The 57,671-nt window shown below is 37.2% G+C and carries 62 protein-coding genes and 1 pseudogene (1 of these 63 running past the window's edge); 1 reads left to right on the plus strand and 62 read right to left on the minus strand.

Going from position 1 to position 57,671, the window contains the following annotated elements; translation table 11 throughout:
• Positions 1 to 205: pseudogene (locus tag BM097_RS16520) on the plus strand (ISNCY family transposase); the annotation flags it as partial.
• Positions 206 to 340: 135 nt separating this feature from the next.
• Here BM097_RS16520 and BM097_RS10810 read toward each other — a convergent pair.
• From BM097_RS10810 to atpH, 62 genes are all read right to left on the minus strand, one after another.
• Positions 341 to 1,252 (minus strand): hypothetical protein, encoded by a 912-nt coding sequence (locus tag BM097_RS10810; protein WP_090549334.1) that lies wholly within the window; start codon positions 1,250 to 1,252, stop codon positions 341 to 343.
• Between the two features lie 4 nt (positions 1,253 to 1,256).
• A complete protein-coding gene (locus BM097_RS10815; RefSeq protein ID WP_090549337.1) occupies positions 1,257 to 1,568 on the minus strand; it encodes a TIGR04197 family type VII secretion effector in 312 nt (103 codons plus the stop codon).
• 30 nt (positions 1,569 to 1,598) lie between these two features.
• Positions 1,599 to 2,018 (minus strand): hypothetical protein, encoded by a 420-nt coding sequence (locus BM097_RS10820; RefSeq protein ID WP_143084982.1) that lies wholly within the window; start codon positions 2,016 to 2,018, stop codon positions 1,599 to 1,601.
• Positions 2,019 to 2,037: 19 nt separating this feature from the next.
• Positions 2,038 to 2,622: a hypothetical protein gene (locus BM097_RS10825; protein WP_090549344.1), complete on the minus strand. Its 585-nt coding sequence runs from the start codon at positions 2,620 to 2,622 to the stop codon at positions 2,038 to 2,040.
• A 12-nt stretch (positions 2,623 to 2,634) separates the two neighbouring features.
• Entirely contained in the window at positions 2,635 to 4,545 is a 1,911-nt protein-coding gene (locus BM097_RS10830) for a hypothetical protein (RefSeq protein ID WP_090549347.1), read from the minus strand.
• Positions 4,546 to 4,564: 19 nt separating this feature from the next.
• Positions 4,565 to 4,858: a TIGR04197 family type VII secretion effector gene (locus tag BM097_RS10835; protein WP_090549350.1), complete on the minus strand. Its 294-nt coding sequence runs from the start codon at positions 4,856 to 4,858 to the stop codon at positions 4,565 to 4,567.
• Between the two features lie 12 nt (positions 4,859 to 4,870).
• The gene (locus BM097_RS10840; protein ID WP_090549354.1) at positions 4,871 to 5,218 is read right to left on the minus strand and encodes a hypothetical protein; all 348 of its coding nucleotides are present in this window, start codon (positions 5,216 to 5,218) and stop codon (positions 4,871 to 4,873) included.
• 72 nt (positions 5,219 to 5,290) lie between these two features.
• Complete coding sequence (locus BM097_RS10845) at positions 5,291 to 5,794, minus strand: hypothetical protein (RefSeq protein ID WP_090549358.1); 504 nt, start codon at positions 5,792 to 5,794, stop codon at positions 5,291 to 5,293.
• Between the two features lie 177 nt (positions 5,795 to 5,971).
• Positions 5,972 to 6,529: a hypothetical protein gene (locus BM097_RS10850; protein WP_090549361.1), complete on the minus strand. Its 558-nt coding sequence runs from the start codon at positions 6,527 to 6,529 to the stop codon at positions 5,972 to 5,974.
• Positions 6,505 to 7,038 carry a hypothetical protein gene (locus tag BM097_RS10855; protein WP_090549364.1) on the minus strand — a complete coding sequence of 178 codons (534 nt, stop codon included), beginning with the start codon at positions 7,036 to 7,038 and terminating at the stop codon, positions 6,505 to 6,507. Before BM097_RS10855 ends, BM097_RS10850 begins: the two co-directional genes overlap by 25 nt.
• Positions 7,039 to 7,327: 289 nt before the next feature.
• Complete coding sequence (locus BM097_RS10860; protein WP_090549367.1) at positions 7,328 to 7,828, minus strand: hypothetical protein; 501 nt, start codon at positions 7,826 to 7,828, stop codon at positions 7,328 to 7,330.
• A 159-nt stretch (positions 7,829 to 7,987) separates the two neighbouring features.
• Positions 7,988 to 8,539, minus strand: a complete 552-nt coding sequence (locus BM097_RS10865; protein ID WP_090549370.1) for an SMI1/KNR4 family protein — start codon at positions 8,537 to 8,539, stop codon at positions 7,988 to 7,990.
• Positions 8,540 to 8,544: 5 nt separating this feature from the next.
• Positions 8,545 to 10,575 carry a T7SS effector LXG polymorphic toxin gene (locus BM097_RS10870; RefSeq protein WP_090549373.1) on the minus strand — a complete coding sequence of 677 codons (2,031 nt, stop codon included), beginning with the start codon at positions 10,573 to 10,575 and terminating at the stop codon, positions 8,545 to 8,547.
• Positions 10,576 to 10,581: 6 nt separating this feature from the next.
• Positions 10,582 to 10,851 (minus strand): hypothetical protein, encoded by a 270-nt coding sequence (locus tag BM097_RS10875; RefSeq protein ID WP_090549379.1) that lies wholly within the window; start codon positions 10,849 to 10,851, stop codon positions 10,582 to 10,584.
• A 14-nt stretch (positions 10,852 to 10,865) separates the two neighbouring features.
• A complete protein-coding gene (locus tag BM097_RS10880) occupies positions 10,866 to 11,270 on the minus strand; it encodes a YwqH-like family protein (RefSeq protein WP_090549382.1) in 405 nt (134 codons plus the stop codon).
• Positions 11,271 to 11,279: 9 nt separating this feature from the next.
• On the minus strand, positions 11,280 to 11,597 hold the full coding sequence (locus tag BM097_RS10885; RefSeq protein ID WP_090549385.1) for a DUF4176 domain-containing protein: 318 nt from the start codon (positions 11,595 to 11,597) through the stop codon (positions 11,280 to 11,282).
• 18 nt (positions 11,598 to 11,615) lie between these two features.
• A complete protein-coding gene (locus BM097_RS16390; protein WP_177197444.1) occupies positions 11,616 to 11,774 on the minus strand; it encodes a hypothetical protein in 159 nt (52 codons plus the stop codon).
• A 12-nt stretch (positions 11,775 to 11,786) separates the two neighbouring features.
• Positions 11,787 to 16,328 (minus strand): type VII secretion protein EssC, encoded by a 4,542-nt coding sequence (essC, locus tag BM097_RS10890; RefSeq protein WP_090549388.1) that lies wholly within the window; start codon positions 16,326 to 16,328, stop codon positions 11,787 to 11,789.
• An 18-nt stretch (positions 16,329 to 16,346) separates the two neighbouring features.
• Positions 16,347 to 16,598 (minus strand): EsaB/YukD family protein, encoded by a 252-nt coding sequence (locus BM097_RS10895; RefSeq protein ID WP_090549391.1) that lies wholly within the window; start codon positions 16,596 to 16,598, stop codon positions 16,347 to 16,349.
• A 9-nt stretch (positions 16,599 to 16,607) separates the two neighbouring features.
• Positions 16,608 to 18,182 (minus strand): FHA domain-containing protein, encoded by a 1,575-nt coding sequence (locus BM097_RS10900; protein WP_090549394.1) that lies wholly within the window; start codon positions 18,180 to 18,182, stop codon positions 16,608 to 16,610.
• On the minus strand, positions 18,175 to 18,654 hold the full coding sequence (locus tag BM097_RS10905; RefSeq protein ID WP_090549397.1) for a hypothetical protein: 480 nt from the start codon (positions 18,652 to 18,654) through the stop codon (positions 18,175 to 18,177). The genes BM097_RS10900 and BM097_RS10905 overlap by 8 nt, the downstream gene beginning before the upstream one ends.
• A gap of 10 nt (positions 18,655 to 18,664) precedes the next feature.
• The gene (locus BM097_RS10910; protein WP_090549400.1) at positions 18,665 to 20,347 is read right to left on the minus strand and encodes a serine/threonine protein kinase; all 1,683 of its coding nucleotides are present in this window, start codon (positions 20,345 to 20,347) and stop codon (positions 18,665 to 18,667) included.
• 2 nt (positions 20,348 to 20,349) lie between these two features.
• On the minus strand, positions 20,350 to 21,150 hold the full coding sequence (locus BM097_RS10915; RefSeq protein ID WP_090549403.1) for a PP2C family protein-serine/threonine phosphatase: 801 nt from the start codon (positions 21,148 to 21,150) through the stop codon (positions 20,350 to 20,352).
• 30 nt (positions 21,151 to 21,180) lie between these two features.
• A complete protein-coding gene (locus BM097_RS10920; protein ID WP_090549406.1) occupies positions 21,181 to 21,813 on the minus strand; it encodes an FHA domain-containing protein in 633 nt (210 codons plus the stop codon).
• Positions 21,814 to 21,965: 152 nt separating this feature from the next.
• On the minus strand, positions 21,966 to 22,475 hold the full coding sequence (locus BM097_RS10925) for a hypothetical protein (RefSeq protein WP_143084983.1): 510 nt from the start codon (positions 22,473 to 22,475) through the stop codon (positions 21,966 to 21,968).
• Positions 22,476 to 22,579: 104 nt separating this feature from the next.
• Positions 22,580 to 23,017, minus strand: a complete 438-nt coding sequence (locus tag BM097_RS10930) for a hypothetical protein (RefSeq protein WP_090549412.1) — start codon at positions 23,015 to 23,017, stop codon at positions 22,580 to 22,582.
• Between the two features lie 9 nt (positions 23,018 to 23,026).
• Positions 23,027 to 23,419 carry a hypothetical protein gene (locus BM097_RS10935; protein WP_090549415.1) on the minus strand — a complete coding sequence of 131 codons (393 nt, stop codon included), beginning with the start codon at positions 23,417 to 23,419 and terminating at the stop codon, positions 23,027 to 23,029.
• 26 nt (positions 23,420 to 23,445) lie between these two features.
• Positions 23,446 to 23,748 carry a DUF3592 domain-containing protein gene (locus BM097_RS10940; RefSeq protein WP_090549419.1) on the minus strand — a complete coding sequence of 101 codons (303 nt, stop codon included), beginning with the start codon at positions 23,746 to 23,748 and terminating at the stop codon, positions 23,446 to 23,448.
• Positions 23,749 to 23,771: 23 nt separating this feature from the next.
• Entirely contained in the window at positions 23,772 to 25,181 is a 1,410-nt protein-coding gene (locus BM097_RS10945; RefSeq protein ID WP_090549422.1) for a T7SS effector LXG polymorphic toxin, read from the minus strand.
• A 3-nt stretch (positions 25,182 to 25,184) separates the two neighbouring features.
• The gene (locus BM097_RS10950) at positions 25,185 to 25,481 is read right to left on the minus strand and encodes a hypothetical protein (RefSeq protein WP_090549426.1); all 297 of its coding nucleotides are present in this window, start codon (positions 25,479 to 25,481) and stop codon (positions 25,185 to 25,187) included.
• Positions 25,481 to 26,590, minus strand: coding sequence for a hypothetical protein (locus tag BM097_RS10955; protein WP_090549429.1), 1,110 nt, complete (start codon positions 26,588 to 26,590; stop codon positions 25,481 to 25,483). The genes BM097_RS10950 and BM097_RS10955 overlap by 1 nt, the downstream gene beginning before the upstream one ends.
• A gap of 156 nt (positions 26,591 to 26,746) precedes the next feature.
• Positions 26,747 to 27,040 carry a WXG100 family type VII secretion target gene (locus BM097_RS10960; protein WP_090549434.1) on the minus strand — a complete coding sequence of 98 codons (294 nt, stop codon included), beginning with the start codon at positions 27,038 to 27,040 and terminating at the stop codon, positions 26,747 to 26,749.
• Positions 27,041 to 27,101: 61 nt separating this feature from the next.
• Complete coding sequence (locus tag BM097_RS10965; RefSeq protein WP_143084984.1) at positions 27,102 to 30,710, minus strand: Ig-like domain-containing protein; 3,609 nt, start codon at positions 30,708 to 30,710, stop codon at positions 27,102 to 27,104.
• A 177-nt stretch (positions 30,711 to 30,887) separates the two neighbouring features.
• A complete protein-coding gene (locus BM097_RS10970; protein WP_090549442.1) occupies positions 30,888 to 35,906 on the minus strand; it encodes a transglutaminase family protein in 5,019 nt (1,672 codons plus the stop codon).
• A 41-nt stretch (positions 35,907 to 35,947) separates the two neighbouring features.
• On the minus strand, positions 35,948 to 36,451 hold the full coding sequence (locus BM097_RS16395) for a hypothetical protein (protein WP_090549446.1): 504 nt from the start codon (positions 36,449 to 36,451) through the stop codon (positions 35,948 to 35,950).
• 12 nt (positions 36,452 to 36,463) lie between these two features.
• The gene (locus BM097_RS10980) at positions 36,464 to 37,990 is read right to left on the minus strand and encodes a hypothetical protein (protein WP_090549449.1); all 1,527 of its coding nucleotides are present in this window, start codon (positions 37,988 to 37,990) and stop codon (positions 36,464 to 36,466) included.
• 1 nt (position 37,991) lies between these two features.
• Positions 37,992 to 38,309, minus strand: a complete 318-nt coding sequence (locus BM097_RS10985; protein ID WP_090549452.1) for a TIGR04197 family type VII secretion effector — start codon at positions 38,307 to 38,309, stop codon at positions 37,992 to 37,994.
• Between the two features lie 221 nt (positions 38,310 to 38,530).
• Positions 38,531 to 38,767, minus strand: a complete 237-nt coding sequence (locus BM097_RS17055; protein WP_177197445.1) for a T6SS immunity protein Tdi1 domain-containing protein — start codon at positions 38,765 to 38,767, stop codon at positions 38,531 to 38,533.
• Positions 38,768 to 38,805: 38 nt separating this feature from the next.
• Positions 38,806 to 39,114 (minus strand): hypothetical protein, encoded by a 309-nt coding sequence (locus tag BM097_RS10995; protein ID WP_090549460.1) that lies wholly within the window; start codon positions 39,112 to 39,114, stop codon positions 38,806 to 38,808.
• Between the two features lie 329 nt (positions 39,115 to 39,443).
• Positions 39,444 to 39,902, minus strand: coding sequence for a hypothetical protein (locus tag BM097_RS11000; RefSeq protein WP_242944702.1), 459 nt, complete (start codon positions 39,900 to 39,902; stop codon positions 39,444 to 39,446).
• Between the two features lie 284 nt (positions 39,903 to 40,186).
• Positions 40,187 to 40,492 carry a hypothetical protein gene (locus BM097_RS11005; RefSeq protein WP_090549464.1) on the minus strand — a complete coding sequence of 102 codons (306 nt, stop codon included), beginning with the start codon at positions 40,490 to 40,492 and terminating at the stop codon, positions 40,187 to 40,189.
• Between the two features lie 17 nt (positions 40,493 to 40,509).
• A complete protein-coding gene (locus BM097_RS11010; RefSeq protein WP_090549466.1) occupies positions 40,510 to 40,944 on the minus strand; it encodes a YwqH-like family protein in 435 nt (144 codons plus the stop codon).
• Position 40,945: 1 nt separating this feature from the next.
• Complete coding sequence (locus tag BM097_RS11015; protein ID WP_177197446.1) at positions 40,946 to 41,272, minus strand: DUF4176 domain-containing protein; 327 nt, start codon at positions 41,270 to 41,272, stop codon at positions 40,946 to 40,948.
• 36 nt (positions 41,273 to 41,308) lie between these two features.
• Complete coding sequence (locus tag BM097_RS11020; protein ID WP_090549471.1) at positions 41,309 to 41,581, minus strand: Imm59 family immunity protein; 273 nt, start codon at positions 41,579 to 41,581, stop codon at positions 41,309 to 41,311.
• Positions 41,582 to 41,589: 8 nt separating this feature from the next.
• The gene (locus BM097_RS11025; protein ID WP_090549474.1) at positions 41,590 to 43,602 is read right to left on the minus strand and encodes a T7SS effector LXG polymorphic toxin; all 2,013 of its coding nucleotides are present in this window, start codon (positions 43,600 to 43,602) and stop codon (positions 41,590 to 41,592) included.
• A gap of 241 nt (positions 43,603 to 43,843) precedes the next feature.
• Positions 43,844 to 43,990, minus strand: coding sequence for a hypothetical protein (locus BM097_RS16400; RefSeq protein ID WP_177197447.1), 147 nt, complete (start codon positions 43,988 to 43,990; stop codon positions 43,844 to 43,846).
• A gap of 104 nt (positions 43,991 to 44,094) precedes the next feature.
• The gene (locus BM097_RS11030) at positions 44,095 to 44,817 is read right to left on the minus strand and encodes a hypothetical protein (RefSeq protein WP_090549478.1); all 723 of its coding nucleotides are present in this window, start codon (positions 44,815 to 44,817) and stop codon (positions 44,095 to 44,097) included.
• Positions 44,814 to 44,945 carry a hypothetical protein gene (locus BM097_RS16825; RefSeq protein WP_255406670.1) on the minus strand — a complete coding sequence of 44 codons (132 nt, stop codon included), beginning with the start codon at positions 44,943 to 44,945 and terminating at the stop codon, positions 44,814 to 44,816. The genes BM097_RS11030 and BM097_RS16825 overlap by 4 nt, the downstream gene beginning before the upstream one ends.
• 148 nt (positions 44,946 to 45,093) lie before the next feature.
• Entirely contained in the window at positions 45,094 to 45,693 is a 600-nt protein-coding gene (gene recR, locus BM097_RS11035; protein ID WP_090549481.1) for a recombination mediator RecR, read from the minus strand.
• 3 nt (positions 45,694 to 45,696) lie between these two features.
• Positions 45,697 to 46,038: a YbaB/EbfC family nucleoid-associated protein gene (locus BM097_RS11040; RefSeq protein WP_090549482.1), complete on the minus strand. Its 342-nt coding sequence runs from the start codon at positions 46,036 to 46,038 to the stop codon at positions 45,697 to 45,699.
• Between the two features lie 42 nt (positions 46,039 to 46,080).
• Positions 46,081 to 47,673, minus strand: coding sequence for a DNA polymerase III subunit gamma/tau (gene dnaX, locus BM097_RS11045; RefSeq protein WP_090549484.1), 1,593 nt, complete (start codon positions 47,671 to 47,673; stop codon positions 46,081 to 46,083).
• A gap of 27 nt (positions 47,674 to 47,700) precedes the next feature.
• Positions 47,701 to 48,774: a 6-phosphofructokinase gene (locus tag BM097_RS11050; RefSeq protein WP_033152656.1), complete on the minus strand. Its 1,074-nt coding sequence runs from the start codon at positions 48,772 to 48,774 to the stop codon at positions 47,701 to 47,703.
• A 42-nt stretch (positions 48,775 to 48,816) separates the two neighbouring features.
• On the minus strand, positions 48,817 to 50,253 hold the full coding sequence (locus tag BM097_RS11055) for an aminoacyl-histidine dipeptidase (RefSeq protein ID WP_090549487.1): 1,437 nt from the start codon (positions 50,251 to 50,253) through the stop codon (positions 48,817 to 48,819).
• Positions 50,254 to 50,284: 31 nt separating this feature from the next.
• The gene (locus BM097_RS11060; RefSeq protein WP_177197448.1) at positions 50,285 to 51,544 is read right to left on the minus strand and encodes a hypothetical protein; all 1,260 of its coding nucleotides are present in this window, start codon (positions 51,542 to 51,544) and stop codon (positions 50,285 to 50,287) included.
• A 116-nt stretch (positions 51,545 to 51,660) separates the two neighbouring features.
• Positions 51,661 to 52,164, minus strand: coding sequence for a GreA/GreB family elongation factor (locus tag BM097_RS11065; protein ID WP_028243197.1), 504 nt, complete (start codon positions 52,162 to 52,164; stop codon positions 51,661 to 51,663).
• A gap of 21 nt (positions 52,165 to 52,185) precedes the next feature.
• Entirely contained in the window at positions 52,186 to 52,653 is a 468-nt protein-coding gene (locus BM097_RS11070) for an NUDIX hydrolase (protein ID WP_090549490.1), read from the minus strand.
• 148 nt (positions 52,654 to 52,801) lie between these two features.
• Positions 52,802 to 53,029 carry a hypothetical protein gene (locus BM097_RS11075; RefSeq protein WP_090549493.1) on the minus strand — a complete coding sequence of 76 codons (228 nt, stop codon included), beginning with the start codon at positions 53,027 to 53,029 and terminating at the stop codon, positions 52,802 to 52,804.
• A gap of 46 nt (positions 53,030 to 53,075) precedes the next feature.
• The gene (gene atpC / locus BM097_RS11080) at positions 53,076 to 53,483 is read right to left on the minus strand and encodes an ATP synthase F1 subunit epsilon (protein ID WP_090549496.1); all 408 of its coding nucleotides are present in this window, start codon (positions 53,481 to 53,483) and stop codon (positions 53,076 to 53,078) included.
• A gap of 12 nt (positions 53,484 to 53,495) precedes the next feature.
• On the minus strand, positions 53,496 to 54,893 hold the full coding sequence (gene atpD, locus BM097_RS11085; RefSeq protein WP_090549499.1) for a F0F1 ATP synthase subunit beta: 1,398 nt from the start codon (positions 54,891 to 54,893) through the stop codon (positions 53,496 to 53,498).
• Positions 54,894 to 54,912: 19 nt separating this feature from the next.
• Positions 54,913 to 55,779: an ATP synthase F1 subunit gamma gene (atpG, locus tag BM097_RS11090; RefSeq protein ID WP_090549502.1), complete on the minus strand. Its 867-nt coding sequence runs from the start codon at positions 55,777 to 55,779 to the stop codon at positions 54,913 to 54,915.
• A 15-nt stretch (positions 55,780 to 55,794) separates the two neighbouring features.
• Entirely contained in the window at positions 55,795 to 57,300 is a 1,506-nt protein-coding gene (gene atpA, locus BM097_RS11095; RefSeq protein ID WP_090549506.1) for a F0F1 ATP synthase subunit alpha, read from the minus strand.
• On the minus strand, positions 57,297 to 57,671 hold the 3' portion of the coding sequence (gene atpH / locus BM097_RS11100) for an ATP synthase F1 subunit delta (protein ID WP_090549509.1). It continues 192 nt past the right edge of the window; the window shows 375 of its 567 coding nt (coding positions 193-567); its start codon lies off the right edge, out of view; it ends in the stop codon at positions 57,297 to 57,299. Before atpH ends, atpA begins: the two co-directional genes overlap by 4 nt.

Below are 57,671 nucleotides of genomic sequence, written 5' to 3' on the forward strand. Positions count from 1 at the left end.
AACTTATAAAATTAGGACCGCGGTTGAGCGAGACATTAATCACATCAAAGAAAACCTTTGCCTTGCTGGACGCAGAACTCAAAACGAAAAAACTCTTCATGCTGATCTGATACTTGCTGGAATAACTCAGCTTGTAACTGTCATTTTGGCTGATAAAATTAACCACCATGAATTTGTCCGTAGCCTGAAACCTTTAATCGCTTAGGACTTACCAACTTCATAAGTCAGGCTTATTTAGTGCGCCTAAAATTATCTTTCAAAAGTAATTCCGCGCCTATGCGCGAAATATCCGATTTTATAATCAAGATTGCGGACGAGCATCAGCGAGTTTCGCAATTACCTAAGTGAACATAACATTTTCTAAAAATGCGCTTCGATATGGTTCCTCGGTAGTATAAATCAACACCTTTATATTTCTAACATCTTCATCATATCCTGCATCTCTAAGTGAGTTAATTACATCTCCTGTCAGAGGTTGGCTTCTTTTTTCATATTCTGCTATGTAAAAATCCTTTTCCGCTTTAGACCACTGGGTAGGGTCATCATTTCTAGCACTTAACGCATCAAAATATGCATCGCCGCTTTCTCTATAAAGAGTAGTTAATCTATAATACGTATCCTCAGAGAAATTAGGATTGTTTATATTAAAATCCAAACCAGGTTTAGTAAACGTTTTTCCTCCAAGTCCAGGATAAGTTCCTCCCACCATACATAGTGATCTTATGGCGAAGCCTTCATCAAACAGAGCTTTTGTAGATTCTTCTATTTCATCATATAGCTCTTCTTTGCCCTTCCAATATAGATAATTAGAATAGTCATGATTAGCAAGCATACTATGATAGGTGGCCATGGCACTATAATATATAGCCTCTATAGCATTGCCAGAAGCAGCTTTTTCACTATAGCTTGCAGCAAGCTCATCATTTTTTACTTTAGAATTCCAAGCGTCCTTCTTATTTTTAAGAATAACTTTTCCATCTAATACTTCATTTCCAACAGATGTAGTTAAAATACCTAAATCTCTTACATCGCACTGATTTGCAGCCTTTAGGTAGCCTATAAAATTCAAATACTGATCCATGTTACTTTTAAGTACAGAAAAAGCTTCGCTTTTTAATTCATCTTTACTTACAAAATTTGAAACCGCTAAATAGGCAACATCAAGAGCCTCCTGATCTCGAGCTATTTTTTCTCTCATCAAGGTACATTGGGCACTTATTGCTGTTGGGTCTAAATATGATGATTCTGTCATTGTATTAATCCCCCTTTACCCTTTCTCCATTTGCAAAAAAGCTTGCCATCATTTCATCGTATTCCTTGAATTCTAATCCTGTGGCTCTAATGTTTTGAGCCTCAGTATCTAGTTTCTCACCAAGACTTTCAAGCAAAACCTCGCTCATTGTGTAAGCCATATAGCTCTTTTCGTTGGCTGTTATTGTAGACTTTGAATCTATCTGATCTGACGCCAGGAAATCCGCTTCTAGATATGAAGCAGCCTGTGTATATTCGGCATCTGATGTTTCTACATCAGTTTGATTTACCTGTTTTTCTCCATCTGTCTGACTCATTATTTTTCTCCCTTTTTCATGAATTCTTAATTAAAAAAATGTTTTATAAAAAACTACATCCCTATTCAAGCTTGTCATTAGCTTTCTTCCATTTGTAGAAAGTTCAAATTGAAAAGACATACCCTCCATTGAAGTAGACAGCTCTACGAGATATTTGTATTTACCTTTATTTAGAAGGGTCACACTGGAAAAATCATAATCCGCTATTTTTTCACTTTCATCAAAGAATGAATCCTTTTGTTCCACTGATACGCGATAAACGCCCTCATCATTCTCATAGAAATTAATGATGCATTTTCCATCTACTGACCTCCATGTACCCTTCATATCTTCCTGAAAGGTCTCTTCAGTAATGGAATCCTTTTTTAGATTTTCTGGCGTTGTGCCACATGCCATAAGTGAGAAACACAGGCATATGCAACAAATAATTATTCCCAACTTTTTCATCATTCGTTTCTCCGCTCTCTTTTTATCGTTTTAGCATATCAATAAAACCATTAACATTATCTAATTTCTCTACAGAATGAATATAGTATTTCTTTATTAATCTGTCTTTACTCATGAGCATGATTGTAGCTTCATACACTGGTATAGCCTCAGGACTGGCTTTCTGCTCAAGCTCGTTAATTATACCGCCCAGGGCATCCTTTACATTACTCTTAAACTGCTCATCAATCTCTTCCTTGGCAAGAGTTGTATAATCCTCACCTACATTTCCATGCACATGAAACAGCCCATTTTCTGTAAAATCTACTATTGAAAAGCAAGAAATAAACATCTCACCTTTACGCTGTGCTGTCCTCAAAAAGACCCTATCAAGATTTTCTAATACCACCGCTGCACTTTCTTCACAGTTTGGCTTGTTCAGCATCTGACCAATATCAAAACCAAATCTTTTGTTGCTATCAAATCTTTTTCTAATTAGCTTACCCCAGAATGGCTTTTGTAGATTTTCTTCCTCAAGCGGGTAGTCATATAAAAATGACTGTATATATTCATCTGGTATTTGCTCTAATTTTTCAGCATATGCATTTCTTACTGCACTTACTTCCATATCATAATCCTCCTATGCAGCCGCATCCATTTCCTTAACTATTTCTTCAAATATTTCCTTCGTTTCTTCGCTGTAGCCATTATATCCATCCATACCAAAGTCGGCTCCAGTCATATGTGCAGACATACTTTCAGCAAAAAATTCATTTTCTTGTAAGCCTGAATAAATTACATTACCATTACTATCATACTTAATTACAGCTTTATCATTTGAGTCAAGATCACTTTCTAACCAATAAGTACTTTCATAGGTTGTTCCATCTGACCTTGTTTGTTCAGATACTGCCTCATGACCCCAATTTACCCTCAATGTATTTCCTGTGTAACCACCATATACATCGGACATTTCATTTATTACATCTTCTTTTACATCTTCAACAACCTCTGAATAATATCCTTGATAAGTAACGTTACCATTAAATGAAGGTGTAGCATTAGGATCATAGTTTGTGGTGTTCATTATTTCATTTGTTATAGTTTCCACTATCTTTTTCTGCTCTTCCTTGGTATAGCCTTCATCTGCTATTGTTTCATAGACAGCGTCTTCAATCTTTTGTCTTACTTCTTTCTGTAATGTATCATCTAGAGTTGTGCCATTTGCATTGGAGTAAGAGTTTGATTTCCATTTAAAATGATCATCAATGCCATGACTCATTTCATGGAAATATGTTCTATAATCATTTTCACTGGCATCAGAAGCATCCCCCATATCATCAACATTGATGTATATGCCATGACACCATTCATAAGAACTTGAGGAATGAATATCCTCTACTTTAACGTACTGAACATTTTCCAAAAATACCGACTTGTATGGTTCATCAGCAGTGTAGGCAAGCAATTTAATATTATTTACATGGTCATCATATCCTTCATTTATCATTGGCAAAAGGTTATGAGTCATAGCCCTAGCTTCGTCCAGATGATAAATATCATAGTATGCAACCGCTGCTGCAGTTCTTTCATTGCTAAGCTTTTTCATTGATATTTTTCCATTATCAAACTTATCAAAATCCTCTTTTGCCTCTGCTGCATCAGTAACATTATTTATAAAATTATCCTTAAACCTAGGTGGTGCTGTATATACTCTTGCTTTTAAATCTATTGCCTCATCATCTGACAATTTTTTAGTAGCTTTTGCAAGTGCTTCTGCATCGTCTGGATGCAAAGCTTCATAATATTCAACTATCAGCTCTTTTTGTTCGTCTGTAAGATCGTCGATATCTATAGTATTGCTTGTAACCTTATAATATAAATCCGCTACATCTTCTACAGCACCAAAGCGTTTTGCCATTTTTCCCTTCATACTATCTGTTGCAAGGGTATTATTAACATCTGTGCTAAGCCCCTTTGAATTTGGTCTGCTAGGGTCCTTTACACAATATGACCTGCTGGTTGCGCTTCCAGAGAACAATCCACTGGTAGCTCCTTCTATCTCATCATATTTGTCAGATTTGCGCTTCCAGTATAAATATGTTAAATAATCAAACCCTGCTAAAGTCGAAAAGCTCGATCCAATTTGGCTATAACTGTTAGCCAGCATAATATCTGTTGTAGATGCTGCTAAACCATAGTAATAATTTGCTGTGTTTTCGTTGTTTGTTTTTGAATCCCAAGCAGCCTTCATTTTAGGCACGATAACGGAACCATCTAATACCTCTGAGCCCACAGAGCTTTTTAATGTTTCGAAATCAGCTTTATCTGATTCATTAGCATTTTTTAATCTAGTTATAATCGTTAAATATGGCCTAAAAGATGATTTTAGCGCATCGAATGCATCACTTTTAATTGATGTATCATTTATAAACGAATCTACCGCAGTGTACGCCACGCTTAGGGCGCTATTATCCGTGTCTATCTCAGTTATTGCCGCACTACACTGAGATTTAATTGTCGATGGATCCAAATAGTCTTTTTCTAACATTATTCTCTCCTTTTCATAACTATCTCTCGCCTAATTCCCAAAATCCTGAAAGCATCTCATCATATTGTTTAAAATCCTCTCCCAAAGATTCAATGTTTGATGCTTCAGCATCCAGAGTTTCACCCAAACTCTGCAATAATAATTGTCCTTCTAAGTATGCCTGTTTTCCATTTCCATTGGCGGAAATAGTACTCTTACTGTCTTTTGAAGACAGGTCCTTCATCTCGAGGTAGCTTGCCGCACTATCCACGGATGAAGATTGGGTATTTACATTTGATTGGCTAACATTTATTGTTGGATTGTTTCCACTCATTACTCTCCCTACCTACTTCCTTTCATCTTCCTCTGATTCAAGCTTTTTTGTGATACTATCTCTTTTAGCAGTAATCTCGTTCAAAGATTTTTTGAACTCATGATCCGCCTCATCAGCATATTTCGTGCTGGCTTCCTTCATCTGCTGCAACACATCATTCTTCTCCTCCAAAATACTTGCTAGCTTTGGATCACCGTGCGCAGCTTCTAACATCTCATCGCTCTTTTGCATCTGCTGTCTTCTAATAACATCATGCTCTTCCAGCTCTTTAAAGAATTTTTTATATGAAGCTCTTAAAGTTTCCTCCTTTTCTTCCAATTCCCTAAGTTCTTTTTTTAGAGCTAATTTCTCATCTGACATTAATTATTCCTCCACTTTATTGTTTAACTAATCAACCATCCCTTATTTTCTGTAAGATGTGCCTCGACTGGATTATCCTAACTCTAGTCCATATTTTTCACGTGCTATTTTTTGGCAACGTTCAAACCAATGATCAAAAGAATCATAATCTTGTCTATAGACTTCTTTATTATCTTCAATTAGCTTGTTCACGCGAGCCATTATTTCATCAATGTCAATATTAAACTCTGCTGTTCCTTCTTTTTCTTTTTTTACCTGATAGAAAATAATATTTAAAAGTAAATCTAAACTTCCAACTTTAGCACTTGAGACCCTTGTTAATGCCTCAATACCATCAGCAAATCCTCTATCATAACCTCCATCAGGATCATTCTTATAGCAGTTATGAATTGCATCTACCACCGCATAATAATTATGCCCTGCACCTGGACGCATTTCCACCTTGCATGGCCCTATTCCTGATAACATTGGTAAGTATGCAACATTACATCCTTTTTCTCCTGACATATACTTTTTATTAATCCTACGAGTCATTCGCTCAGTATATTCTACTAAATCTTCATATGTTTTAATCATAATATTTTTCTACTATTCTAATTTGGAAATAGTGTAATCAACCCTAGTTGTTTACAGATGGCATACTAATATTTGAACCATTAAATGGTACCTCTGTTGTGATCATATAGGCTCCACCTAAATTATTCATTGGAACACCAGATAAAACATTTTCGCCAAATTGATGAAAATCATTTTTTAATCCTTTTTATAAACTTTATCCCATGTGTATTTTCTACTATGAAGAAATCCATCATTCTGTAACCAATCGAGTATTTTACCTTGGATATTTTCAGACTTCATAAGGGTATATATATCATCCGGGGTTCTGTGTCCATCTTGCTTTTCTTTATACATTTCAGAAAGACGTTTTCTGTATTCTTTTGTCTCACTAATATACATAGATGGAAATTTAGGTTGGCGTACTTCTATTCCATATTTATATATTCCAATTATACCGATAGATTTTGATTCAATCACTTCCTCTATGAAAGTTCTATAGAATTTTTCTGTTAACACATTTCTAGGATCATCTTCTTTCCTATCATTACTTATTTGCATTACAGGTATTTTTAATAACTTTCCATTCAACAAAATACAGGCTATATATGCTGTATCTCTGTAATCAGTTGTTGAGCCTCTATCATGCCCCGTCCACGCAAAAGCTATTCCATTTCTTGGAATGGTCCACTTTTTAATTACAAACTTTTTAAAAAGCAATAATCTAACTTCTATATACTCTTCATTTTTATACATTTGCAAATCGCAGAATAAATCCTGCGCTGGTGCTGTGCATAATCTTTTCTGTATACCTCGCGATTTTCACATATCAATGCATTAATTTTAGCTATCATATCGTCAATATCAATTTTGAAAGCTGCTGTACCGTCCTTTTCTTTATCTAATTGATAGAAAAGAATTCTCAGTAATTGCTCTAAGCTACCAACTTTTGCTGATGATACGCTAATTAAAGCATATAAGCCATCAGCATATCCTTTGTCGTATCCGCCCTGAGGGTTCTTTTTATAACAATTATGAATAGCATCCACCACTTCAAAAAAATCATGTCCAGCGCCAGGTTTTTTTTCCATTTTATAAGTTGCTATACCTGATAGTATTGCTAAATAGGCAATCTTGTTTCCTTTTTTATAATTATTATTTATATTTTCAACCGAACTCTCCACATAATTTGAGAACTCAAACACTTCTAGCGCTTTTACATCTATGCCTAACACTTCGGCCAATTGTCTATCTAAATCGTCCATATAAACCTCCTGTTGAAAACATGTTATAGTATAATTTATCCCATCGCGAATACCTACTAAATCACGAGTTCCGCTTGAAATAGGATTGCTTATTATATCTCTCAACGGTTTGTGAGTTATTTCAAGCTCTCCACTTAACAGTTTTCCACCTGACACAAAATAATCCATATATGAACCCAAGTTGACCGTATTGCATCTTCACCATCTACAACAATTTGCTACTTTTCCTACATAATGAATAATAAAGGCAACTAAATTTACTAGCTGCCTCTATACATATTAGCATCAATTACCCTAACTCAAGTCCATATTTTTCACGTGCTATTTTTTGGCAACGTTCATACCAATGATCGAAGGAAGCATAATCTTGTCTATAGACTTCTTTATTATCTTCAATTAGCTTGTTCACGCGAGCCATTATTTCATCAATGTCAACATTAAACTCTGCTGTTCCTTCTTTTTCTTTGTCAAGTTGATAGAAAATTATATTGAAAAGATTTGCTAAGCTAGCTACTTTTGCACTTGAGACCCTTGTTAATGCCTCAATACCATCAGCAAATCCTCTATCATAACCTCCATCAGGATCATTCTTATAGCAGTTATGAATTGCATCTACCACCGCATAATAATTATGCCCTGCACCTGGACGCATTTCCACCTTGCATGGCCCTATTCCTGATAACATTGGTAAGTATGCAACATTACAACCTTTCTCTCCTGTCATATACTTCTTATGAATAATTCGCACTAATTCCTCTGTATCTTCAACTAATTCTTCGTATTGTGTCATAATATTTAACTCCTATTCTAATTTAGATATAACATAACCAACCCCATCAACTCTTCCGACTAATTCATATGAGTTTTTTGGGCACAGTTTGATTTATTAAATCAGAATAAGTTTTTTGTGTTATATCTCTTTAAACCAATGCAATGTATTACATCAATACTATTTATAATTTTTTGCCAGTTCTCTCATTTGCGCTAAAATATCATCTTGTATATTCATTTCTATTTTATCTAAATCAATATTTTCCTCGAAAGGCTCAATCCCTTCTACAAACTCTTTAAAAGAATCAACTAGTTTTATCATTTCTGAATTGCTAGACTCATGACGCCATAAATATATTGCCGCAGTATCTTTAGCCATACATATTAAGTCTCCACCAGATACATCAGCAATAGGAATATACTTATCATTTAATATGTCTCTAAAATATGTAATTTTGTCATATATATTATCATTTCCTTGATTTAATCCATAAAACCCAAATATATCTAGGTATTCTTCTTTAATTATACTTTGGTTATTTGTGACTTTATATGCATAATTTTCAACTAAATAATCATTACCATGTTCCTTTAAAAAAATAAAATACTCATCTGTTTTTGCTATATTATTTTCAATAAAAAAACGTTCCGTAATATCGTCATCCCAAATTATTTTTTCTCGATTGGAATCATCCATTAAATTATTTAACTTTTCTCTAAAGTTTTCCATTTATTTCACCTCATATTTCTCATGTCTGCCGCCGCACCTATATGTGGTATCCTACTATGCAAATCTGTAGGAAGCAATTCAATAGTCGTTGTGTTTTTATGATGCGGTGTTAACTTCATGTCTCTAAGAAGTTGTTTAACTTTATTATTAGAAGACAACCCTAATTCAAGTTTTAACTTTGAATATACTTTGCTAAAATCCTTCTGCGAACCATCCAAAACTCCATCATCAAATACCAGCTCACCTTTCGACCATTCAGAAAAATTTGGTCTTCCGTTTTTGAATGGTATTCCCTTTCCATTAGTAACTTTATTTACTTCAGGTAAATCTGATATCCATATACTTTCGCCAGGTGTCCCCTCCCAATGTCCATTTTTCCTAGGTAATCTTGTTTTTTTTGCTGTGGTTTTGTTCACATCCACCTTAACGCTCTCGCCCCTCAGCTTGAGCAACTCACTACCATCAATACGCGACATAGCTGTTGCAGTTGCAATCTGGCCATCGGAGGACTTCCATGCTTCTATATCAACATCCTTTAAGCCTGGGAAATTGTTGTGGGTGCCGTTTGCGCAATCTGCATTCCAAGCATTATATCTGGCTGCATCTTCGGCAGACATAAAGTCAGTGAAATTAATTTCGTTGTCAGGTAATAATGATTCGTGTGCAATATCGTTAAGACTTGGGCCATCTGGCTTAGCTTTAAATTTGCCTGCAAAGTTTCCGATAGACTCATATGTTCCTGGATCTATTAATGCTCCTATGAATATTTCTGCCGCTGCTTGTTGGGTTTGATTAAGTCCAACATGTTGATCTATAAAGTCTACTGTTAGACCAGTTGCCTCATCCCCCAATAAATTAACAGCATACTCCTTTGCTACAGCTACATATACTGCTTTTGATAGTTCAAAACCTGTCTTTCCTGCTGCTAACGCCTCGGAGTATGCAGACGAAGCAGGCATTAATATAGATACTGCAATCGTATTTGCCTGACCCCAAAGATCATATATCTCCTGATTACCCATAAATATAGTATCTCGCAATGGATTAAAGGCGTAGGAAGAGAGGTCTCCTTTCATGCCGTAATATACATCATCAACACCTTCCATTGCATTAGATAATCCATATCCAAAGACACATGTACCAGTCATGCACAAAGCTCCAGCTACAAGGGGTGTTGCCGCACCACCTGATGCAACTATCGCTACTCCACCTATAAAAGCTACACCTAAGCCTTTAATAATTTCAGCTCGTCCTTGATCAATTCTAGCCTGACAAGCCGCATCATAGTCTGCCTGCATCTGATCAGCTACCTGCTGCAATTTCTCACCAGCTGCATTTATATCTGCTTCGTGATTCTTTAAAAATTCCTGGCTCAACTGCATTGATTCATAAAGCTGATATGCGTACATATTGTTGGCGCAATCGCCACTCTTATAATCTCCTGGCTTAATACTTTCCTGGTAGTATGTGATAAATAATTCTAGATTTGCTATAAAGTCAGTTAAAGAATCTAAATCTGTCGAGTGTAAATTTTCATAATTAACAATAGATTCGTCCAGATTATCAATCTTCTGAATCATCCAGTTCAAGTCAAAATCTACTGTTTCTTTGCTAGGTAGTGGCAAGCTAACAATATCTGAAACGCTATTTAAGGATGTTTGCATTTCTGAACTAATCGTTTCATTATCCGTTAAATATTGCCTAACCTGCTCCTGTACCTGAGCCATAGTCTCTGCGTTGAACTTTGTGGCATAATCACTATCTATTCCAAAATAATTAGTTTCATACAGCAATAGTTTCGACTGATAATCCACAAGCATCGTAGCAACAGCACTAATTAATGGTAAATGTATTTCACTTGCATAGGTTTTAATATTATCTGCTGCTGTTCCTGTGAAATCTTCAGAATTAATTACATTAGTTATATCCTCTGATAGTTTTTCAAGAATATCCTGTATCTCGGATATTCTTGTAACTGCCGTATTGTAAGCCGATAATGTTTCCAAAAAGCTTACTTTATAATTTTTCCCTTCCATTTTTCATTATCCCTCAAAATTATTTTGTAAATCTTCATCCATTTCTTTTAATTCAGATATTACTGTCTTCATACTAGATACATTTGTCGTTACCATCTGTTTATACGAGCCAACTGTATTGAGGATTTTATCTAGCATTCCCCCATAATTTTCAAGCATGATATTTTGCGAATCAGTAAATTCCAAATTCTCTGTTGCTGCATTTATAGTATTTACGTCTGAGTTATAGGTATCTAGCAAAGTAGATATCCCACCATTAACCTTTAATTCTCCCATAATATCACCTCGTACTAATTAAAGTGTTTTTCAGCTTCATTAATTAATGACTGTATTCGCGACCTAAGCCAACCTATAGCTCCGTAATGTTCGTTATTTTCCGCTTTCAAAGCTGTGATTTTGTCACAAATAGCATCTAATACAACATCAATATTTTCGATATATGTATCATAAGCTGGTGGAACATAATCCTGCGTGCATTCAACTACTGTGGTTTTATTTGTACCATACCATGTACCATCCGCCGCAAAGGGTGTAGCAACATTATCATTCCAATTTTTCTTAAGCTGATCCACCTCATCTTTTGCATCTGCAATATCCTTTTTTACCGCTTCCAGTCTGGATATCTTTGCAAGATTAGCATCAATCGCACTATTATGCCCATTTATTTCAGCATATAAATCATCTATAAGTCCCATAGTTCCCCCTTATCTATTGTTAAGCAATGAAACGGAGCCTTTTTCAAAATTCTTTTCCTCTGTCCACTTATCTAGATTATTGACCATTCGATCATTATCCTCATCACTATAACCTTCAAAAATGATTTCAGAAATATCTTCATTATTGAAATATAATAGTTTGTCACTAACTAATCCCTGAGGATAGATACAGCCACCATATTCAAATAAATACTGTTTGCCATTTCTTTGAATAACCATTCCTCTTGAAATAATCATAAGCTTCTGAATTCCGCCATTTAAAATAACTACAGTGCCAAGAGGTAATCTTCTTGTTAAATCTTCCACAACAAATAATCCTTCTTTCTATCTTTTCTGTTCTATATTATTTTTCTTTAAATACTCTGTATATGCGTTATTATCATCTCTATCAATTCCATATCTGTGACTAGGGAAAAAAACAACCCTTAATATGGATAATACAGCTATAACAACTAACAATATAATAGTAGCTTTTTTACTCATCATTTCTCTCCTTTATTCTTCTTCCCACAATGGTGTTTTCAACTTAACAACCATGTTGTCCTTCATGTAATATCCGTCACCAAGCTCTACCTTCTTCTTGAATGCACGAGCTACAGTTAGAGGTATTTCAACTGGCTTCATCAATACTAAATCATCAAAGAACATGAAGTGCTTCTGTTCCTTAATCTTCTTTAAGATTTCAGGTGCGTTAAATGGAATCTGCTCATTTTCGATTCCACCAATGATGATGCCGACATGCATATTCTTGTATTTACCAATGATGTTTCTGTAAGCGTTCATAACTGTTGTGTTAGAAGAAATGCTTGTAACAATATCAGGCTGCTGAATAATGATAAGGATTAGCTTGCCATCATTTACCGCATTAACATTGCCATTTGCCAATGCTTCGTATCTTGCTGCAAGAGCCTGCTCTGTGCTTGTAATCACTTCAATAGCAGCATCTTCTGTCATTGAATAGCTTGCCACATTAGGCATATCCTTTAATGCTGCAAGGCCTCTATCGATACCATCGATGATGTGTACCTCTGTCATGTCTGGATACATCTTGTTTAACATGCCAACAATATACTTGATGATATTGTGACGGCCACGGCCTTCTCTACCAGAAATAGCCATTGCACCCATTGTTCCTATATCTAACATGAATGGCTCTACAGTTGCATAGTTAAGACCTACTACAACCTCGAACTTCTTACGTGTAAATCTGTTCAGGTTAGCTTCTACCATGCTAGATGTAAGGACTGCAGGGATTTCTGGAATCTCTCTAGCCTTAAGACCAGCATATGTTTCGTTTGTAGATGATATAAATGTCTTGATAGCTTCTACTCGCTCAATTTCCTTTTCGCCTTCAAATGCAAGATATGTCTGGCAATCTAAATGCTTCTTGTCGATTTCCACAATGGCACGACCACTAATATCTTCTATACGCTCTCTACAATGCTCGAATAATGCACTGTATTCATTTGAATCGTTGCAGAATAATGCAATTCTACAAGAGAAATTACTAAGGTACTTGTAACCCATACCTGCTGTCTGGGCGTTTGCAAGCACAACTGTAACACCTACTGTGATACCTTCTCTACAAAGTGTTAGTAGGTCGTCATTTTCTGTGAAATACATTTCCTTCAAAGCTGTAAAGTTATCCACCATAAGAACTATCTGTGGAAGGTCTGTCTTTCCAGCTTCACGATATGCTGCAAAGGAACTTACACCTACTGAAAGTAGCTTTTCCTTTCGCATTTCGATTTCTGTATATAAAAGCTTGAACAGGTTCTTTAGCTTCTCATCTTCAGATGATGTAACTACACCACCCACATGATTCAAGCCTTCAAAGTTCTTAAGAACCATTGATGCAAAATCCAATACGTAAATATTTACTTCCTGTGGAGAATATTTTGTAGCAACACTTCTTGCAATAGCCTGAAGAAGGTTTGTCTTTCCAGACTGTGAAGAACCAATAATCATTACATTTTCTTTTGTAAGATTGATAGAGTGCTTGCCCTGGAACTGGCTATCTGGGTCATCAAAGATACCGATATCTGCAATAATATCTGTTCCATTTGTTGCAAGCTCTTCTCTTGCAGGGAAGTCTATAACCTTTGCTAATGGTGGTAAACAAATTTCCTGAAGCTTTTCAATGTGATGTTCCTTGCAGTATTCATTGACACGCTCAACAATAGCTTCAAGCTGATTCTGCTCACCCTTAGACTTTTCTGCCTTTTGCTTGTAAAGGACAGTTCTCTTTCCTGATAAATCTACACCATTAATTTCAAATTTCTTACTGTTTTCTGTGCTGCTGACAACAGCTGGTGCACCACTGTATGCAGACTGGAACAATTCGAAGATTTCGTTATTACCAACCTGGAGATAAGCTCTACCTGGCTCTCTAATTTCTGCTGCAAGAGGTGATTTTAATACCTCATTACTATCTGATTTATCCTGCACCTTCAAACAAAGCTTGAACTTTGAGTTAGACCAAATCTGGTCATTAACTACACCGGCTGGCTTCTGTGTTGCAAGAATAAGGTGTACACCCAAGCTTCGTCCGATACGGGCAGCAGAAATAAGCTCTTTCATGAACTCTGGCTGCTCGCTCTTTAACTCCGCAAACTCATCTACGATAAGAATTAAGTGTGGGAGTGGAGTCTCAACCTTGCCCTGCTTGAACAAGCTGATATAATCATCAATCTTATTTACTTTGGCTTCTCTAAATAATCCCTGACGACGTAACAGCTCGGCCTTGATAGAACGAAGTGATCTATCAATCTGCTTTCCGTCGATGTTTGTAATAGTTCCTGTTAAGTGTGGAAGGTTTGCAAACTGGTCGGCCATTCCACCACCCTTAAAGTCGATGATAACGAATCCAACTTCGTATGGATGGAAAAGTGTAGCCATAGACAGGATGTAAGACTGGATAATCTCTGATTTACCAGAACCTGTTGTACCGGCAACAAGACCGTGTGGTCCATGGAATTTTTCATGTAAATCAAGGTAAACTACTTCACCACCACTCTTTACACCAAGTGGTGCTGCCATGCTCTTATAGATTTGAGAGCTTCCCCATCTTTCTTCAAGGTTAAGGTCATAGGCATTCATTATTCCAAGGAGCTGATAGAGAGAAATGTTCTTTGTCAATGTTCCCTCTAGGCTCATTTCATCTATATAAACGCAGCCCAATCTAAGTGCTAGCTGCTGCACATCTTCTCTGCTTGTGTGAGGATATTCAAAGGTCTGGATATTCTTTCCATCCTCAGCATCCTGAATGTAGCCTCTGTAAGCATCGCTCTGTAAGAATACAAGCTGTGAGCAGTACATATTTAAAAGCTCCTGCTGCTCTTCCCAGAACAAGAATACAAATCCAAGCTTTGATGCTCTATCCACATAATCCATAACTGGGTGCTTACGGATACGCTCTGAACGATATACAAATACAACGTATGTAGGAAGCTTGGCTACCACATCTTCACCAAGCTGCTCTCTTGCATTTAATTCGTTATATAAGAATTCAAGTGCTCTCTTTGCACTTTCATCATCATACATGAAATATCTCATGCCACCGTTATTGGATGACATATTTTTGAACCATCTAGCCCATGCAAAATCAAGAACATCATTCTCGCCAATAACCAAGAACATCTTTACTTCTTTGTAGAAATATTCGCCGGCGATTGTTACCATCATGTTCTTCATAAGCTGATATAATTTTTGACGCTCAGCAACAAAACCTACAGCATTTGCTTCCTTTAAATGAAGCACTACAGGCATTCCATCAATATACTGATATTTATCATGAATCTTCTCAGGAATATCCATCATGTCGTCCTCGATATCGATGTATTCCTGCTTCTTATAATCAACCTGCTCTTTGGATTCTACTAAACCAGTTCCAATCCAAACATCCAGGAAATCTTCCTCTTCCTTTGTGTGAGAAAATAGGTTTCCATCAAACTGCTTGATAGAATTCATAGTATCTTCTACTGAACGATTCATCTTGAGCATGATAGTCTTTTCGTCATTTCTGGCAGTGACTATTTCATCCTCTTTTCTAGCAATGTAATCGTCGTAGTAAGCTATTCTTTCCTCTTCCTTTTTCTTACGCTTTTTCTTGTCCTGGAAATAATTGATTACTGCTAGGACACCACTAATCATACCTGTTGCAGCAAACATGATTACGTAAGAAAGATTACTTCCCATCATAAGGCCACGAACACCAACCATAACGCAAAGCATCATAACTGTTGGAAGTAAAACCATAAACAGATTCTTCTGCTCGTCGTTCTGTTTTGATTTTGGTGGCAATACCTCTATACTTTCCTCCGGCACCTTATAATGCTGGCGCACACTTCTTGAATAGCTAGGGTAATTGAAATGAATATTATTTGCTTCTATTAACTGATTTGGGAGCTTTGTATCGATTCCGATAGAATCTGAAGTATAAAGATTATCATTCTCCAAATAAAATACATGACCATATAAGCCTAAGAAATCCTTAGACTTTAGCTTTTCATTGCTATCCTTATGTAGCAAACCATTGACAGTAACACCATACTCCAAGTTACTGGTATCAATGGTAAAACCATCTCCTGACTTGTTTAGTACAACCGAACCTGACTTTAATTCTCTATCAAAGAATCTGATATCACAGTTTCTATCACCACCGATTGATAAAGTGTTCTTACCTGCAATATTTATCACCAGGTTATAGTTATCCTGTACTGTATCAAAAAATGCATCATATTCGATATTAAATAATTCGCTACCTGTCTCTCCATTTGCTACCTTAAGTACATTACCTATTGTTAGGCTGGCGTTATTAGAATCCTGCTTGCCATTAAAGCAAACTGGGCTTTCTGCAATTGCTTCCAATTCACCATTATTATTCTTTAATGCAATAGTGAACTCCTGATCAAAATCTTCCTTTAGTAACTGTACCTGGCAGTTCTTACCTGTTCCTATTAGCAAACCCTTAAAGTCATCTTCTACGACCACTTCCTTGTATAATTTGCTACTGAATACCGTAATCTTATACTTCATAATCCTTCTTCCTATCTACTATTTTTCGTAAAAAATAACTGACCCATTTCTGAGGCCGAGGCTTTCAAGTGTAGCCTCGCCTCTAATTAATGCTATTGGGTTTTCCGCACGCATATAGCACTGTACTGGATCATCCATATCTATTGGCAGCTTAAAACTGTTTTTCAAGCCGTAGATTAATTCATTTGCAGTAATATCCAGCGGAACCTCTATATCGAATTCCTGATTCTCTTTAACATTTTTAAATCTGATGATTATCTTTGTATCCATACCTAACCCCTACTTTCTGTACACAAATTCCTCATTTGATAGCTTAATAACATCGCCTACGCGTAACTCCTGTGGCTGGCCTGCCACAAGCATTACATCGTTAAGGAATGTGCCATTCTTAGAATGATTGTCTTCTACAAAAACACTGTTGCCTTTGATTGTAAATACCGCATGCTGTCTACTGATTGTGTTGTTATCGCGGATGCAGTAATCACAATGTAAATCATCCTTACCTATGCAGAAGTTTGTCTTTGTGATTGCAATATTATCATTGTTCTTTGTACGCTCTAGGTAGCCACCATTCAACTGCTGGGATGGTGCTGCCATGTTTGTACCAGTCATAGAATCACTTACGCTTGTGCCTGCGCCTAATACTGTTGTATCAGAGCTGGTTGAATCTCCTGCAAATCCTGCTGGAACTGTAGACTGAGCACGGTACTGTGCTGTTGGACTTACCTTTACTGGCTCCTCTTTTTTAGCAGCGTTTGACTTATTTCCCTTTACCAGAATAATAATCACTACAACTACTAAAACGATGACAACTACTGCTAATACGATTGTCATAACAATTACCCAAACTGGGATTTTTTCCTGTTTTTCAATAACCTGTGGCTCCACTGGTGCAGGCTTATCTGCTTCTATTTCTGCCTGTAAATCTGCAAATGTCTTGCTTGAAAATGCAAGTCCCATTCCATTTAATGCCTTAACAATTGTGTTAGAGCTGGTTGCATAGTAATAATTTCCTTCAGCTCTAAGTGTGTTCATACCAATTACATATCCATCTTCTGTGATAATTGGTCCACCTGCATTGTTTTCTCCAACCTGGGCAGTATGCTCAACCCACTGTGTATCACCTTCTGCGATGATATTGCAGATTTGTCCTGATGTTTTGTTTACTCTGTCATTTGAGTAATAGACTTCATTTGTTTCAAATACAATCGCATCTGGAAATCCTAAAGCATATGCACTGCTCACTGAATTGTAATCACTCTTATTATTGTCAGCAGAATATAAGAATGTCATTGGTGTTCTGTTGTACAAAGACTGTGATAGCTTGAATACAGCTAAATCAAGATCAATACTGCTGTTAACCAACGAAGCCTCTGTTGTCATATCATTTTCAATAACAACTTCGTAGCTAAGAGTTGCTCGCTCTCTGTCATCAGCACTAACACCAAGAGCTGTTAAAAAGCTGTTCTTTGTTTCGTCATCTGGTGTCATTAATGCAAGACTTGTAAGAACATATTCTGTTCCATCAGCTTCTCCAATAAGAATTCCTGATGCACCCCTTAAAATATGGCTTATGTTATCACTAGTCTTATAAACACAGTTAATCTGAACAACACCATTTTTAGCTCTATCGATGTTGTCCATTTCTTTCTCATCTTTTGCTGTTTCTTCTTCAACTTCTGAAGCTTCTGAAGCTTCTTCTGATTGCATTTCATCAGATACAGGAGCCTCTCCCTCTACCTGCTCTGTGGCTTCTGTTGCTTCAGCAGCATAGGCTATGCTGCTATAGTTTGTAGTCATAATTCCTAGTGCAACAACTGTTGCTGTTAACATTGCTACTATTTTCTTATTCATGATCTATCCCCTTATTCATCACATCGTTTGTAATTACAATTTCATCCTCTATTTCAAATCCGGCAACACTTCCAGATGCAGGTATATTTGTTTCACTCAATAAAACGGTTCCCTCATCTTCATTACCGGAATCTAAAACTGTTGTTGCTTCTACCTCTGAAAGTAAAACTGTTTCCTCGCTCTCTGAAGTATTGTTTTTTAATAATCCCGATGTATTCCAAGACAATGATGCCTTCTGATGTTTTTGACCAACATACTCCATACCAGTCTTTGTAGTCGATGAAATCTTTCTGATTTCCTTTTCTACACCCATTCCAGTAAGAACTTTTATAGAATGTGGTATCTTAAGTAGGAAAAAAAATACTATTGCCATTATGGTAAACACAATAGCTATGATTAACAGACTTAGTCCTAGTGTTTGGTAAAACTTCATCTGTTCTGTTACGTTTGTTGCATCTGTACTTACTATCATAATAATCACCCTATTCAGCTAGCATAATAGCTTGTCTAGCCTTTTCTATATTTGTATTGAGCTCTTCCTCCAGCTCCTTTACCATTTCGTTATCTTCAGCATCTGTTCCAGCTATATCTTCCTTCACATGCTTTTCTATGTTTATAAGCTGAAGCTCCATGTCCGAATAGCTAACTCCGGATTTTGCGAAGTTCTGAATGTTTGAATAAATCTGTGAGGCCATTTCCTTGTAAATGATTAATGCTGTGTTTGCATTATCTATTTCTGCGATATTTCCGCTGGATACGGCAACCAAATCCTCCCAATACTGCTTATAATCAACCTTTGTATCACCTGTTTTATCAACACTTCCAAGATTGATATAATAATCTGCAATAGCGCCTAATCGCTTTGCTCTTGCTGTTCTGGCTTCATCCAATCCACCATCTGCCGCTTTCTTTAACCAATATGCTGATTGCTGCTTATTTCCTTCACCGTTGTAGTTATAGAAATATGCAAGACCTAGTCTATAGGCAAACAAGCTATATGCTTCTTCATTTTGAGATAGCAACTGCTCGTATGTAGCCTTTCCCTGAGTTCTGATTAACAGCTCTCTTATCTCTAATGCTTCATCCTCAGTAAATACATCATCTACTAAATAAATTTTATCTATCAGACTTATATATGCATCCGGCTTTGCTGGGTCCACTGAAATTGTGTCTATAAGTGCTTCCTTCATTCCATCAATTGTCTCAACACGTGTCGCTTGCTCCAGCATACTGTCGTAACTTACCATTTGGAACTTGCTAGCATGTCTGTATGAGGCAAAGGAACCGATTCCTGCTGCAAGGGCTAATGCTGCTGCAGTACAGAAAATACCTAATTTTAATTTCTCACCACGTCTATATGAATTATCTAACTCATCATAATGATCAAGGTCATATAGTAGCTTTGCGCAGTTCTGATATCTGTTGCTTGGATCTAGCTGAGTACATTTAAGAATAATCTGTTCTAAGCCCTGCGATAACGCTCCATTCCAATACCTGATTGGGTACATTTCGTATGGTGGTTCGCTAGGGTTCTTACCTGTAACCAAGTGATACATTGTAGAGCCCAAACAATAAATATCTGTACGAGCATCTGTTTGACCATGACCTCCAAACTGCTCAGGTGCCGCGTAGCCTCTTGTTCCGAGACATGTAGTATCCTCCACATTCTCTTCCTTGTATTGTCGAGCTGTACCAAAATCGATAAGCACGATTGTTCCGTCAGGCTTAAGCATTATATTTCCAGGTTTTAAGTCTCGATATATGATAGGTGGATTCTGTGAGTGTAGATAACCTAACACATTACAAAGCTGCTTTGCCCATTCAATTACGTATTCCTGAGGCTGAGGTCCATATTCGTTGACAGCCTTACTAAGAGTGTTTCCTTCTACGTAATCCATAACAATTAGCAAAGAATCATCATAGTCAATAATATCGATAATGCTTGGCAGGTTTGGATGTGATAGATTTCTAAGCATTTCAATTTCGTTCTTTAAACTCTGAAGTGTAATATCAGAATTTGCCATAGCATCTTTTCTAATCTCTTTTATAGCCCATTGCTTATTGGCTCTTTCATTCATTGCCAGGTATACGGTACTCATTCCGCCCTGTCCAATCTTATTTAATATTTTATATTTGTTATCTATTAAGGATCCTATTTCTAACATATCTATACTCCAATTACTAAACCTGAAATGTTATCTGTCTCACCACGGGACTTGACTAATTCAGTCATCTTTTTAATGCCATTCTTTTGGCTACCATACTTAATGATTTCATCATTTGAAAGCAAGCGCCACAGTCCATCTGAGCATAATAAAAAGTTTGAACCATCCTCCACTTTTCCTCTGAAAAAATCAGGATATACATTTTCTGATGCTCCTATGCACTGTAACAGTACACTCTTATCAGGACTTTTTTCTGCCTCTTCTTTTGTCATGCGTCCCAAATCCATCTGCTGCTGCACATAGCTTTGATCATGAGTAATTTGCTTAATGTCCTTTTTATTAAACATATAGGCTCTAGAATCTCCTACGCTCATAATCAAATACTCGTTTTGCATAATAAGCAGGCAAACAGTAGTTGTCCCCAATTTAAATCCTTGTTCATAACCATACTGCTTAAGACCTTGATTTATCTGTCTGACTATCATTTCCCACTGTGCCTGTATCTGACGCATGAAATCTGGTTTTGTATCACCGCATACAGATAAATCTTCAGTAACATCCTCCACAGAAATGATATGTGGAAATTCATTTTGGAACCATTGTCCCATTCTATTTACTAACGATGAACTAGCGACCTCGCCTTGGGCCAAGCCCCCCATTCCATCGCATAAACACGCAAAACAGACACGACCAATATTGCCTGTTCGTGCCTGTTTTACAATAAGCGCATCTTGATTCACCTTCTTTTTATTTCCTATATCAGAATAGGCGTCAAGCTTAAATTTTGAATTAAAAATATCCATTTTTTCATTACCCTTTATATATTACTTTTCTTACGCTCCATACACAAACTCTTCATTAGCAAGCTTTAATACATCCCCATCTTTTATTAATACTTGTCTTCCGCTTTCAAGCTTGATGCCATTAATCCAAGAACCATTTGTTGAATTACAGTCTTTTACGTATACACCGTTCTGACCTAATGTGAATAATAAATGCTGTCGGCTAATAGCTTTGTTGTCGCTGATGCAATAATCTGCATTAATGCTATCTTTTCCTACTGAATAATCATTTTTACTAATCTTAACTTCTTCATTAGTCTTCTTTCGTGTCAATGTTCCTAATGAAATGTTATTTGATAATTCTGCTGCACCTAGTACTGTTGTTGCCCCATCCTCTACTGGATTAAGTGCTGCATTACTTAAAATTGTTGTTGCATCACTATATTCTGGTTTTACTGGAGCAATATTCATGTACTGTGGGCCTGTGTATGATGATTTATTTTTCTTTTCTGTTTTCTTACTGCTCTGACTTGAATTTATTTTTTTAACATCAGAAGCTACTTCTCTAGGTACATCACTTTCATTTTTGTTTCTTAGAATAAGAAGCACACCTATAATTATTACAACTATTACTAAAAGTAATTCCAATCCTACTATCATCATCCATATATTTAATGTATTCATTTTCTTTTTCTCCTACTTCTACTCTCTAAGCCAACAGGTCACAAAACTATTTGACATGCAGACATAAAAAATATCTCGCCTTCTTAACATGTAAACAGCGAGATATTTTTAATCATGGCAACATTATTATTCGCAAATAATGAACTCCCTTTCTATTTATCCTCGCTAAAAAGAATTTCATAATCTTCCTGATTACCAAGCTGTAGTACCACTTGTTCGAGATAATCCTGCATAATATTGTCTTTATCAGATTTACTCTGTGTTATATATGCGAAATCAGGAGTCCCTAGCTTACCTATAAAGATGGCACTACCATCATCTAGCGAAATGGTTAATAATATAAGATTTTTTCCTTCTACAAATAAATCATCTGTAAGCTGTAATGAACTATCAACATTATGGGCTGCCTTATATACTGTATTAACCGCATCCTTCATAGTATCCTTTGAAATAGTTTCTGTATAATATCCGTCTGCACATACACCTACTACTTCATCTTCTCTATTATATATTTGAACATAAGACATTCCGACAGGTGATTTTATCTTTCCATCTTTAAAACTATATCCTTCAGGAAATTCATATTCTGAGTGATTGAGTTTAACTTTATTATTGTTAATAGATGTAGTCAATTGTCCTGTACTTGAAGTTTCTGTACTCACTGAAAACCCACAAGCGCACATAGAAAAACATACTGTTAAAACAAGTATCACGTTCACTATTTTTTTCATTCTTACTTCCTCGCATATTTCCTTTAATTACTATTTTAATAATGCACAATTACATCTTCAAAAGTACCTTCTATATCCACAATCTTAAATTCCTTGTCTTCACTCAATCCCTTCACTGGAATATTTATTTCAAAATATAACGCTTCTCCTGGATTCAGTTCTCCCATATATTCATTATCAAAATCTATCATAGCCTTTGCTATAGATGCCGATTCATTTTTATATTTTAGTCTTAATGTTCCTTTAATTGCTGTAACTTTTTTGTCCAAAGCGTTTAGAAAAACACCTGCCGTCAGCATACTTCTGTTTTTGTGTTGATATAAACCATCTAAATAAATATAGTTAATTGTATTTTCCTGATATTCTATTTTATTAGCATTTAACTGTTCCTCTACAGTTTTAATAATACGTGCTGCAGTTTCATTTTCTAGTTGCTTTTCATGTTGCTTTGCAACTATAACCTTTATCTCCATTTATGCCTCCTAATTTAACTGATTCTGTATAGAAGTGATGATTGAATTAATCAATCCTTCTAAATGTCCAATAATAGGATCACAAGCATATGCTTTATTTTCATAATCACATTTTGCATTATTTAATCTGTCAAGATTTGTATCTATATTTGTAATTACAGTCTCATATGCACTAATCAATTCATTTCCTTTAGCCTGATAGGTGTTTACAAATAAATCCCCTTTAAATGTAGAATATTCTTCATCAATAAAAGATTTGACACTTTTCTTGTACCCTATTACAGCATCTTTATCTTCTTTCATCCTGTCGTAGATAACTTTAATGTCTGCTGCTGTTTTTAAATAACCTTGTTTTTCAGTTTTTTTTGCATTTAAAGCATCTCGTAGACTCTGTAAATCCATTATAAAAACCTCTTTCTATATATTTGTTAGGCAATCAAAAATCCTCTATTATTCGTAATAAATGCTTCTGCTGGATTCTGTGGATTATAGCTAATAGATGTATTACTTCCAACACTCACATCGCCCATTACAGGACTCTTTTTTTGGCCGATAGGTATAAACCCTATCTTTATTGCCTCGCTTTTTAGCTTGATTCCCTCTTGTACTTCGTATGTAACTCCATCTACACAATATTCAACTATAATCATAGTTGCTTTGTTTAGACCGCGGCTTCTTAATTCCTTAATTTTTCCTGTTGTAATAGCTGTACAATTCCTTTTATCTATCATTTTAATTACTCCTTATATTATATCTACCAAGGTAAATCAATACTTACTGTTGGGATAGTCACTTTAACTGAAACATCTAATACACATCCCAAATTGACCTCTAATGAAGTAGCATATACATCCACATAATCTGTATCAATAGCTTTTTTATTTTCAGCCCATAAAGCTGCTTCTGCGCCTTCAGTTACACCAACGGTACCACTGAATCCTAATAAATCAAGTTTATTATCTTCATTGTCCTCAGCTTGAAGACTTAAGAGACTAAAACTGCCTTCCACCTTTGCTTCCGCCACTGTAGCTCCAGCTTTGAAACCAACAGCATATTCTCCATCGTCTTCAAACTCACAAGCCACAGTTGCATCTGCACACATAAATTTAGCTTCACCATTTACCTTAAAATTAACATTTTCTGATCCTACAACTATAGAGCCTTCTGCTTTGGCTACTCCCGCTGCACCTTCTACTCTAAATCCATTGGGTCCTATTTCTGCATTTCCCTCAACAAAATCAGCTTTTGCTTCCGCTTGTCCTCTAATATAATCAGTAACCTGTCCATATGCACTAAACTGTAGTCCTGCAACTCTAGCTCTTGCAAAATATGTACCATTTTCTATTCCTGCTTCACCCGATGCTGCTCCTAGCTGATAACCAGCATATATATATACATCTGAACACAACCCCGCAGCCCATTGGCCTTCATCAATGGTTGTTTCTCCGGCTACATATACAAATGGATCCTCCTCTAATTTAAGCTTTAATGCTACATTCCCAGCTTGCATCAACCATTCTTGACTATCTATATACTTTAAGTTATCGGTATTCAGATTTCCATCTTCATCATAGCAATAGCTCTTTAAGTTTGTTATATAGGTTTTTAAATCACTGATTCTATTTATAACCCTATCGGCTTCGTTACATGCTTCACTATCAACTCCATATAGATTATTTCTTATTTCTTCAATCTTAGCATTTAAATTTATATATTCGTCTTCTACTTCATTTAATTCCAAAGGCTGTATTGTTATATACTTTTCTGCCAGATTTTTTACATCGCACAATTCTTCCTCTGAATTGGTAAAAACATCTTTATAGCCGCTTAATTTTGTATTTATGCTATCTAAAGTTTCTTCTTTTACTCTTCCATCACTTTGTATTTCGTATAGATTAAAAGCTATAGCATAAGTATTTATCAAAAGTGTAATGTCGTTAATAATATCCATAAATTCTGTGATTATGTTTACAGCACCCAACGATATATAATTTTTAAATGCATCTGCTGCCTCACCTCTAAAATAGTTTGTATTCGAGAGTTTATATGCATTTTTATATGCTTCATAAAATGTATCCTCAATAGTTGTTCCATAAGAGGATGTTTGCTCATATATACTAGATAAATCTTCATTTCTTAAATACATTGATCCTTGATTTGTCATATCTTAACCTTTCTTTCCAAATATTAAATCTTTTAATGTAATTTCAGCCATCTTTTGGTCAAGATTCATCCAATTAGCCTTTATAGTTTTCATGCTATTGATGTCTTGATCCATAAGGGTTCCAAACAAATCTATTGCAGATTTAAACTCATCAAGGCACTGATTGTATTTATCAATTGAGTCCAAAAGTATTTCTCCCTCATCTAATTTGTACTCAATTTTTTTTATTTGTTCCGAATCGTTCTGATATGTAGTTGTTAATTCCTCAAATTTTTCTTTATCTAAACAAAATTCGCTCATTATGCAACTCCTTTCTGGAAGACTACTTGTGCTTCTGTTACCTTGTAATCACATAACTTGACAAGCTCATTGAATACCTCGTAATTACAGTCTTCAAGGTAGTTCATATATTCTGAAAATGCTATTTTAATTGTCATAAGACCAGATGTATACTTCGCATATTCTTTTGGTCCATTTTTAATCAATTCATAATACTTTTTTCTTAAACTATTCTTGCATTTATTAAAGCTTTTTTCGTCAAGCTGAAGAATCTTTTTTCGCTGCTCTTCTAATTTAGTTGTAGCAATTATTATGCTTGAATCTAAAGAATCCACCCAGGCAACTTTGTTATATCCGCCTAACAACTCGCCTAATATATCTACAATTATTTTACGTTCATAGTTTGTAATATTTGCTTCAAAAAAATCAAATGTTACTACACTTATATTTATATTATTTCTGCCAAGTTTTATTGCATGGCAATCCCTTCGTAAATATGGATCTGCACCATTTCCTATAATTCTAACATCACTTATTTCTTCTTTGTTATTCACCTCATAAATAATATTTGAACAATCTATATCTGCTGTCTTACCGCAGATAGTTATATAACTATTAGAAGGGTTTAGTAATATTTCGGAGCAATGTACAAAATCTTCATATGTGATAGCATCAATATCTCTTATTAAATCCGCTAGTTTAAAGCCTTTGTTAAATTCTGAAAATTCATATGCAGTAAATATGCCTCTGAATTCTTCTTCTTTATATGCATTAGAGAACGCACGTTTCGCTTTTTCTTTTGCAATAATAAAGCTGGACTCTTTATAATCTTTTTTATAGATATTATTCAAAATATAATTAAGCTTCTCAACAACATACTTACTTTCACAACAAAATGATATTGTAGAATAGGCTCTTTGAATATCATAATCTAAATCTTCCATCCCTTCCTCTTCTCTGAAATATTGGAAAAGTATATTATAAAAAGCATAATTTGATTTAAATTGCTTATTTCCATTAATTACGAAATACTTTGTCGCGTTACCACCTCTGAATGACATCGCTACATACGACATATTATTTTCATAATCTATCCCTACTAACTGAATTATTTGATTCTTTTTTTTCATTTACTACTATTACTCCTTACTCTTATATCCCTTTATTCAATAGGTTGATTAAATAATAAAACATTTAGTTATTTTTATTATTTAATCAAACAATTGATTCTTCTAATAAATAGCGGCAGACCAAAACAGCCTGCCGCATCCATTTTGTAGAGATTATTATGCTCTAAACTGTGCTGCAATATCGCTATCTGTAGACTCTACGATTGATGCTGTAGAATCAAGTGCTGAAGCGATTTCTCTGATGAGCTCTTCTGCCTTCTGGAATCCTGGCTTAAGCTCCTCATAACGTCCAGCGTATGACTCGCTTGCTGAACCTTCCCACTCAGCCTGAAGATTTGAAAGAAGAGAATCCATGTTAGAGATAACTCCGTTAACTGTATCAGCCTCGTTACGATACTGATTTGCTCTCTCTCTCATCTGATCTGGTGTAATTCTAATCTGATTTGCCATTTTTCATTTTCCTCCTATTTGGCTTTTTTATATATACTGGTTTTCCAGTTATATACCGCTATTATTTGCTTTTCTTAACTACAACAACTCCACCACCAATTAACGCAATTGCAGCAATTACTGCAAACACGATAATAATCTTATTGATTGGAGCGCCTGTGATGATATCTTCAACCTTATCACCACCAGCATATGTTGGAGTTAATCCGCCTTCAACAATAAGTTCTTCTGCCTTCTCTGAAACAAGAATGTTATTGTATGCTAACTTTGTTTCATTTCCAGCTACGTCTGAACAAATAACTTCTACCTTCTGGTAATCATCCTTAGTTGAAAGTGTGAATACCTCTGTTCCACCGTTCTTAAGAAGCTCTTCACCTGTGTAGTCTGCAATCTTTTCGCCATTTACGATTACACTCATCTTTGATACACCCATTGTATCTACAGCATTGATTGAGAAATCATGGCTTGCTTCTTCATAAACGCCTTCATTTTCAAGGCCTGCTACAACTACACTTGGTGCTGTTGCATCCATAAGGAATTCAACCTCAGCATCCTTTGTCTGGTTACTCTGCTTGTTAGAAGCTCTATCCTCAGAATATACAGTAACTGTATAAACACTATCCTTCTTGAAGTTAGCTGAATCTACTGTATAGCTGATTGAATGCCAACCCTTATTGTTTGTGTAATCACTAGCCTTATATGTTCTACCTTCTGAAAGCTCTTTTACATTTCCTTCACTTGAAACAGATACTTCCTTATATGTAAGTTCATCTACGTTAATCTCTGTTACAACAACATCACGTGGACTTGTTACGTAATAATTGTCCACCATAGCCTTTGTTGCATCACTAAGTACGAAGATTGAACCAAATCTATTGATAGAATATTTAAGTGTCTTTTCTACTACATTTCCTGCTAAGTCTGTAAGCTTAACATTTAATGTGTAAAGATCATCATTGCTCTTTTCATGAGCTAAATCAGAAATTGTATATGTAATATTCTCTGACTGTCCCTCTGTTCTGATTGAAGGATTAACCTTGCCATTGTTAGAACCAGTGAGGGAAATCTCTGTACTAGCCTGTGTGATATTTGTATCCTTTGATTTGATAACAGGAACAACCACACCATTGTTAGCTGACATATCCTGAACACCTGTAATCTCAAGCTCAGGCATTGTTAAATCGATTACAAAATCATCGCTGACATACTGCTTTGCAGTGTTACCAGCTAAATCCTCACAATCAACGATAAATCCATATCTACCATCCTGATTGAAAGAAAGTTTTGTTACATGCTTCTTTTCTGAATTTGAATATGCAGATAATGCTGGAAGTGGGCTCTTTTCACCTGAGTTCTTTGTTACAGTAACCAAATCCTTATCAAAGTTTACTTCCTTGAAAGAAATGGTAGCTGTACGACCAGCCTTATAGTACATACCGTTTTGAGCACTATTATTATCAAATTCAACATTAAATGTTGGAGCTGTCTTATCAATTACAAACTCTGACTGACACTTATCTGTAGAGCCTTCTGCAGGGAACTCACATGTATTACCTGCTCTATCAGTAATTGAGCAGCCACGAATCTGATAAACACCATCTTCGTTAAATACAATAGTACCTGTGTATGACTTTTCAGAACCTGTCATAGCTGTATATTTAGGAGTTCCAACCTTTGAAGAAATATCTACCTTATGAATATCTGCATCCTCTGGTGCAAGGTTCTCATCTTCAAGTTTTATAGTAGCAGTTCTATCTGCGTTGAAGTACTTTTCATGGTGAGCTTCACCATCAAGAGTTACATATACCTTTGGAGCTGTCTTATCGACAATAAATTCATCTTCCTCGATTTTCTTTGTGTTACCTGCTAAATCGACGATTTGACCTTCAACAACATGCACAGTCTCTGCATTAACTAATGCTGATGCGATGTTTGTCTCTTCATCATCGAAGTAAATTGAATCTGTTTGATTTGTTACGTTGAAGAATGATTTATTATAATTGATAAATTCATCAACAGCTTCAACTTCTACAGTTACATCTGCAGCATAATACTTTTCATTTTTCTTATCTGCTGTAGATATATACTTGATTCTATAATCAGGAACTGTATTATCAACAAATGTGCTAACTGTATCCTCCTTTTCAGGTCTTGCGCCAAGCATTGAACCTGAAAGCTTGTATACATGCTCGCCATCTTTAACTCGTGTATCAGCTGGAACGTTAAAGGCTAATTTTGTCTGATAACCAATGAAGCCTTCCCCATTATCTGTCCAAACATATTGAATATCTGGATCAACAGCCTGCTTTATTGAAGAACCCTTAGCTTCATTTGAAAGCTGTTCTGTTAAAGTTGCGTTATCTACTACACCACCAAGCAAACCTTCGTATACAACTGTGATATCTTTAGGTCTGTTTTCGTTAAGAATACTTGAATACCATTTATTATCTTCGCCATCGTATTCCCAATCTCCAGCGTAAATTCTTGTAGTTTCAAGTAAGTTAATGTGTTCTGTTGGGTTTACATTTCTTACGATATAATATGGATAGACATACTCTTTACCCTTCTTCTGTCTGAGTGTCCTTATTAGGCCATTGAGTTTTTTATAACCCATACTAAATTTTACATTAACATTCGAAATAGTTATTGGTGCAACCAATTCTTCAGGTGTCGTCCACGCATAAGTTCCAACTTTATTGCCGTTAGCATCTGTTTCTAAATTAATCAAATTCATTGGCATATCATCAAACTTACCATTGTAATAATAATGTGCATTAACATATACCTTGTTTGCCCACACATCTTCATCTTCATCATTCAATAACTCACTAGATACAGTTGCAACAACTTTTATTTTTTTATCAAATACTTTGTATTCTATACTGTTGTCTCCATCAACATACTTATGAATTGTTGAAGGCTCTATTGGAGTTCCATCTTCAGCTTCATATGAAACGCCTAAAACTACTTTTTGATCACTTCTGTCATCAACATTTACACAGCCTTCTTTTGAACATTTCCATTTCTTGGTTCCGTTAATTTGTACTGAGAAATCGCATTTTTCTTCGTAGTTCATGTCGCGTTTACAATGTAAACATTTACCTGAAACCATGTGATGATCATCATCGGTAGACTCGTATTCTATAGATTCAGCAGTGTCTATTTGGCAATTAATAGTATCTACTAAATACTTTTCACCACATACACTACATATACCCCATTCTTCATCCTTTTGTTCACCCTCGACAGGCTCATAGGTTACACCTTTGGTTTCATCTAATACATGCTTGTCACATGTTGGCTTTGGAGCTGGCTGTGGAGCTGGCTGCTGTCCGCCAGGTACTGGTGGATTATTTCCTCCAGGATTTGCCCCAGGATTTCCATCTCCCAAAATCGCCTTAACCTTTGATTCAAGCACATCTAGAAGAGTTTCTTCCTTCTTTTCAGATTCTGCTTCTGTTTTAGTTTCTACTTCTGTTTTAGTTTCTTCTATTTTGTCGCTAGAACTAGTTTCAACTGATTTAGAAGTTTCCTGAACCACTTCTTCAGATGTTACATTTACATCTTCAACTGTATCCGCATATACAGCTGTACTACTCAATAGCAATGTGCACAACATTGCCAACGCCACAATACGCCTTACTGTGACGATTTTTCGTAACTTTTTCACTAATCCGTTCCCTTTCTCACTGTTTTTTCAAAAAATATTCACATATTTTTCACATTGATTATTATAATTTTTTTAATTATGATAGTCAATTGTGTTGCATATGTAATTCTTGCCAGATTTTGTCAATTCTTGCCAAAATCCACACGTTAAATAATGTGTGGATTTTGAGCCTCATCTTTATTTCTTTTTCAATCCAGAAGATATCACATTACCATTCAATGTACCTGTATAAAGTTGTTGTGGAGAGAACGACACAACACCCTTAGCGGCTGCCGATTTTCCAGTTATATTCTTCAGGTTATCTATTGTCGTTTCTGTAGCTTTAAATTCACTGCTTTTTCCGACACTGATGTTAACTGGCTTGTTGCCCTTACCATCACTTCTAAATTTCGTATTAACAACTGTAACCTTTTGATTATCAGCAACATTAAATGTCATTCCAGTACGTCCTAAATAATTTAGTTCTTGACCACTTCCCTGTAATTCAAACTGTGGTGCTTTCTTTGCACTTGGAATTGTGTATGTTTCTGCCTTGTGCTGTTTTGTCGCATCCTCTTTATTTGCGATTATCGTGTACTTAGTAGCCGCTGGTAAAACATTGTTTATTGTAGCAACAGCATCTGCATAATTTATGAATGCTCCTGCTGTTTCACCGCTGGCATTCTTGACAGTGTAACCAGGTACAGTTTGTAGCGCTTTTGTATTACAGTAGAACTTATCACCTTTTCTAATTATCTCGCTTTCTTTTCGATTGCCTAGTTTAAATAAAAGATTTCCATCTTTATCTTTAAACATAGCGTTTTTAGTTTTAAACAATTCATATGAAAGCTTATCACCATTCAACAAGCTATCAGAGAGGCTAAGATTCAAATAATCCTGAAGTTCTTTTTCATTTAATTGTTCTATACCGAAATCATCCACCCCTTTATATTTAAGTCCTAATTCTATATTTAATGGTTTTGGAACATCATTACTAACGGTTTTAAATCCCTGTATTCCATTAATTATATTAATTTTTGAAGTAACTTTTGTTACTTTATTTCTACTTACTGTGATATCCGATCCACCTATAAGTTCACATTCAGATTTCCCAGGACTCCATGCATATTTAACCTCACCTACAGATACAGCCCCCATACAATATAACTGCCCATCTGTACATACATCTGTATCACCTAATTGTAAACATCCTACCTTTGTAAAACTACCGGTTAGAGTGATTGCTGCTCCTAATAAAACAGTAGGTTTTGTTCCATCTTTATTGACCTTTGTTTCTCCTGCACCTGTAATGGACTTTATTATAGAAGTTCCAATATCTTTCTCTAAATCCATTTCATATCTTTTCCAGTCATACTCATTTATAAAATATGAGTTCAAAATATGTAATTCATGAGTTCCAATATTAAATGACAATGGCTTTTTAGTATAAATATCACTGTGATAAAAATAGAGATTGCAAGTTGGATTTATACTAGTATTTGTCAAATAAAATTTTTCTGTTCTATTAATTCTTCCAATAATGAGTCCCTTAGCACAACCCGCTTTAGGCATTGGTAATGGCTCATAGTTTTTTATATCTTTATTATTTACATGTATATCATATGTTGCATTTGGGTCTTTTATTGCATCTATCTCGTTTACTGCTTCTTTCAATGTATCAAAATATGCAATATGCTTATAGCTAAGAGAATCCACTTTAGGATCATTTTTTAATCTTAATTCATATCGTGGGTCACCTGTAGCCGGATCCACGAGATAAAGAGCGCCATTCTTCTTTCTATCTACATATGTTTCTGGGATTTTTTCAAAATCATCTACATACGTAATCAGCTTTTCAGAAACCTTTACACCCTTTAATATCTGAAATCCCGCTTTAGCTCGAGTAAACATTGAAGCATCATACCCGTCAATTTCGTTTAAAATATTTTTGCCTGAGTAATATATTAAAGAAAATGCTAAATTTCGCGTTTTCTCACTGCGTAATATTTCACTATATATCTCATTAATAGTTACATTTGATTTAACCGATGTTACTATTACTTGTCCATCTACTTTTTTAGTTGTTACATTGGCACTTCCTACAAATACTCGTGGTAAATCTATACCCTTACAGGTCATTAATCCGATATTTGTTTTACCTAATACAGCTAATGAGCTGCTTTTTAAATTTACCTCTCCAACATTTTCCAGATTACCTGTAACTATAAGATTAAGCTTATTATCACTATTTAATGATCCAGCCCCATTTAATATAAGTGCTGATGTTCCTGTTACACTATCACCAAAGATTCTACCGATTCTATCGCTATCTCTGTTTACTGTCACATTGTTAAGTGTTAGCTTACTCTTTCCTAGATTGAAGTTTAACTTTACGTTAGTTCCATTCTTTGCGAAGTGATCTTCAAACTTTAAGTTGGTTAAAGTAAGATCTGTTTTAAGTGTTATTGTGTTGTTAAGCTTTAACCCATACACGCCATTTGCAGATTCTATGGTAACGTCCTTTGCATTTGCAGGTATTATAAGATTATCCAATTCTGTTGATGGCTTCTTATCCGCTTTTGTAGCTATATCAGTATATATCTTTAGTTTATAGCTCTTTGTTGCATTACCTGTCTTTACAATTTCGTTAACTGCTTCTGTTAATGTATCAAATCTACCTAATGTAATATTTCCATTCTCGATGAGCTCAACTGCTCTATCAGGATTTAAATCAAGCACTAATGCATCATGAGATTTTCTTAGTGCATGCTTAATAGTACTTCCACTCTTACCAATCACTACATAGCAGGCTGGAACCTGTTTTGCTGTTACGATTGTCTTATTTTCGTACTGTTTAGCATCCTTGTAACCATTAGCTGAAAGATACTTTGGAACAATGCTTAAAGCGTATGTACTTACATTGATTTTCTTGCTTCCTACAGACACTTGCATTTGTGATGGTGTCTTGTCGGCATTTATTGTTCCGGTGATATTGAATGTGTTTTTGTAATCTGTACCGTATGTAATGCTATTATTTCCATCATTTGAAATGATGTTTTTGAATGATACAGTTGTTTTAACATCAATCTTTGCACCTTTAAGATCTGCAAGATTTGAAACTGTTATACCAGCTGTGTTTGATATAAGCTGTCCACCTGCCATCTTAAGATTTGAAAGTGAAATAGCACCTGTAGATACAACTTTACTGTTGTTTAATATAAGCTGACCTGCACCTGTAGCAGTTACAGTTGCAAACTCATTGCTTGTTACATTACTAAATTCCACCTTGTGTGTACCTGCAACAAGCTTTGCCTTTTTATTGTCTGTAGCAAGAATTACATTTGAAAATGCTACATCACAGCTTGGTGCAATGTCTCCTGAGTAGATTAACTTTTTCTTTGCATTTGGATCTGATGTTACCTTTACTAAGGCTGCCTTTGGAAATGTTAATTTTCCTGTTACTTCTACTTTATCATTAAGCTTTATAGTGTATACATAATTCTTATTTTGGGTGTTTATAAACTTTACAGCATCCGCCCATGTATCAAAGCCTGTTGAATTTATAACTACAGTTGAATCTGTCAATGACTTAACTGCTGATACGGAAATATACTTTACTGCTGCACCAAGAAGATTGTCCTTTACAATAAGCTTTAAATAATTCTTTACAAATCTCTCATCTGAATATCTTTCAAGCTCTTCTGCTCTTTCGAAAGATGTACCTGTAAGATATATACCTGCACTGCAATCTAAGAAATACCAAAATCCCTCATCAAGCTCTACAATGTTGTAGGCATGTGCACCAGAATCAACGCCCATAATAGCGCGGCTCTTTACACCAAGCTCTCTAGAAAGTCTTGTGAAGGCAAGCGCGTATGCATCTGCTGTTCCAATACCGTCTACTAACACACTATATGCTGTGTGATATGTAGGATTTGTTCCATTCACATCAGCATCATCTGCAACAATTTCTTCCAAATAATCATAGATAGCCTTAATCTTGTCTTCGTTCAACCAAAGATCATAGCCTTCAAATTCTGTAGCTTTAAGCTCTTCTATTTTTTTATCAACAGCTTCTTCCTGAGCCTTTGTAGTCATTACTGGAAGATAGATTTCATATACGTTGTAGGTTGCATCATCTGTTGTAACCTGCTCTAACAACTCATCATTTTCTGTATAAATACTTGGATTATTATATGCGAAATCTACAGCATTATTTGAACCGATATATCCTAGGATATAATCTCCTTCCCAGGCATTCATATCCTCGCGTTCCTCGTAGAAATCACAAATATCTAAAAGTGAAAGCTCACTATCTGCTACTGCATCAGCATTAACTGCAATTCTATCGTAAACATAAGCACCATCCTGATAGCTTCTATAGTTTGATGCTCTATAATCTTCTATCTTGTTTACTCTATTAGTGATAATGTCTCTAACAGCAGCGTAAGCTTCTTCTTTAGTTGCGCAGTATGTAGCTGGCTCGACAAAAGAATTTGATGGATTCTCAGCTACAACAATTGGTACTGTTACTGTGCATTCTTCTGTGTATTCAGAAGCCTTAAGTGTCGCCTGAAGATAAAACTCATTTTCACTTGCAGTTTTTCCGTCTACAAGACATTCAACCTCACCATCTTCTTTTACCAATTTTACTGGTGAGGCTTCATCGCTTACTACTTCGTAGGAATCATCTACCTTTTTTACAACCTCGTAAGCAACATCTGATGCTTCAATGTTTGCATCGCTTACACTAACCTGGTTATCCTCGGCATCATACATAACAATGCCAACCACCTGGTATGTAACACCTACAGAAGTATCGTAATCACGATAATCTCCTTCATACTTAGATTCTGTTACATTTACTGAATCGAGAGGTTTCTTATCAGCATTCCAATCAACAAGCTTGATGCTTTCAACCTTATTAATTGCTTCTTCTTTAGATTCTTCTTCTGATTCTTCCTTGACTGCCTCTTCCTCTTCAACTTCTTCAGTCTCTAATTCCTCTTCAGAAACATCTTCTGATTCTTTTTCTTCTGTAGGAGCTTCTTCCTCCTGTTCAGTATTCTCAGAGTCTTTCTTGAAAAAATTGTCAATAAACTCTTTCTCCAAGTAGTCTCCCTGTTCGGTTGTTTCCACCTCTGCCGCATTTACAGGCATAGGTGCGCCCATCATCATGACCGCCGCCATGAATAGAGCGATGATTCGTTTTTTCATACTTATCCTCCAAATAAAAATATATGTATTAAAATTTTAAATTACTTCATCGACTTAAGCGGTTTACCAGGGGAGAGAACGCCATCATTAATCAACAAAACATTCTCTTCGAGTTCTTCTACTTCAGCGGTGTCGTACTCAAGCTTCAATCTCTCTCCCTCAACCATACTCATATCATTTTCAGTTTTTACTCTGTAAGTGATTCCAGCTTTATCTTTGCAAACAACATACTCACCATCCTGCTCAATAAACTCTACTGACACTAATAATCTTTTATTCATTCCAGACTCCTCTTCTTTTGTTTGTTCTTCCTGCTGAGCAACAACCTCTGGTTCTTCTTTTGTTTCTTCTTCCTGCTGAACATCAGCCTCTGGTTCTTCTTTTGTTTGCTCTTCCTGCTGAGCAACAACCTCTGGTTCTTCTTTTGTTTGTTCCTCCTGTTGAGCAGTTACATTTTGCTCTTCATTCTCTATTTTTTCTTCTGTAGAACAAGCAGACATAACCATCATTGTAACCATCAGAAAAACTATTATTGTTTTTTTCATTTTTCACGCCTCTCAATCGCTAACAACATCTATAACGTCCATTTGATCAATATCACATTTACTTGGATCTATATAATACTTTTTACCCCAAGATGATACTATAAGCAGGCCTTCCTCTGTAACGCCTGTAACTGACATAGCATGTCCACCGTCAACATGGGTATATACATCACCATCTTCTTCGTACAGATTAAAATCGCTAGCGCCAATTACGACTTCTTGTCCATCTCGCAAATAAGATTCTATATCATCCGTATTAAGAGGATTATCTTCATTAATGGAATACTGATCGTAGTCGATAGTAATCCCCTTTTCCGTTGCATAATGAGTACATCTATTACAACGTGAATAGGTAGTTGTACCACTTGTCTCATATTCGTATGTTTCTGTTTCTATAGCATTTACTTCATTTTCAATAGCAGCATCTGCTTCATCAGTTACATTACCATCAGCGTCAAATAACTCTATTCCATATTTTTGCTTGAATTCATCTGGGTTATCTTCGTAATAATTTAACATGTCGTTCCATAATGCTGTTCTACCATAGGTCTCATCCAGATAATAAACATCATCCGTGGACAAATAAAAATCAACGATTAAATAGTTATAATTTATCTCACCATTCTCGTCATACATATCAAATCCGAATTTCTTTTTGAATTCATCAGGCTTACCCTCAAATTCTTTAAAGATGCTGTTAGTCACTGCAACATAACCACATCCCTCACTATTTAATTTCTCCAACATTTCCTCAGCTTCTTCTTTAGTAAGCTTAGAGTTTCCTGTTTTTTTTCTGAGGTATGCAAGCATTTCTTCATCAACGTTCACCTTTGGCGAACCCTGATTTCCACCATAAGCACCTTCATCATCAAATACATTATTTGAATTGTACTTGAAATCACCATATTGCAAAGCGTGAACGTATAATTTATAAATAATATCTGAACCGCCTACATACAAACCGCCTTTAGCTGGATTATTTGGATTATATATACATTTGAATCGGTATTCAGCACCTATGCCAAATAGTCCTTTTGTGGCGTTATCAATCTCATCGTACTTTTCTTCTTTTCCAACCCAGTATAAATATGTTTCAAAATCAGATTCAGCTAATTTGTCATGATACCAAGCTACGCACATATAAAAAGCCGCCTTTATCCCATTATCTGTTGCGCTCGCCTTACTTCGATAATCGCTGGCAATACTTTCATTATTACACTTAGATTCCCAAGCATCTTTCTGATTCTTTCGTATAGTAGCCCCATCAAGGATCTCATCTCCGACTGCACTTGAAAGGGAATTATAATCTGCTATATCTGCGTCATTTGCATCCCTAAGGTAAGTAATATACGTTAGATACTGATTCATTGAATCTTTCAATGCGCTAAAAGCATTTCCTTTGAGTTCGTCATTGTCCATGAAATTTTTTATTGCAGTTTCTACTTCACCCAAATCAGTGTTATCTAATGTTAAATCGTTAATTGCTCCTGTACACATACTCTTTATATATTCAGGATTTAAATATGAATTTTCTGTCATCTTAGTCTCCTTGTACATATACTGGGAATCTATAACCATGAGATATTAAGCTTGCAACCATTTCGTCATATTCTTCAAATGTAGCACCTACAGATTTGATTACTTCAGCTTCATTATCAATTCCCACGCCTAAGCTATGTAATATTGTTTGTGATGTATTAAAAGCAAATTGAGCATTAGCATTTGCTTCTATCGTACTTTTGGAATCATAAGGATCCATATATCTTTCTTTTAAAAAATTGGCTACCTCGTGAAATTCACCACTGTGGTTTTCTACATCATTTTTACTAACCTTCACCACATTTGTTGTATCGCTCATCTTACCTCTCCTTCTGTATAAAAAATCTCCATATAAAACGGCAGACCATAACAGCCTGCCGCTAATTCTCTATGGAAAAATATACTTTAAATCTAGTTGCAGTATCACTGTCTGTATCTACTACATTCAATTGAATATTGTGATTATTTCACTCACAATTTTTTCATAATAAATACACAAATTCTTCACATAGGTTATTTTAATTTATTTAATTAGTTTAGTCAATTACCTAAGCCTTGTAATTCTTGCCAGATTTTGTCAATTCTTGCCAGATACAATCTGCCCATCCCTACTCCTCCTACCAATTGAGTTATAACTTCTATGTGCTCTCTTGTCTTTCCTATTTCTAGAGTTTTAACCGACTTTTTCCCTCCCAGTGGAAGTACTGGTACAAAGCAGTAACACTCATCATTCTTTAGTATGCCGACAAATTTCTTTGCCTCTTCAAATAAATCCAAATCAAAGATTCAGTTCTTATGTGAATATACCTTCTCAATTAAATATCATTTATAGAATAAAAATGGTTGCTCATATATACTGAAAATTCTTCATTAGTAAATCTATATTCCTGAAATAATTTTCCACTATGAAGCTTTACAGCACAAGCATAAACAATAGCTTTATCATTGAAAGGACCTGTAAAAATACAGTCATTGTGATCATCAACTGAATATAAATACCAGCCACCTTTTATATCTACACACCCACACATTCCAGGCTTTCTAACCAACTCACCAACGGTAAAATCCTCTCTTATTTTTAACTTACTTTGTAAAATGTCCTTTATTTCTTTCTTAGAAATCATAGAATATACCTCCATTTAATGCTATTATTCCTCTTTCAAAATCTGAAATATTATGTTGGCAAATTTTATTTATCTGAAATGAGCTAATAATGAAAAAGTCCCGCCACCCAATTGATATAGTAGCGGGCCTCAAATGATATCCACAATTATTAAATATTCCTAGGTAGCTACTATCTGCCCATCCTTAACTACTACCTCAACACCCCAATTGTTTAGAATCCATTGGCTGAGGGCTTCATCCTCTCTGCAATTCTAGAGTTTTTACCGACTTTTCCCTCCAAGTTGAAGTACTGGTACAAAACAATCAAACTGTTTCGATCATATTCGTATTACTTTCGCAATGCTTGCTTGAAGTCCTCAAACATAGTGAATGCCTTCTCTAAAATATCATCTATGTCTTCATAAGAGCCAATCACTGGATAGCTTATTTTATAATCAGGATTAATAAGTAACCTTGAATACAAGCTCCAAGGTAACCCTAACAAAAGTTCTTTGTTTTCTTTAACAATCCATACTAAATCAACATTCCCATCTCGTAAGATTATATGGAAACCAAATGTAAACTCACCATTTTTTTCTTCTTTGATTTTATAAAACTTTTCTTTAGCATCAAACGAGGGCTGATATCCCAAAGAAGCAATTGTCTCCATTACCTCTTCGCCATCAACATGAACTAAACGATTATTTGATGGGGTCCTATTGGCATTGTACTCTTCCGCTATTTTTTCATATCTGTTTACAAAATCAATTTCCTGCAAAGCACACTTTATCTTTGAATTTAATTCCATTATCTTATTTCCTCCGTAAATCTTAAAATAACACCCCATTTATAATCTCCCTCTTTCTCATAAAAATGTATATATGAAACGGCAGACCATAACAGCCTGCCGCATTAACTAAGAATCTTATTCTGTTCTTAAAGATAAATACTATTTCTTGTTAATCTTATTTAGTCCAGTTGCTTTTTACATTAGCGTTAATTGTACCTGAATATAACTGTGCTGGACTAAATGTCACAACGCCATGAACAGGACAATTACTCTTTTTTCATGCTTATCCTCCAAGTTAAAAATTATATCAGTTTCATGGATGTTCCCAAGTTCACATCGGTTTCCTGAAGTTTATCCACCGCCTTTTTGACATTCCCTAAATCCCCCAAACCCATGTTGTTATAGGTTCCAATCAATGTACGATAAGAATAAAGGGTTTTTATCAACTGGTTATACTCCTCAATAAACTTCGATAAGGCTGGCGACACACCCTCGATTTCTTCAGTGTCATCCACTACAATTCCGCTTTTGTTGCTATCTACTAACTTGAACTTTGTATCTACATTTATAGAATTAATTTTTATTTCCAAACCGTAAGTATCACTCATTCTATTACCCCCCCTTTTTAATTAAAGTAATTACGTATACGCGTAGATAAATTGTTCCATGCATTAATCAACCCCTGTAATATTCCCCACTTTTCACTACGAATATTATTAAGGCGATTAATCTCATTATTGATGTTGTCTTCTATCTCATCCAATGCATCAACATAGTTTGCATATTCAGTCGATAAGATTCCGCTAGCCTCGCAGGCTGTATAGACAGAATTTGCATGAGCCCCCTTCCATAAAGATTCATAAAAATCTGGCATATTACCAACAATATTTTTTTGAACCTTTACAGATTCTTTGGCCTCGTCAAGCTTATTATATGCATCTCTTAAACGCTGAATTTTATTGTCCAAATCACTAATTTCACTACGCGTAGTAGCCTGCTGACTCTCATTACTACTTAATTCACCTTTTAAGCTTTCATATTCTGCGTCACTGTTTCCCATATTAGTTTTTCCTTTGCTTTTTCATCTGTTTCAAATCGGTTTTAACTAAGTTCTGTTTCTCATATACCTCTTGAATTGCCTTAACCATCTCTTCATCATTCTTATCGGAATATCCTTTAAAAACGACTTTCTCAATATTCTCATGTTGAAAGTATACAACCTGATCTCCAATTAATCCTTCTGGATACATACACGCACCATAGTCAAAGAATAATTTCTCTCCTTCAAACTTAACTTGAAGACCTCTGGAAATTATGACGTATAGCTTCTTTCCGCCATTAATCTGAACCAAGCTTCCTAGTGGAAGATACTCTGTTTTTTCATTCATCGTTGTGCTCTCCATTTTTCATTGTGTATACAATTATTATTTTTTATTTCCCCAAATCTCTTTTTCTAGTTCTAATAATCTTTTTCCCAAGCGCAATTTTTTTATAAAATCTTCGCAAGCCTCAGCCTCTGAATCAAAACAACTTACTACTCCTATCAAAGAAGCTCGCTCATCTGTATTATAGACTTTCCATTTGCCATCCTCTTGTGTTATTACCACCTCATCTGGCTTCAGTGATGTAGTGTTACAAATATTTGCACCTTTTAAATTTTCTTCTTTAATTATTTTTTCTAAATCCTTAATCAGCATTTTTTCACCTACTTCTCTTCCTGAATATCTTCAATATAAAAATATGGATTTACGGTTCCTGTAGTATTTACTCGATTTGGCGGAACAGGTATTTCTTCTACCATTCCTAGGGCTTCTAAAGTTCTAATATCCAATCCAAATTCTTGCTGGGTTGCTCCACCACATCCCCATTTATCAACTGGAGCAGCTGTTCCCCTAGATGATGAGAAGTTATTATAATCACCCCCCATAAATTTATCTCTAGTAAACTCTACATATTCTCTTACTTTAGGATCTGGACAATTATTTACATACTCCTCTAAATTATTAAAATCACCTGTAACCTGATATCTATGATACTGCCGTGAATCTTCTACGTAAGGCAGAGATCTCTCATCATATGAATAAGACTGATTCCCCTCTAAAGGAGAGGTGTATCGGCCATCTGAAGGTCCATATCGATCAAATTTATCGCCCTCATTAGGAACAAAACTTTCCTTAATTGGATTCCCATCTTTATCCAAGGTATAACCATTATTAGGGGCTTTATCCCAGCACTCGGAGCCATCAGGATTAATAAATGCAGAATCCTTTGGAATTTGTATATCATCTGGCCATATTCCTTCGTTGTTGAATAAATCTACTGCCTCCTGGCTAACAAGTCCCTTTTCTGCTTTTTTAGTTAGGAATTTGGATAACTCTTCCTGACTGCAATTAGATTCCTGTAATAATTGAGCTGTGGTCTTTGGTGTTCCTGTCGAAATGTTAAATTTTGCATCTAATTGATTCAAGCCATATCCTGTCATAGTACTTACCGACATACCAGCAAGCATACTCAATGTACGATTGTTTGTAGCATTCATGGTAAGTCTTGATGCGCCATCGCCTGCCAAAGTTGAGATTGCAACCTTTCCAGTTGCAACTGCTCCAGAACGCAAAGTTAATGTACCAGCCTTAGACGCTGCACCAATCGGAGTAAGCGCAGAAGCGGTAAACGCAAATATATTTTCTGTAATATAATAAGCCTGATAGTTGCCTTGAAAGACTTCATCTCGCATTACATTTAATGCATGAGAATCAATATCTCCCGCATTTCCATACATAATATCCTGCGCACCTTCTAAAGTATCTGATAATCCAAAAATAACAGTACCGCCACCGAAAACTCCTCCTGCTGCAACCACTGCTGGTGTTGCAGCTCCAGCTGTGAATACAATACATAATGTACCACCAGTAATTAAAGCAAGGCCACCAATTGTCTTCCATACACCTTCTTCTTCTCGCTCGGCAGCGGCTTCTTCAAGTTCCTTTTCTGTATTCCATATAGCTTCATATTCCTCAGAGTATTTTTCGTGCTGCTCATCAAAAAAATCGCCAACAGCCTTCATAGCCTGCACATTTTTATTAGTAAAAAATGCTCCCGGTTGATATGTAGACGCTGTTGCTCCTGTTGATGCAGCATTAATGCTTGCCATAATCTGTTCCAATAGAATTGCTGTAGAATTTGTCAGCGCTTCTACTGTCTGGTTTTCTAGCGTACCAGTATTAGTAATTAAATTCGTCATCTCATTTGTAACAGTAATATTAGCCGCTTCAAGATTTGTAATAGAAGGACTCGTTGCTGAATAAATATCCGCTATATCTAATAGTGCCTTATCCACTTTGTCTTTACAGTCATATACGCCTGTAGTTTCTTCTGTAAAACGCTTATTTAAATTATCCTTGTACAGATTTATATACTCTTCATTGATAATAAAGTTCGTGGAAGCATCAACGCTGTAATATCCAGATTTGTATAAAGCCATATTGTCCAACATATTCTGAGCAAGAGAATCCAATGCATCCAGAAGTGTAAGATGCACTTCTGAAAAATAGCTTTTTATTGAATCAGCTGTCGCACCTGTAAAATTTGGGTCACTCACTACTGCTTCAATAGAATTTTTTAGAATTGTAATTTTAGATTTAAGTTCATCTAAATTTCTTTTATATGTTTGTTCAACATTTAATATATCAGTATATCTGACATCTAATGTATCACTCATCACATATCTCCCTTTCTTTATCTCTTTATTTTTTATCTAAAAAATTTCTGCATATATAAATCGGCAGACCATAACAGCCTGCCGCTAATTCTCTATGGAAAAATATACTTTAAATATAGTTGCAGTATCACTGTCTGTATCTACTACATTCAATTGAATGTTATGAGCTTTTTCACTCACAATTTTTTCATAATAAATACACATATTCTTCACATGGGTTATTTTAATTAATTTAATTAGTTTAGTCAATTACCTCTTCGCCATCAACATGAACTAAACGATTATTTGATGGGGTCCTATTGGCATTGTACTCTTCCGCTATTTTTTCATATCTGTTTACAAAATCAATTTCCTGCAAAGCACACTTTATCTTTGAATTTAATTCCATTATCTAACTTCCTCCGTAAATCTTAAAATAACACCCCATATATAATCTCCCTTTTTCGCTCCATGAACGTGCTGATGAACGCTTTAAATCAACTATGTTCTCTATTACTTTAGAATATCTTCTCTTACAGTAAAATAATTTTTAACTATATTTTCCATTTTAAATGTTTCTTCCCAATTATCTCGCGTTAAATCACTTACAGATGTATTCTTTACAAAATATAACGAAATATTATCTACACCATCAACATTATAAATGCTTTCCTCAATCTCTTGAGCAAGCTCATCTTCATTTTCAACTTTATCTGAATCAACTATAACTACAGCACTAGCATTAACAACATTATTGCTTTCATCAACTTTTCCAATATCAGCAAATATCTTCATCACATAATCATTTGCTATTTCTTTTACAGCTTCATCCAACATACATTGATAAGCATCATATGCAAGAACCTCACTATAATTATCAGTGAAGCCATCTTCTGTTCTCTCTACAGTAAAGCAGTCAGTCTTTGGGTTATCCCCATTTGCATATACACGTAGTGACTCTTCGTCATATCCCAACATATCTGGCAGCTTATATCCTGCATAGATAAATTCCTTATCGTACTTATCTTCCAGATACTCAAGCATCTCTTCTATTGCCTGTATTGATTTTTGTTGATTTGGTGTTAATTTATTCCATTCTGTTGGTAAATCTTCACTTAACAAAATATCAATTTGTCTGTCATTCAAAGTCACGCTTTCTTTCATATTTGTTGAACATCCTCCTATTATTACAACAACTATCATTGTTGTAATTAATCCAACTAGTCTCTTCTTCATTCATTTACCCTTCCACAATACTTGAACTGATTTGATAATGTATCATCCATTTCTCTTTCTTTTTGAAGCTCTCGGATTTCCTCCTCCAATCTATATATTTCACTTCGCAGGCTTCCAATATCTCCCATATAATCACCTAACCCTAATTTACTATCAAATCAATAATCGTTATTTTTAATACACACTATTTATACCATGTATATTTTAGATATTTCGACTATTATAGTCAATTTTCTAATATAAAAAGAAAGACCCGAAGGTCTTTCTCATAAATTGCTACAATTCAGTTCTACCATCAAGCGCTCTAAGCAGTGTTACCTCATCAATATATTCCAGGTTGCCACCAACTGGCACACCTGATGCGATACGGCTTACCTTTATACCTGTTGGTTTGATAAGCTTGCTAATGTAAGCGGCTGTAGTCTCACCTTCTAAGGAAGAATTGGTAGCTACAATAACCTCTTCTACATCATTTTGCTGTAATCTAACCATAAGTTCCTTAAGTTTTATATCACCAGGGCCGATGCCTGCCATAGGTGATATTGCGCCATGTAAAACGTGGTAAACGCCATCAAATTTGCCTGTCTTTTCGTAGGCTGCCAAATCCCTAGTATCTTCAACCACCATGATTATATTGTGGTTTCGCTTTGGATTAGAGCATATAGGACAAAGCTCTTCATCTGTAAGGGTAAAGCATTCCTTACAGTATCTAACGTTTTTTCTTGCCTGCACTATAGCGTTGGCAAGGTCGTTTACCTTTTCTTCGTCCATGCCTAATATATGGAAAGCCAGCCTCTGGGCTGACTTATTTCCAATGCTTGGCAAATCGCTTAGCTCTGCTATTAAGTTGCTAATTTCTTTGCTGTAATATTCCATCTATTAGAATCCTAGTCCACCTGGCATCTTTGGCATAGATGCTGCTGTAATCTCATCAATCTTGTGAAGTGCTTCGTTTGTTGCTGCCATAACAAGATCCTCAAGCATTTCAACATCCTCTGGATCTACTGCCTCTGGATCGATGTGTACCTTTGTGATTTCCTTTGAACCTGTAACTGTTACTTCTACAACACCGCCACCGGCTGTACCTGTAACCTCTGTTTCCTCAAGCTTTGCCTGAGCCTCTTCCATCTGACGCTGCATACGCTGTGCCTGCTTCATAAGGTTGGCCATGTTGGCTCCGCCCATTGCTCCTCCTGGAAATCCGCCTCTTCCTTTACCCATATCTTTAATCCTCCATTTTCTATCTGGTTTATGTTACGTAGATTATTCTGAATCTACTTCTATCTCAATTCCTTTGCTGGCAAAAAACTCTCGGATATCAGTCTTTGAATCCTGTGAGCTTACGCTGCTGGAATTAATCTCAACTTTAATCTTCACGGTTTTATTTATCATGGTTTCTATGGCTTTAGAAATCTCCTCGATGACCTCCGGTCTGTTTACGAAATCACCTGCCATGCGTTCACTTCCCTGTGGCTGGTCGAATATAAGAACCAGTTCACCTAAATCATTTACCGTGATTGTTGTTACCTCTTTTAGGTACATCTTAATGTTAGGTGGTACCTTTCCTAATACATTGCCCCAACTGGAAGCCACCTGCTTTACCTCTTCTGGTACAGCTGCTGGAAGTGGTTCCTTTTTCACTGGTGCCATACTGGGAGCAGACGCCTGTCCTGCTGCAGGAGCAGCCATAACTACCTGCACACCCTTTTCCACCTTTTTCTCAAGGTTAGCCATTCTATTGTTGAGAGCGGAAATATCCTGCTCCATCTCTGGCTTACACAGCTTGATAAGTGCTATCTCGATAAGAACTCGCTTACCGCTTGCATACTTAATATCATTAGAAAGCGCCGAGAGAACTTGAATATATCGCATCAAAATCTCGGTGTCAACCATCTTGGCTTCTTCTTTTAATAAAGCCAGATTATCAGAAGACATTTCAAGTACATCCTCCATATCGTCTGAACTCTTAAGAAGCATCAGGTTTCTAAGATACCATGTGAAATCTATTACAAACTGATTCAGGTCGCGTCCCTGAGTGATAATTTCCTCTAAAATGCCGATGCACTGGGTGATTTCTCCGTTGATGATATGACGAAGTAATCTTGAAAATACCTCAGTATCAATGGCGCCTAACACCTTCAGTACATTGTCATAGGTAAGAGTCTGGCCTATATAAAAGGCTATGCACTGGTCCAAAAGACTTAATCCGTCTCGCATGGAACCATCTGCTGCCTTGGCGATATAGCGGATGGCCTTATCCTCTACCTCTACTCCTTCCTTATCCATCAGCTCCTTTAGACGGGCTGCTATAGTGTCGATGGAAATACGATGGAAATCATATCTCTGACAACGGCTAAGGATGGTAATTGGAATCTTGTGTACTTCTGTTGTTGCCAATATAAACACAACATAAGAAGGTGGCTCCTCCAAGGTCTTAAGCAAGGCGTTAAAGGCTCCGGTACTAAGCATATGTACCTCATCGATGATGTAAACCTTGTATTTCCCTTCTGTAGGAGGGTATGCCACCTCCTCTACTATCTGTCGGATGCTATCTACACCGTTGTTTGAGGCAGCATCCATTTCTATTACATTCATGGAATTGCCGGCTGTGATGGATTTGCACATGGCGCATTCCATACATGGGCAACCGTCCACAGGATTCTCGCAGTTGATGGTGCGGGCAAGAATCTTGGCGATAGTTGTCTTACCAGTTCCTCTTGTTCCTGTGAAAAGATATGCATGTCCTATACGGTCACTCTTTACCTGATTCTTTAAAGTTGTCACGATGTGGTCCTGGCCCTTAACATCCTCAAAGGTCTGTGGCCTAAACTTTCTATACAATGCCATATAAGACATAACAAATACCTACCCTTTTTCTTTCTTTTAATCACCGAAGCTAATGCCGATTCGCTTAGCCTCTTCTATCATCTGGCAATCTGGCTCAACTACCTTAAGCTTTCCTGCAACCTTTTCAAGAGGAATGCGCTTTGTCTTGCCATCTACCATTGCAATCATGTTACCGAAATCTCCGTCCATGATAGCCTGCGCAGCTGCTGAACCAAGTCGTGTGCAAAGTACTCTGTCGTATGGATCTGGGCTACCGCCTCGCTGCATGTGTCCTGGAACAGTAACACGTACCTCAATACCTGTTTCCTTCTGAATTCTATCAGCAATCTCATAGGAAACTGATGGATATTTGGAGGTCTCTAATTTCTTCTTGTAATCCTTCTTTGAAAGCTTTGCATCTTCCTTGGATATTGCACCCTCGGCAACTGCAAGGATGGTGAAGCCCTTACCTTCTTCCGCACGATGATTGATGGCCTTTATGACCTTTTTGATATCGTATGGAATCTCTGGAAGCAGGATGATATCGGCACCTGATGCAACACCTGCATACAGTGTAAGCCAACCTACCTTATGTCCCATAACCTCTACAATAAATACGCGGCTATGAGATGATGCTGTAGTATGGATGCAATCGATGGTGTTACATGCGATATCAATGGCACTCTGGAAACCGAAGGTCACATCTGTTCCAAAGATATCGTTATCAATAGTCTTTGGAAGATGGATGATGTTAAGCCCTTCCTCTCTTAGAAGATTAGCTGTCTTCTGTGTGCCGTTACCACCAAGGATAACCAGGCAGTTAAGGTTTAGCTTGTAATAGTTGGACTTCATTGCCTCTACCTTATCAAGGCCATTTTCATCTGGCTCACGCATGAGCTTGAATGGCTGACGGCTAGAGCCCAAGATAGTGCCACCACGTGTTAAAATACCTGAGAAATCCTGGCTGGTAAGGAGTCTGTAATCCCCATAAATCAGACCCTTATAGCCATTGAAGAAGCCATAAACCTCAAGGTCCTTCACATTTGCAGCCAAGCCCTTAACAACACCACGCATAGCAGCGTTCAATGCCTGGCAATCACCACCACTTGTTAGCATTCCAATTCTAAGCATAGTCCTTCTCCTTCCTGTTACCCCTTATTTTTTATTTGCTTATTATTTCTGCATTTCGATTACGCGACGAACGTAATTGTATATTCTCTCTGTAGAAGCAATTCCAAGGCGCTCCTTTGGAGTATGAATATCGTAAAGCTCTGGACCGATTGACACTGCATCAAGTCCTGGAAGCTTAGATGCTAAAAGTCCGCACTCTACACCTGCGTGCATAGTCTCAACGATGGCATCCTCACCTGTCATCTCTTTATATAAAGCTACAAGCTCATCTCTGAATGTAGATTCACGCTTGAACTCCCATGCTGGGTACTCACCATGAGTAGATGTTTTGCAGCCGAAGCCTTCAGCTATCATTCTTACCTTGCGCATAAGTGCTGCCTTTGCGCTATCTACTGAGCTTCTAAGTGAGAATGAGAACTTAAGCTCGTCCTCAAGTAGGTTAAGAATTCCTAAGTTTAATGAAGTCTCAACTAAGCCCTCGATATCGTGGCTCATAGCCTGAACTCCGTTTGGTAAAGAAAGGATTAACTCTACCATCTTTCTTGTATCTGCTGCATTTACGCCTTCTACTTCTACATTGCCTTCAGACTTGATTTCGATTTTCATATCTGGGTCTGTAACTGCATATTCGTTCTTAATTGCGGCAGCCTCTGCCTCCATAGCCTTGATAGCATCAGCGTTTGTAACTACCTTTGCTGTTGTAGCACGTGGGATAGCATTATCCTTTGTTCCGCCAACATAATCAATAAGGCATACATCTGCCACGTCAATACCTGCTGCGAGGATTCTATTTACCATCTGTGTAGCATTTGCTCTACCCTTAATGATTTCTGTACCTGAGTGTCCACCTGTGCAATCCTTAACTTCGATTGAAACGAGTTCACCCTTAACAGATTCCTTCTTGAATGGGTACTCAATATCCATTCTGCATCCGCCTGCGCATCCACTAAGGAAATGTCCTTCCTCCTCTGAATCAAGGTTAAGCATCTTGCGACCCTTAAGCATTGACACATCGATGCCTGCTGCACCTTCCATACCAACTTCCTCAGAAACTGTGATGATTACCTCAAGACGTGGGTGCTTAAGTGTATCATCCTCTAAGATTGCAAGTGCCATTGCTACTGCGATTCCATCATCACCGCCAAGTGTTGTGCCCTTAGCTGTAACGAATCCATCAACTACTTCAAGATCAAGACCTTCTGTAAGCATGTCCTTCTTGCAATCTGGCTCCTGCTCAGCAACCATATCCATGTGGCCCTGAAGGATTAATGGAGCTACATTCTCCATTCCCTCTGAAGCTTCCTTAATCATGATTACGTTGTAAAGGTCATCTGTGTAATATTCAAGATTGTGTGCCTTTGCAAATTCTACAAGATATGCACTAATCTTTTCCTCGTGATAACTTGGGTGAGGGATTTCGCAAATCTCCTCGAAATAATGAAATACTCTTTCTGGCTGTAAACCTGCTAAAACTGCCATTTTAAAATTACTTCCTTTCTATTTCTAACATCTATTCAGAATAGACGCCGTATTCGCAGCCTATATTATAGGCTTCCATATCATCCACAAGCTCCCATTTCCACTCGGCTTTTTTATTGGCCTTAGTGTCTTTGGTCTTGAGAATTTTCTTATATAGCTTTATCTCGCCTGTGCCGTTGCCGCCATTCCATAGATTATTGTGGCGCTTTTCACCGTTTGGTGCCTCGTAGTTTATAAGAAGCATGTCCTTTTTATCACAGGTGATTTTAGCTTCTAATTTGGCAAGCGGTGTCTCCTGGGTGATTTCCCATACTACCTGCTCACCCTCAGTGGTGCAGTTGAAATCTGTACTGGTGAGAGTCCAAAATCTTGAGAAGTTGAACTCGTAAGGCTGACCCTCATACCAAAAGGCTCCAAGGATTACATCATCAAAGCTGTGGCCAGTTCTAACCTTTGGTCGGCCTCCTCCGATATCAAACGCGCTGTTTTCCAGCCATTTTCCTGATACCTTACTCTTAAGATGTGAGCTTGCAAGCCACACCCATGGAGATGTGAAATCTTTGCCCCAGTTCTTATCTGCATAGCCATAGCAGCTATCTGGGCTGACTTCGTATTCAACACCGTCTAGTATAACGGAGCCACTGAATAATGTCTTCATGCCTTCTGCATGCCAGAACATTTCAAATGCCTCTATTTCACGAGACGCCCAGCCTGCGCCGTAGCCCACGTTGAAAGCAATCTGCTTTTCCATATTTAAATCCCAGACCATCTTGCCTGCCTGACACATCCACTCTGGATGGTTCTTGGCATCTTCCTCTGTAACCTCTACCTTACCAAGGGTTCGGGTCTCAGAGCAGAAACAATCGTCTGCACTTATGAGAAATGGTACATCCTCCTTGACGTTGACCTTGTTCCAGCCAAAAAAGCGATGCATCTGTTTTGCGCCCTCGCCCCAGCAGCCTACTTTTACCATCATATAGGATGGCTTCACTCCTGATGCCTTGTTCTCTGGCAGCTGGCCAAACACTGGCTCATCGCCACCTAGCTCTGGGTTGATTGTGAAAAACTCGATAAAGAAAGCCTTTTCCTCGCCCGTCTTTTTGTTATGACCAGTAAAGCTGTGCCACCACCAATCATATCCTTCACTGGCAAGAGCTCCCTTCAGCATGAAATCATTTCTAGTGATATCCGAATGGTTGAAACTATGCTCGATAAGCTTATCCTTAACATCAAGCCCATCGATTTTTTCAAGAACTGTCTCCCCGATTTGACTAAGCTTCTCTTTCACCATAATTCTCACCCCATTTTCTCATAAAAATCTAATATAAATATACCATTATTTATGGGTAAATTCTATTCTGAAAGTAATATAAAAAAGCCGCTCAATAAAAGCAGCTTTTGTAATCTTTAATATCTTTTTATCTGGTCATCCTCGTCTGTTGTTGATTTATCTATCAACCTAATCTCTACTTCGTAGGAATAATTATCATTTACTTTTACCATTACTCTATCGCCCACATGTTTACCACGTATTGCAGCTCCTAGTGGTGATTCTATGGAAATTAGCCCTTTAAGTGAATTGCCGCGGATACTTGTAACAAGCTTGTATGTTTCCTCACAATCATCCTCTGGGATGTAGATTGTAACTGTGTTATTAATTCCAACCTCATCATCAGCACTACTATCATCTACCACTTCTGCAAACTTAAGCATCTTCTCTAAGTAACGAATACGGCTATCGTTCATATTCTTGGCACGCTTTGCTTCGTGATACTCGAAATTTTCGGATAAATCGCCCTGGGCTCTTGTCTCCTTTACCTCTTCAAGAAGCTTTGGTCGAAGCACAAGCTTACGCTCATCTATCTCTGCCTGAATCTTTTCTATATCACCTTTTGTAAGTCTTTCTCCCATTTGTGTTACCTCCATTTACAACTATTCTACCACAACTTGAGTTTTTCCCTTAGCCCAATCTGTTATTGGTCTTGCATCAGGTGCAAACAAATCCTTTGGAATATCCTGTGGATTGAAGAATCTATGTTCAAGCACCTCGGAATCCTCATCTGAGATAGTTCCCGTGTACTTATTTGTCTTAAAAATCACTGCAAGTGAATAGACAACATCCTGGTTTGGATATGTAATCATCCTATCATCTCCTGAATACAGGCCAAACAGCTGAAGCTCCTTAACTTCTATACCAACCTCTTCCCTAAGCTCTCTTGCTGCAGCTTCCTTATAGGTCTCCCCAAGCTCTAATGCTCCACCTGGTACACACCACTGACCATTATCGCTTCGCTTTTGCAATAGCACCTGGCCCTTTTCATTTTCTACAAGCACACCACAGCCTACAGTCATTATGGTATCATGGCCTATCACTTTTCTTAAATCGCCTATATAATTCATTTTTATATCCTCTTTAACTTTAGTACTATTCTTGACAACCTATGATTAATTCTAATGGTTTTGCTTCTTTTTTTAAAGCACAAAAAAGGCGCCACAACATATGCGGCGCCATGATTTCACGTAACCCAGCAATGCTGGAGTCTTTTATTTAGTTTGGCTTTTTAGCGGCATCACCATGCCGTTGCTGATATACTCTATTCAACATATCCTGCTGATACTTATCGTCATTGCTGAGGACCTTGAGTTTGTCTTTGACCTCTGTCTTTCGGGCACGTAAGGTCTCAAGCTCTTTCATGAGCTGTGCTTCCTCATCCTCAAACTTCTTCAGTTGAATTTTTAATTCTTCAATGTCTCGTTTTGTATCAGCATCGAGCATAGTGTTACCTCCCCCGCCTTTCATTATGGGAACTAATAAGCTCTCCTTAATGATTTTGATGTATTTCTTGTCTAACTAGCGCTTTCTTTAGCGCAACCTCCGCTCTTAGCACATCAAGACCAACTTCCTTCTGTGCTAAACGATTTTTAGCTCTTTCTTCAGCCTTTTTTGCACGCTCTACATCTATCTCGTCTGGCCACTCAGCAATCTCGGCAAGCAAAGTTACCTTATCTGGGAGGATCTCAGCGAGGCCCGCATGTATAGCTGCTTTTTTCACACCATCAGCCTCTGTAATAGTACAGATACCTGGCGCGATTACTGTGGTGAGTGGTATATGTTTTGGCAGAACGCCAATCTCACCACAGGCAGTATTAAATTCAACCATTGTAGCTTCTCCCTCGTAAAAGCTACGCTCTGGCGTGATGATTGATACCTTAAAGGTGTTATCTGCCATCTATGCCACCTCCTATTTGTTCTCGTTCATCTTGGCACGAACCTCGTCGATTGTACCAGCGTTAAGGAAGTAGCTCTCTGGGATGTCATCATGCTTACCTTCTAGGATTTCCTTGAAGCCACGTACTGTCTCAGCGATTGGCACATACTTTCCTTCCAAGCCAGTAAACTGACCAGCAACGAAGAATGGCTGTGACAAGAATCTCTGAATCTTACGAGCACGGTTAACTACAAGCTTATCCTCTTCTGAAAGTTCATCCATACCAAGGATTGCGATGATATCCTGTAATTCCTTATATTTCTGAAGAATCTCCTGTACACCACGGGCAACCTCGAAGTGTTCCTGACCAACGATACGTGGGTCAAGGATACGAGATGTAGAACCAAGTGGGTCTACCGCTGGATAAATACCAAGCTCGGCGATAGAACGCTCAAGAACTGTAGTAGCATCCAAGTGTGCGAATGTTGTAGCTGGAGCTGGGTCAGTCAAATCGTCGGCAGGCACGTATACGGCCTGTACTGATGTGATTGAACCGTTCTTTGTAGATGTGATTCGCTCCTGAAGAGCGCCCATCTCTGTCTGAAGTGTTGGCTGATAACCAACGGCTGAAGGCATACGACCAAGTAGGGCCGAAACCTCTGAACCAGCCTGAGTAAAACGGAAGATGTTATCGATGAAAAGAAGTACGTCCTTTCCACCCTTATCTCTGAAGTACTCAGCCATTGTAAGTCCAGTAAGACCAACTCTCATTCTGGCTCCAGGTGGCTCGTTCATCTGACCGAAAACCATGCAGGTTTTGTCGATAACGCCTGACTCCTTCATTTCGTAGTAAAGGTCATTACCTTCACGAGTACGCTCACCTACACCAGTGAATACTGAATATCCACCGTGCTCAGTAGCGATGTTGTGGATAAGCTCCTGAATAAGTACGGTTTTACCTACACCGGCACCACCGAACAAACCAATCTTTCCACCTTTCTGATATGGGCAAAGAAGGTCAACGACCTTAATACCTGTCTCAAGCATTTCTGTTGATGTTGCCTGCTCCTCAAACGCAGGTGCTTTCCTATGGATAGGCATCTTGTCAACACCCTCAGGTGCTGGCTGCTCATCAATAGCTTCACCTAGTACGTTGAAAATACGACCAAGAGTAGCCTCACCAACAGGAACCGAAATTGGTGCTCCTGTAGCTACTACATCCATTCCACGTACTAATCCGTCTGTAGGACCCATGGCAATACAACGAACTGTATCGTCACCCAAATGCTGTGCAACCTCGACAACCAGTCTCTCACCGTTTGCTCTGGTAATTTCAAGAGCATCGTTGATTTCTGGAAGAGAATCCTCTCCGAATTTTACATCAAGTACCGCACCGATAATCTGAGTGATTTTACCAATATTATTTGCCATTTTTTCACTCCTATCTGCTTTAAGATAATGCCTCTGCACCAGCGATAATCTCGGTCAATTCCTGAGTAATTGATCCCTGGCGGGCACGATTGTATTTTAATGATAGATCACTAATGATTTCCTCAGCGTTGTTTGTTGCTGAATCCATGGCCTGCATTCTGGCACCATTTTCTGAAGCAACAGCCTCAACTAATGCGCCATATACAAGTGATGTGACATATTTTGGAATGATTAGCTCTAAAGCCTCTTCTTCGTTTGGCTCAAAATTCATAAGAGCCTCTGCTGAAGTAGACTTTACAGCCTCAACATCTGCCTCATCAACCTCTGCTGGAAGCAGCTTCATTAGCTTTGGAATCTGGCTAACTGTGTTTTTGAAGTGTGTATATACAAGATAAATCTGTCCTATATCACCACTTGCATAATCAGTTAGAACATCATTGCAGATGGCAATTGCATCTGCATAGGTTGGTGCCTCCATTACTGGAGAATAGTCCTTAACCACTTCGTATCCCTTGTGGGCAAGACTCTCACCACCCTTGTGTCCTATAACATAAAGCTTTACATCAGAAGGATCCATGTCGCTGCCAGTAATCATCTTTACAATGTTTGAATTGTATCCACCTGCAAGACCACGGTTAGATGTGATGACGATAATGCCAATCTTTTCTGAACCGTTATCTCTAAGGTATTTATTGTTTACTGTGCCAGCCTTTGCAAGCATTCCACAAATTGTGTTATACATTGCATTGAAGTAAGGTGTTGTCTGTTCTGCCTTACTTCTGGCCTTCTGGAGCTTTACTGTAGATACAAGCTTCATGGCCTTAGTGATCTGCTGAGTGCTACTAACACTCTGTTTTCTTCTTTTTATGTCTCTCATTGAGGCCATAACAGATCACCCTCCTTACTTGTAGTCTTTTTTACACTCCTCGATAGCCTTAATTAGCTTTTCTTCCATCTCGCCTTCAAGCACCTTTGTTGTGCGAATGCTTTCTGGAATCTCTGGATACTTTGTATCAACCAAATCAAACAATGCCTTTTCAAACTTAAGGACATCGGCTGTTGGTATGTCGAGCAAGTACTTCTTTGTTGCTGCGTAGATAATCATAATCTGATACTCTACTGGCATTGGTGCGTACTGTGGCTGCTTTAACATCTCTTTGATACGCTCACCTTGTGCAAGCTTTTCAGCTGTATCAGCATCAAGCTCTGAGCCGAACTGTGCGAAAGCTGCAAGCTCTCTGTACTGAGCAAGCTCTACACGGATAGGAGCTGCGATTTTCTTCATAGCTTTAATCTGAGCAGAACCACCTACACGGGATACTGAAAGACCCGCGTTAACGGCTGGTCTGAAACCTGCGTTGAAGGCTTCTGTCTCAAGATAAATCTGACCATCTGTGATTGAGATAACGTTTGTAGGGATATATGCTGATACATCGCCTGCCTGTGTCTCAATGATTGGAAGTGCGGTAAGTGAACCGCCGCCAAGCTTGTCTGAAAGTCTAGCTGCACGCTCAAGTAATCTTGAGTGTAAGTAGAAGACATCACCTGGGTAAGCTTCACGTCCTGGTGGACGACGAAGAAGTAATGAGAGTGTACGGTATGCAGTAGCATGCTTACTTAAATCATCATAAATGATAAGTACATCCTCTCCGTTCTCCATCCACTCTTCACCGATAGCGCATCCTGAGTAAGGAGCGATATACTGAAGTGGTGCAAGCTCTGATGCTGTAGCTGCAACTACTGTTGTCCAGCTCATAGCACCGTATTCCTCTAATGTTTTAACAAGGGCTGCTACGGTAGAAGCCTTCTGACCGATAGCAACGTAAATACATTTTACGCCCTGTCCCTTCTGGTTAATGATTGTATCGATTGCGATAGCAGTCTTACCTGTCTGTCTATCACCGATAATAAGCTCACGCTGTCCACGTCCAATAGGGATCATGGAATCGATAGCCTTAATACCTGTCTGCAATGGTGTATCTACGGATTTACGAGAGATAACGCCTGAAGCAACACGCTCGATTGGACGGAACTTTGAAGAATCGATAGGTCCCTTGCCATCAATAGGCTGACCTAACGCGTTAACTACACGTCCAAGCATCGCGTCACCAACTGGAACCTCAACGACACGACCAGTTGTCTTTACTGTGTCACCTTCATTGATATTCTTGTCGTTTCCTAAAAGAACGCAACCAACGTTGTCCTCCTCAAGGTTTAATACCATGCCGTATACTTCCCCAGGGAACTCTAGAAGTTCGCCCTGCATAGCATTCTGTAATCCGTGAATACGTGCAATTCCATCGGCAACCTGAATTACGGTTCCTACGTCCGAAACATCAAGCTGCGCTGCATAGCGTTTCATCTGCTCTTTAATAACCGAGCTAATCTCTTCTGGTTTTAAATTCATGGAGCGCATTCACCTACTTTCAATTGAATATTTGATAACTCGTGAGTTAATTTACTAATCTGAGTCTTGATAGAACTATCAACGACTCTATCCTTAATGCGAATTACCATACCCCCGATTAATTCAGGGTCTACCTTGTATGTCATTACAAATGAACCATAGTCGGTAGTTTGAAGCAAACGCTTCTCGACATCTGATTTCTGTGCTTCAGTAAGCTCTGTCGGTGTTGTAACAGTTGCCCTGCCGATTTTCTTGTAATCGTAAACCTTCTCAATGAAGTAATTAAGCACTGCCACCATATCCTTTGCGTGGTCCTTCTCCTCAAGCTGTCTAAGGAGACCTACCAGCTCATCGCTTACTTTACCTTTGAA

It is taken from the genome of Pseudobutyrivibrio sp. OR37, from assembly GCF_900113655.1.
In the GTDB taxonomy this organism is placed as follows: Bacteria; Bacillota; Clostridia; order Lachnospirales; family Lachnospiraceae; genus Pseudobutyrivibrio.

Coding starts and splice junctions, on each gene's coding strand:
- BM097_RS10820 (WP_143084982.1), bottom strand. CDS start 2,018: ATGATGAAAAAGTTGGGAATAATTATTTGTTGCATATGCCTGTGTTTC.
- BM097_RS10940 (WP_090549419.1), bottom strand. CDS start 23,748: ATGATAGATAAAAGGAATTGTACAGCTATTACAACAGGAAAAATTAAG.
- BM097_RS11000 (WP_242944702.1), bottom strand. CDS start 39,902: ATGGAATTAAATTCAAAGATAAAGTGTGCTTTGCAGGAAATTGATTTT.
- BM097_RS10815 (WP_090549337.1), bottom strand. CDS start 1,568: ATGAGTCAGACAGATGGAGAAAAACAGGTAAATCAAACTGATGTAGAA.
- BM097_RS11060 (WP_177197448.1), bottom strand. CDS start 51,544: ATGGTGAAAGAGAAGCTTAGTCAAATCGGGGAGACAGTTCTTGAAAAA.
- BM097_RS11005 (WP_090549464.1), bottom strand. CDS start 40,492: ATGAGTGATACTTACGGTTTGGAAATAAAAATTAATTCTATAAATGTA.
- BM097_RS10950 (WP_090549426.1), bottom strand. CDS start 25,481: ATGAGCGAATTTTGTTTAGATAAAGAAAAATTTGAGGAATTAACAACT.
- BM097_RS11055 (WP_090549487.1), bottom strand. CDS start 50,253: ATGGCAGTTTTAGCAGGTTTACAGCCAGAAAGAGTATTTCATTATTTC.
- atpC (WP_090549496.1), bottom strand. CDS start 53,483: ATGGCAGATAACACCTTTAAGGTATCAATCATCACGCCAGAGCGTAGC.
- BM097_RS11040 (WP_090549482.1), bottom strand. CDS start 46,038: ATGGGTAAAGGAAGAGGCGGATTTCCAGGAGGAGCAATGGGCGGAGCC.
- BM097_RS10895 (WP_090549391.1), bottom strand. CDS start 16,598: ATGGATACAAAGATAATCATCAGATTTAAAAATGTTAAAGAGAATCAG.
- BM097_RS11070 (WP_090549490.1), bottom strand. CDS start 52,653: ATGAATTATATAGGCGATTTAAGAAAAGTGATAGGCCATGATACCATA.
- dnaX (WP_090549484.1), bottom strand. CDS start 47,673: ATGTCTTATATGGCATTGTATAGAAAGTTTAGGCCACAGACCTTTGAG.
- BM097_RS10960 (WP_090549434.1), bottom strand. CDS start 27,040: ATGGCAAATCAGATTAGAATTACACCAGATCAGATGAGAGAGAGAGCA.
- BM097_RS10835 (WP_090549350.1), bottom strand. CDS start 4,858: ATGAGTGGAAACAATCCAACAATAAATGTTAGCCAATCAAATGTAAAT.
- BM097_RS10910 (WP_090549400.1), bottom strand. CDS start 20,347: ATGTTAGAAATAGGATCCTTAATAGATAACAAATATAAAATATTAAAT.
- atpD (WP_090549499.1), bottom strand. CDS start 54,893: ATGGCAAATAATATTGGTAAAATCACTCAGATTATCGGTGCGGTACTT.
- BM097_RS10855 (WP_090549364.1), bottom strand. CDS start 7,038: ATGGACGATTTAGATAGACAATTGGCCGAAGTGTTAGGCATAGATGTA.
- BM097_RS10830 (WP_090549347.1), bottom strand. CDS start 4,545: ATGTTAGAAAAAGACTATTTGGATCCATCGACAATTAAATCTCAGTGT.
- BM097_RS10865 (WP_090549370.1), bottom strand. CDS start 8,539: ATGGAAAACTTTAGAGAAAAGTTAAATAATTTAATGGATGATTCCAAT.
- BM097_RS16390 (WP_177197444.1), bottom strand. CDS start 11,774: ATGAGTAAAAAAGCTACTATTATATTGTTAGTTGTTATAGCTGTATTA.
- BM097_RS10880 (WP_090549382.1), bottom strand. CDS start 11,270: ATGGGACTTATAGATGATTTATATGCTGAAATAAATGGGCATAATAGT.
- BM097_RS11065 (WP_028243197.1), bottom strand. CDS start 52,164: ATGGGAGAAAGACTTACAAAAGGTGATATAGAAAAGATTCAGGCAGAG.
- BM097_RS10930 (WP_090549412.1), bottom strand. CDS start 23,017: ATGGAGATAAAGGTTATAGTTGCAAAGCAACATGAAAAGCAACTAGAA.
- BM097_RS10900 (WP_090549394.1), bottom strand. CDS start 18,182: ATGAATAAGAAAATAGTAGCAATGTTAACAGCAACAGTTGTTGCACTA.
- BM097_RS10905 (WP_090549397.1), bottom strand. CDS start 18,654: ATGATAGTAAGTACAGATGCAACAAACGTAACAGAACAGATGAAGTTT.
- atpG (WP_090549502.1), bottom strand. CDS start 55,779: ATGGCCTCAATGAGAGACATAAAAAGAAGAAAACAGAGTGTTAGTAGC.
- BM097_RS10860 (WP_090549367.1), bottom strand. CDS start 7,828: ATGACACAATACGAAGAATTAGTTGAAGATACAGAGGAATTAGTGCGA.
- BM097_RS11020 (WP_090549471.1), bottom strand. CDS start 41,581: ATGCTGATTAAGGATTTAGAAAAAATAATTAAAGAAGAAAATTTAAAA.
- BM097_RS10935 (WP_090549415.1), bottom strand. CDS start 23,419: ATGGATTTACAGAGTCTACGAGATGCTTTAAATGCAAAAAAAACTGAA.
- BM097_RS10970 (WP_090549442.1), bottom strand. CDS start 35,906: ATGAAAAAACGAATCATCGCTCTATTCATGGCGGCGGTCATGATGATG.
- BM097_RS10915 (WP_090549403.1), bottom strand. CDS start 21,150: ATGGATATTTTTAATTCAAAATTTAAGCTTGACGCCTATTCTGATATA.
- essC (WP_090549388.1), bottom strand. CDS start 16,328: ATGAAGTATAAGATTACGGTATTCAGTAGCAAATTATACAAGGAAGTG.
- BM097_RS11010 (WP_090549466.1), bottom strand. CDS start 40,944: ATGGGAAACAGTGACGCAGAATATGAAAGCTTAAAAGGTGAATTAAGT.
- BM097_RS10955 (WP_090549429.1), bottom strand. CDS start 26,590: ATGAAAAAAAAGAATCAAATAATTCAGTTAGTAGGGATAGATTATGAA.
- BM097_RS10920 (WP_090549406.1), bottom strand. CDS start 21,813: ATGAATACATTAAATATATGGATGATGATAGTAGGATTGGAATTACTT.
- BM097_RS10840 (WP_090549354.1), bottom strand. CDS start 5,218: ATGTCAGATGAGAAATTAGCTCTAAAAAAAGAACTTAGGGAATTGGAA.
- BM097_RS16400 (WP_177197447.1), bottom strand. CDS start 43,990: ATGGAATTAAATTCAAAGATAAAGTGTGCTTTGCAGGAAATTGATTTT.
- BM097_RS10995 (WP_090549460.1), bottom strand. CDS start 39,114: ATGATTTCTAAGAAAGAAATAAAGGACATTTTACAAAGTAAGTTAAAA.
- atpA (WP_090549506.1), bottom strand. CDS start 57,300: ATGAATTTAAAACCAGAAGAGATTAGCTCGGTTATTAAAGAGCAGATG.
- recR (WP_090549481.1), bottom strand. CDS start 45,693: ATGGAATATTACAGCAAAGAAATTAGCAACTTAATAGCAGAGCTAAGC.
- BM097_RS10945 (WP_090549422.1), bottom strand. CDS start 25,181: ATGACAAATCAAGGATCAATGTATTTAAGAAATGAAGATTTATCTAGT.
- BM097_RS10850 (WP_090549361.1), bottom strand. CDS start 6,529: ATGTATAAAAATGAAGAGTATATAGAAGTTAGATTATTGCTTTTTAAA.
- BM097_RS10875 (WP_090549379.1), bottom strand. CDS start 10,851: ATGGGAGAATTAAAGGTTAATGGTGGGATATCTACTTTGCTAGATACC.
- BM097_RS11050 (WP_033152656.1), bottom strand. CDS start 48,774: ATGCTTAGAATTGGAATGCTAACAAGTGGTGGTGATTGCCAGGCATTG.
- BM097_RS10810 (WP_090549334.1), bottom strand. CDS start 1,252: ATGACAGAATCATCATATTTAGACCCAACAGCAATAAGTGCCCAATGT.
- BM097_RS16395 (WP_090549446.1), bottom strand. CDS start 36,451: ATGAAAAAAACAATAATAGTTTTTCTGATGGTTACAATGATGGTTATG.
- BM097_RS10845 (WP_090549358.1), bottom strand. CDS start 5,794: ATGATTAAAACATATGAAGATTTAGTAGAATATACTGAGCGAATGACT.
- BM097_RS10870 (WP_090549373.1), bottom strand. CDS start 10,575: ATGGAAGGGAAAAATTATAAAGTAAGCTTTTTGGAAACATTATCGGCT.
- BM097_RS10825 (WP_090549344.1), bottom strand. CDS start 2,622: ATGGAAGTAAGTGCAGTAAGAAATGCATATGCTGAAAAATTAGAGCAA.
- BM097_RS11075 (WP_090549493.1), bottom strand. CDS start 53,029: ATGCTCGATGCTGATACAAAACGAGACATTGAAGAATTAAAAATTCAA.
- BM097_RS11030 (WP_090549478.1), bottom strand. CDS start 44,817: ATGAAGAAGAGACTAGTTGGATTAATTACAACAATGATAGTTGTTGTA.
- BM097_RS11015 (WP_177197446.1), bottom strand. CDS start 41,272: ATGAATGAAAAAACAGAGTATCTTCCACTAGGAAGCTTGGTTCAGATT.
- BM097_RS16825 (WP_255406670.1), bottom strand. CDS start 44,945: ATGGGAGATATTGGAAGCCTGCGAAGTGAAATATATAGATTGGAGGAG.
- BM097_RS10980 (WP_090549449.1), bottom strand. CDS start 37,990: ATGACAGAAAATTCATATTTAAATCCTGAATATATAAAGAGTATGTGT.
- BM097_RS10985 (WP_090549452.1), bottom strand. CDS start 38,309: ATGAGCGATACAACAAATGTGGTGAAGGTTAGTAAAAATGATGTAGAA.
- BM097_RS11025 (WP_090549474.1), bottom strand. CDS start 43,602: ATGAGTGATACATTAGATGTCAGATATACTGATATATTAAATGTTGAA.